The organism is Ferrimonas pelagia (assembly GCF_039543565.1).
GTDB lineage: Bacteria > Pseudomonadota > Gammaproteobacteria > Enterobacterales > Shewanellaceae > Ferrimonas > Ferrimonas pelagia.
The window spans coordinates 1-55,757 of record NZ_BAABJZ010000100.1 but is presented as its reverse complement, the minus strand read 5'-3'; the positions used below and the strand labels follow the sequence as shown (position 1 = coordinate 55,757).

54 protein-coding genes are annotated in these 55,757 nt (G+C 59.6%); 27 read left to right on the top strand and 27 right to left on the bottom strand.

Annotation, left to right across the window (positions count from 1 at the left end; translation table 11 throughout):
• Nucleotides 1-116 precede the first annotated feature (116 nt).
• Both amrA and amrB read right to left on the bottom strand, forming a co-directional pair.
• Nucleotides 117-731 carry an AmmeMemoRadiSam system protein A gene (gene amrA / locus ABEA08_RS18015; RefSeq protein ID WP_345336777.1) on the bottom strand — a complete coding sequence of 205 codons (615 nt, stop codon included), beginning with the start codon at nt 729-731 and terminating at the stop codon, nt 117-119.
• Entirely contained in the window at nt 709-1,488 is a 780-nt protein-coding gene (amrB, locus tag ABEA08_RS18010) for an AmmeMemoRadiSam system protein B (protein WP_345336776.1), read from the bottom strand. Before amrB ends, amrA begins: the two co-directional genes overlap by 23 nt.
• 111 nt (nt 1,489-1,599) lie before the next feature.
• On the opposite strand from amrB, the gene amrS reads away from it, so the two are divergent.
• The gene (gene amrS, locus ABEA08_RS18005; RefSeq protein ID WP_345336775.1) at nt 1,600-2,691 is read left to right on the top strand and encodes an AmmeMemoRadiSam system radical SAM enzyme; all 1,092 of its coding nucleotides are present in this window, start codon (nt 1,600-1,602) and stop codon (nt 2,689-2,691) included.
• A gap of 419 nt (nt 2,692-3,110) precedes the next feature.
• On the opposite strand, the gene ABEA08_RS18000 is transcribed toward amrS, so the two are convergent.
• On the bottom strand, nt 3,111-3,527 hold the full coding sequence (locus tag ABEA08_RS18000) for a hypothetical protein (protein WP_345336774.1): 417 nt from the start codon (nt 3,525-3,527) through the stop codon (nt 3,111-3,113).
• 392 nt (nt 3,528-3,919) lie between these two features.
• Between ABEA08_RS18000 and ABEA08_RS17995 the strand changes: the two genes are divergently transcribed.
• From ABEA08_RS17995 to ABEA08_RS17975, 5 genes are all read left to right on the top strand, one after another.
• Nucleotides 3,920-4,588, top strand: a complete 669-nt coding sequence (locus tag ABEA08_RS17995; RefSeq protein ID WP_345336773.1) for a response regulator transcription factor — start codon at nt 3,920-3,922, stop codon at nt 4,586-4,588.
• A complete protein-coding gene (locus tag ABEA08_RS17990) occupies nt 4,585-5,301 on the top strand; it encodes a hypothetical protein (protein ID WP_345336772.1) in 717 nt (238 codons plus the stop codon). The genes ABEA08_RS17995 and ABEA08_RS17990 overlap by 4 nt, the downstream gene beginning before the upstream one ends.
• Nucleotides 5,244-5,861, top strand: a complete 618-nt coding sequence (locus ABEA08_RS17985; RefSeq protein WP_345336771.1) for a sensor histidine kinase — start codon at nt 5,244-5,246, stop codon at nt 5,859-5,861. Before ABEA08_RS17990 ends, ABEA08_RS17985 begins: the two co-directional genes overlap by 58 nt.
• 120 nt (nt 5,862-5,981) lie before the next feature.
• Nucleotides 5,982-7,010: a metal-dependent hydrolase gene (locus ABEA08_RS17980; RefSeq protein WP_345336770.1), complete on the top strand. Its 1,029-nt coding sequence runs from the start codon at nt 5,982-5,984 to the stop codon at nt 7,008-7,010.
• A 77-nt stretch (nt 7,011-7,087) separates the two neighbouring features.
• Nucleotides 7,088-7,381, top strand: coding sequence for a hypothetical protein (locus tag ABEA08_RS17975; RefSeq protein WP_345336769.1), 294 nt, complete (start codon nt 7,088-7,090; stop codon nt 7,379-7,381).
• Here the strand turns inward: ABEA08_RS17975 and ABEA08_RS17970 are convergent.
• A complete protein-coding gene (locus ABEA08_RS17970) occupies nt 7,370-7,825 on the bottom strand; it encodes a YybH family protein (protein WP_345336768.1) in 456 nt (151 codons plus the stop codon). The two genes, ABEA08_RS17975 and ABEA08_RS17970, sit on opposite strands and share 12 nt — an antisense overlap.
• Nucleotides 7,826-7,971: 146 nt before the next feature.
• Here ABEA08_RS17970 and ABEA08_RS17965 point away from each other — a divergent pair, with 146 nt between their 5' ends.
• Nucleotides 7,972-8,877 carry an AraC family transcriptional regulator gene (locus tag ABEA08_RS17965; RefSeq protein WP_345336767.1) on the top strand — a complete coding sequence of 302 codons (906 nt, stop codon included), beginning with the start codon at nt 7,972-7,974 and terminating at the stop codon, nt 8,875-8,877.
• A gap of 42 nt (nt 8,878-8,919) precedes the next feature.
• On the opposite strand, the gene yecR is transcribed toward ABEA08_RS17965, so the two are convergent.
• From yecR to ABEA08_RS17945, 4 genes are all read right to left on the bottom strand, one after another.
• Nucleotides 8,920-9,243 (bottom strand): YecR family lipoprotein, encoded by a 324-nt coding sequence (yecR, locus tag ABEA08_RS17960; RefSeq protein WP_345336766.1) that lies wholly within the window; start codon nt 9,241-9,243, stop codon nt 8,920-8,922.
• A 231-nt stretch (nt 9,244-9,474) separates the two neighbouring features.
• Nucleotides 9,475-10,803, bottom strand: coding sequence for a sulfatase-like hydrolase/transferase (locus tag ABEA08_RS17955; RefSeq protein WP_345336765.1), 1,329 nt, complete (start codon nt 10,801-10,803; stop codon nt 9,475-9,477).
• Between the two features lie 352 nt (nt 10,804-11,155).
• Nucleotides 11,156-11,392 (bottom strand): hypothetical protein, encoded by a 237-nt coding sequence (locus tag ABEA08_RS17950; protein WP_345336764.1) that lies wholly within the window; start codon nt 11,390-11,392, stop codon nt 11,156-11,158.
• A 199-nt stretch (nt 11,393-11,591) separates the two neighbouring features.
• Nucleotides 11,592-12,233 (bottom strand): glutathione S-transferase family protein, encoded by a 642-nt coding sequence (locus ABEA08_RS17945; protein WP_345336763.1) that lies wholly within the window; start codon nt 12,231-12,233, stop codon nt 11,592-11,594.
• Between the two features lie 301 nt (nt 12,234-12,534).
• Between ABEA08_RS17945 and ABEA08_RS17940 the strand changes: the two genes are divergently transcribed.
• Complete coding sequence (locus tag ABEA08_RS17940) at nt 12,535-13,530, top strand: calcium/sodium antiporter (RefSeq protein WP_345336762.1); 996 nt, start codon at nt 12,535-12,537, stop codon at nt 13,528-13,530.
• Between the two features lie 75 nt (nt 13,531-13,605).
• A complete protein-coding gene (locus tag ABEA08_RS17935) occupies nt 13,606-14,103 on the top strand; it encodes a prolyl-tRNA synthetase associated domain-containing protein (protein WP_345336761.1) in 498 nt (165 codons plus the stop codon).
• Nucleotides 14,104-14,512: 409 nt separating this feature from the next.
• On the opposite strand, the gene ABEA08_RS17930 is transcribed toward ABEA08_RS17935, so the two are convergent.
• Complete coding sequence (locus ABEA08_RS17930) at nt 14,513-15,529, bottom strand: hypothetical protein (protein WP_345336760.1); 1,017 nt, start codon at nt 15,527-15,529, stop codon at nt 14,513-14,515.
• Nucleotides 15,530-15,682: 153 nt separating this feature from the next.
• Here ABEA08_RS17930 and torR point away from each other — a divergent pair, with 153 nt between their 5' ends.
• Together torR and ABEA08_RS17920 are read left to right on the top strand one after the other, a co-directional pair.
• A complete protein-coding gene (gene torR, locus ABEA08_RS17925) occupies nt 15,683-16,399 on the top strand; it encodes a two-component system response regulator TorR (protein ID WP_345336759.1) in 717 nt (238 codons plus the stop codon).
• 23 nt (nt 16,400-16,422) lie between these two features.
• The gene (locus ABEA08_RS17920; RefSeq protein ID WP_345336758.1) at nt 16,423-16,971 is read left to right on the top strand and encodes a GNAT family N-acetyltransferase; all 549 of its coding nucleotides are present in this window, start codon (nt 16,423-16,425) and stop codon (nt 16,969-16,971) included.
• Nucleotide 16,972: 1 nt separating this feature from the next.
• Here ABEA08_RS17920 and torT read toward each other — a convergent pair whose 3' ends face one another.
• Complete coding sequence (gene torT, locus ABEA08_RS17915) at nt 16,973-18,022, bottom strand: TMAO reductase system periplasmic protein TorT (protein ID WP_345336757.1); 1,050 nt, start codon at nt 18,020-18,022, stop codon at nt 16,973-16,975.
• A gap of 55 nt (nt 18,023-18,077) precedes the next feature.
• On the opposite strand from torT, the gene torS reads away from it, so the two are divergent.
• The 12 genes from torS (at nt 18,078) to ABEA08_RS17855 (ending at nt 30,300) form a co-directional block, all read left to right on the top strand.
• Nucleotides 18,078-20,876 carry a TMAO reductase system sensor histidine kinase/response regulator TorS gene (torS, locus tag ABEA08_RS17910; RefSeq protein WP_345336756.1) on the top strand — a complete coding sequence of 933 codons (2,799 nt, stop codon included), beginning with the start codon at nt 18,078-18,080 and terminating at the stop codon, nt 20,874-20,876.
• Between the two features lie 114 nt (nt 20,877-20,990).
• The gene (locus ABEA08_RS17905) at nt 20,991-21,932 is read left to right on the top strand and encodes a YbgA family protein (RefSeq protein WP_345336755.1); all 942 of its coding nucleotides are present in this window, start codon (nt 20,991-20,993) and stop codon (nt 21,930-21,932) included.
• A complete protein-coding gene (locus ABEA08_RS17900) occupies nt 21,929-22,762 on the top strand; it encodes a MerR family transcriptional regulator (protein ID WP_345336754.1) in 834 nt (277 codons plus the stop codon). Before ABEA08_RS17905 ends, ABEA08_RS17900 begins: the two co-directional genes overlap by 4 nt.
• Complete coding sequence (gene phrB / locus ABEA08_RS17895) at nt 22,759-24,180, top strand: deoxyribodipyrimidine photo-lyase (protein WP_345336753.1); 1,422 nt, start codon at nt 22,759-22,761, stop codon at nt 24,178-24,180. Before ABEA08_RS17900 ends, phrB begins: the two co-directional genes overlap by 4 nt.
• The gene (locus ABEA08_RS17890) at nt 24,180-24,638 is read left to right on the top strand and encodes a nuclear transport factor 2 family protein (RefSeq protein WP_345336752.1); all 459 of its coding nucleotides are present in this window, start codon (nt 24,180-24,182) and stop codon (nt 24,636-24,638) included. The genes phrB and ABEA08_RS17890 overlap by 1 nt, the downstream gene beginning before the upstream one ends.
• Complete coding sequence (locus ABEA08_RS17885) at nt 24,635-25,366, top strand: SDR family NAD(P)-dependent oxidoreductase (RefSeq protein WP_345336751.1); 732 nt, start codon at nt 24,635-24,637, stop codon at nt 25,364-25,366. Before ABEA08_RS17890 ends, ABEA08_RS17885 begins: the two co-directional genes overlap by 4 nt.
• Nucleotides 25,363-26,658: an NAD(P)/FAD-dependent oxidoreductase gene (locus ABEA08_RS17880; RefSeq protein ID WP_345336750.1), complete on the top strand. Its 1,296-nt coding sequence runs from the start codon at nt 25,363-25,365 to the stop codon at nt 26,656-26,658. The genes ABEA08_RS17885 and ABEA08_RS17880 overlap by 4 nt, the downstream gene beginning before the upstream one ends.
• Nucleotides 26,655-27,440, top strand: coding sequence for a DUF1365 domain-containing protein (locus ABEA08_RS17875; RefSeq protein WP_345336749.1), 786 nt, complete (start codon nt 26,655-26,657; stop codon nt 27,438-27,440). Before ABEA08_RS17880 ends, ABEA08_RS17875 begins: the two co-directional genes overlap by 4 nt.
• Entirely contained in the window at nt 27,437-28,675 is a 1,239-nt protein-coding gene (locus ABEA08_RS17870; RefSeq protein ID WP_345336748.1) for a class I SAM-dependent methyltransferase, read from the top strand. The genes ABEA08_RS17875 and ABEA08_RS17870 overlap by 4 nt, the downstream gene beginning before the upstream one ends.
• 4 nt (nt 28,676-28,679) lie before the next feature.
• On the top strand, nt 28,680-29,201 hold the full coding sequence (locus ABEA08_RS17865) for a DUF2878 domain-containing protein (protein WP_345336747.1): 522 nt from the start codon (nt 28,680-28,682) through the stop codon (nt 29,199-29,201).
• Entirely contained in the window at nt 29,201-29,755 is a 555-nt protein-coding gene (locus tag ABEA08_RS17860) for a chalcone isomerase family protein (protein ID WP_345336746.1), read from the top strand. Before ABEA08_RS17865 ends, ABEA08_RS17860 begins: the two co-directional genes overlap by 1 nt.
• A gap of 14 nt (nt 29,756-29,769) precedes the next feature.
• Nucleotides 29,770-30,300 carry a DUF3833 domain-containing protein gene (locus ABEA08_RS17855; RefSeq protein ID WP_345336745.1) on the top strand — a complete coding sequence of 177 codons (531 nt, stop codon included), beginning with the start codon at nt 29,770-29,772 and terminating at the stop codon, nt 30,298-30,300.
• A 15-nt stretch (nt 30,301-30,315) separates the two neighbouring features.
• On the opposite strand, the gene ABEA08_RS17850 is transcribed toward ABEA08_RS17855, so the two are convergent.
• Together ABEA08_RS17850 and ABEA08_RS17845 are read right to left on the bottom strand one after the other, a co-directional pair.
• Nucleotides 30,316-30,963, bottom strand: a complete 648-nt coding sequence (locus ABEA08_RS17850) for a murein L,D-transpeptidase catalytic domain family protein (RefSeq protein ID WP_345336744.1) — start codon at nt 30,961-30,963, stop codon at nt 30,316-30,318.
• 203 nt (nt 30,964-31,166) lie between these two features.
• Nucleotides 31,167-31,697, bottom strand: a complete 531-nt coding sequence (locus tag ABEA08_RS17845) for an acyl-CoA thioesterase (protein WP_345336743.1) — start codon at nt 31,695-31,697, stop codon at nt 31,167-31,169.
• A gap of 277 nt (nt 31,698-31,974) precedes the next feature.
• Here ABEA08_RS17845 and ABEA08_RS17840 point away from each other — a divergent pair, with 277 nt between their 5' ends.
• Nucleotides 31,975-33,066 (top strand): branched-chain amino acid aminotransferase, encoded by a 1,092-nt coding sequence (locus ABEA08_RS17840; RefSeq protein WP_345336742.1) that lies wholly within the window; start codon nt 31,975-31,977, stop codon nt 33,064-33,066.
• A gap of 202 nt (nt 33,067-33,268) precedes the next feature.
• On the opposite strand, the gene ABEA08_RS17835 is transcribed toward ABEA08_RS17840, so the two are convergent.
• The gene (locus ABEA08_RS17835; protein ID WP_345336741.1) at nt 33,269-33,538 is read right to left on the bottom strand and encodes a hypothetical protein; all 270 of its coding nucleotides are present in this window, start codon (nt 33,536-33,538) and stop codon (nt 33,269-33,271) included.
• A 269-nt stretch (nt 33,539-33,807) separates the two neighbouring features.
• Between ABEA08_RS17835 and ABEA08_RS17830 the strand changes: the two genes are divergently transcribed.
• Entirely contained in the window at nt 33,808-34,542 is a 735-nt protein-coding gene (locus ABEA08_RS17830) for a glutathione S-transferase N-terminal domain-containing protein (RefSeq protein WP_345336740.1), read from the top strand.
• A 155-nt stretch (nt 34,543-34,697) separates the two neighbouring features.
• Here the strand turns inward: ABEA08_RS17830 and ABEA08_RS17825 are convergent, their stop codons facing one another.
• From ABEA08_RS17825 to ABEA08_RS17785, 9 genes are all read right to left on the bottom strand, one after another.
• Nucleotides 34,698-36,170 (bottom strand): glutathione synthase, encoded by a 1,473-nt coding sequence (locus ABEA08_RS17825; protein WP_345336739.1) that lies wholly within the window; start codon nt 36,168-36,170, stop codon nt 34,698-34,700.
• Nucleotides 36,171-36,254: 84 nt separating this feature from the next.
• Nucleotides 36,255-38,093, bottom strand: coding sequence for an ABC transporter ATP-binding protein (locus ABEA08_RS17820; RefSeq protein ID WP_345336738.1), 1,839 nt, complete (start codon nt 38,091-38,093; stop codon nt 36,255-36,257).
• Entirely contained in the window at nt 38,090-39,970 is a 1,881-nt protein-coding gene (locus ABEA08_RS17815; protein ID WP_345336737.1) for an ABC transporter ATP-binding protein, read from the bottom strand. The genes ABEA08_RS17820 and ABEA08_RS17815 overlap by 4 nt, the downstream gene beginning before the upstream one ends.
• Entirely contained in the window at nt 39,971-41,650 is a 1,680-nt protein-coding gene (gene gshA / locus ABEA08_RS17810) for a glutamate--cysteine ligase (protein ID WP_345336736.1), read from the bottom strand. It abuts the gene before it with no gap.
• Between the two features lie 154 nt (nt 41,651-41,804).
• On the bottom strand, nt 41,805-42,224 hold the full coding sequence (locus tag ABEA08_RS17805; protein WP_345336735.1) for a MarR family winged helix-turn-helix transcriptional regulator: 420 nt from the start codon (nt 42,222-42,224) through the stop codon (nt 41,805-41,807).
• A 92-nt stretch (nt 42,225-42,316) separates the two neighbouring features.
• Nucleotides 42,317-43,261 (bottom strand): DMT family transporter, encoded by a 945-nt coding sequence (locus tag ABEA08_RS17800; RefSeq protein WP_345336734.1) that lies wholly within the window; start codon nt 43,259-43,261, stop codon nt 42,317-42,319.
• 398 nt (nt 43,262-43,659) lie between these two features.
• Nucleotides 43,660-44,184: a MerR family transcriptional regulator gene (locus ABEA08_RS17795; protein ID WP_345336733.1), complete on the bottom strand. Its 525-nt coding sequence runs from the start codon at nt 44,182-44,184 to the stop codon at nt 43,660-43,662.
• A gap of 352 nt (nt 44,185-44,536) precedes the next feature.
• Nucleotides 44,537-45,988: a sulfatase family protein gene (locus tag ABEA08_RS17790; RefSeq protein WP_345336732.1), complete on the bottom strand. Its 1,452-nt coding sequence runs from the start codon at nt 45,986-45,988 to the stop codon at nt 44,537-44,539.
• A 498-nt stretch (nt 45,989-46,486) separates the two neighbouring features.
• A complete protein-coding gene (locus ABEA08_RS17785) occupies nt 46,487-48,079 on the bottom strand; it encodes an ABC-F family ATP-binding cassette domain-containing protein (RefSeq protein WP_345336731.1) in 1,593 nt (530 codons plus the stop codon).
• Between the two features lie 437 nt (nt 48,080-48,516).
• Here ABEA08_RS17785 and yfcC point away from each other — a divergent pair, with 437 nt between their 5' ends.
• Nucleotides 48,517-50,049, top strand: a complete 1,533-nt coding sequence (gene yfcC / locus ABEA08_RS17780) for a putative basic amino acid antiporter YfcC (RefSeq protein WP_345336730.1) — start codon at nt 48,517-48,519, stop codon at nt 50,047-50,049.
• 157 nt (nt 50,050-50,206) lie between these two features.
• On the opposite strand, the gene rsgA is transcribed toward yfcC, so the two are convergent.
• The 4 genes from rsgA to ABEA08_RS17760 all read right to left on the bottom strand — a co-directional run bounded on the left by rsgA (nt 50,207) and on the right by ABEA08_RS17760 (nt 53,906).
• On the bottom strand, nt 50,207-51,292 hold the full coding sequence (gene rsgA, locus ABEA08_RS17775) for a ribosome small subunit-dependent GTPase A (RefSeq protein ID WP_345336729.1): 1,086 nt from the start codon (nt 51,290-51,292) through the stop codon (nt 50,207-50,209).
• A gap of 78 nt (nt 51,293-51,370) precedes the next feature.
• Nucleotides 51,371-51,838: a GNAT family N-acetyltransferase gene (locus tag ABEA08_RS17770; protein ID WP_345336728.1), complete on the bottom strand. Its 468-nt coding sequence runs from the start codon at nt 51,836-51,838 to the stop codon at nt 51,371-51,373.
• Between the two features lie 292 nt (nt 51,839-52,130).
• Nucleotides 52,131-52,643 (bottom strand): GNAT family N-acetyltransferase, encoded by a 513-nt coding sequence (locus tag ABEA08_RS17765; RefSeq protein ID WP_345336727.1) that lies wholly within the window; start codon nt 52,641-52,643, stop codon nt 52,131-52,133.
• A 72-nt stretch (nt 52,644-52,715) separates the two neighbouring features.
• On the bottom strand, nt 52,716-53,906 hold the full coding sequence (locus tag ABEA08_RS17760) for a methyltransferase domain-containing protein (protein WP_345336726.1): 1,191 nt from the start codon (nt 53,904-53,906) through the stop codon (nt 52,716-52,718).
• A gap of 388 nt (nt 53,907-54,294) precedes the next feature.
• Here ABEA08_RS17760 and ABEA08_RS17755 point away from each other — a divergent pair, with 388 nt between their 5' ends.
• Nucleotides 54,295-55,125, top strand: coding sequence for an SDR family NAD(P)-dependent oxidoreductase (locus tag ABEA08_RS17755; protein WP_345336725.1), 831 nt, complete (start codon nt 54,295-54,297; stop codon nt 55,123-55,125).
• A gap of 243 nt (nt 55,126-55,368) precedes the next feature.
• Here the strand turns inward: ABEA08_RS17755 and ABEA08_RS17750 are convergent, their stop codons facing one another.
• Nucleotides 55,369-55,629 (bottom strand): hypothetical protein, encoded by a 261-nt coding sequence (locus tag ABEA08_RS17750; protein WP_345336724.1) that lies wholly within the window; start codon nt 55,627-55,629, stop codon nt 55,369-55,371.
• Nucleotides 55,630-55,757: the final 128 nt, after the last annotated feature.

Sequence of the window (55,757 nt, the reverse complement as noted above, 5' to 3'; positions counted from 1 at the left end):
TGAGGCCGCGAATCATACCGGACTCAAACATAAATGCAAGCATTCTGTCGGAAATCTGACCGGTTCTGTCGGCTGGGACAGGATTTTACGCTAACTCATTGGTTTTGATTCGGATGTCATTTCTTCTGTTGGCGCAGATCTGTGGCCTCGGCTGACGGGACTGCGTCGCCATGCACTTCAAATGCAGAAAAGGTGCGGGCGTCCATGGCGTCGGGCCAGTGATCAGCGCGCCAGCCGCCTTTGCGCAGCAGCGCATCGACAAAGTCGTTTTTGTCCGGTAACTGGTGCCAGACCACGGGGAGAAACAGGGCCGAGCGTCCACCTTGGCGTAGCTGTAATCCCTGTCCGGCTTGCAGGTAGTGCAGCAATTGAGCCCGAGAATTGGCCGCAATGGCGTGCTTGGGGCCGAGGATATGGATCTCTATCTGGCAATCGTCCAGTTCGGCCTGAGCCAGTGGGGCAAAGCGGGGATCGGCGAAGGCGGTTTGTTGCGCCAGATGGGACAGCAAGGCGGTCAGCGGTTGGGTTTGGTTGCCGGTGACGCCCATGCAGCCGCGCAGTGCGCCGCCTTTATGCAGGCTGACAAAGGCATCGGTGATCCGATCGCCCCACTGCAGTGATGGCGGCTGGGCGGTTTGGCCCCATTGGGCGGCGATGCTCTGGCGCACCCAGGCAAGCCAGCGCTGTTGCTCGGCGGGTGACGGGGTGTCATTGCAGGACGAATGCGGCATAGCCCACCACCTGTTGATGATCGTGATTGACGCGGGCGGAGGTGTCCTGCGCCACTTTGTGGATCGACAACCCCTGGTGTTGAGCCCAGCGCAGGGCACCATTGAGCGGATAGGCGCCACAGGCGTCGTCGCCATTGAGCCCGGCGTCGAACTTGAGGATCCGCCTAACCGTCTCACCATCGCGTTGCAGTGCTTCGGTTTGCGCATGGAAGTGGCTGAGATCGGTGCTGATGATCAGTAGATCATCGGGCTCAACCTGCTCGGTGAGCAGTTGTTCGAGCTCGGCAGGGGCGATCTGGCCCACCACCAGCGGCACGATAGGAGTGCCCGGCAGCAGGCGCTGCAGAAACGGCAGCTGCACCTCAAGGCAATGCTCGAGCTGATGAGCGGGATCGCAGACGGTGACATGGGGACAACGGATCAAGCGTTCAAGGCAGTGTCGATCCAGCGGCACGGGGCCGAGTGGCGTATTAAACTCGGCCCAGCTGGGGGCGGCGATCCCACGCAGCGCGACGCGGTGGGCCGGGCCCAGCAGCCAGATCCGCTGGTAACGGGTTTGCGCCAGATAGGCGAAGGCGTGCGCGGCGATGGCGCCGGAGTAGACATAGCCGGCGTGCGGGACGATCAACGCGCGGGGGGCGCTGTGGGGTGTTGCCACAGGAAGCGGTGACAAAAAGGCGTCCAGTTGCTGGTTTAAGCCAGCGGGATCGTCAGGATAAAACGCACCGGCAACGGCGGGCGGACGGGTTGAGCTCATCGGTGTTTCCTTTTGTGCTGCGCCAGAGCCTACCGAATGTGCAGGACAAGGGGATAGAGTGGCTGGCCATCACTACAATTATAGGAGGAACCCGCCTAACCGGAGCTGAGCATGTCGCTGCCCCCGCACACGGTCGCCACCGACTATTGGCAACGGCTGGATGACGGCCGTATTCAGTGCACCCTGTGCCCGCGCCTGTGCAGCCTGCGTGAAGGCAAACGGGGCGTTTGCTTTGTCCGTCAGGCGCAGGGCGGCGCCATCGTGATGACCAGTTATGGTCGCTCCTCCGGCTTTTGCATCGATCCCATCGAAAAGAAACCGCTCAATCATTTCCTGCCCGGCACGCCGGTGCTCTCCTTTGGCACTGCAGGCTGCAACCTGGCCTGCAAGTTCTGTCAGAACTGGGATATCAGCAAGTCACGGGAGATGGACACCTTAGGCAGCGCTGCCTCGCCCGAGGCACTGGCCCGCACCGCCGAGCGCAGTGGTTGTCGCAGCGTTGCCTTTACCTACAACGATCCGGTCATTTTTTTCGAGTACGCGTTGGATGTGGCGGCGGCGTGTCGGGCGCGGGGGATCCACACGGTGGCGGTGACCGCCGGTTACATCAACCCTGAGCCGCGCCAGCGCTTCTTTGCTGCGATGGACGCGGTCAATGTCGATCTCAAAGGGTTCACCCAGGACTTTTATCACAAGATCTGCGGTGGCGATCTGGCCCCGGTGCTGGATACGCTAATCTATATAAAGGAAGAGACCAACTGCTGGTTGGAGATCACCACCTTATTGATCCCCGGACACAATGATTCGGACGCAGAGCTCACCCGAATGTGTCAATGGCTTAAGGACAAGCTCGGTAGCCAGGTGCCGCTGCACTTCACCGCCTATCATCCCGATTTTAAGATGCTGGAGCCGGGACCGACCCCGGCGTCGACCCTAAGCCGGGCCCGGGCAATTGCCCGCGCCTGCGGCCTGCAATACGTCTACACCGGCAATGTGCACGACAGTGATGGTGGCAGCACCCGCTGCCCGCGCTGCCGGGCGCTGCTGATCGAGCGGGACTGGTATGAACTGGGCAGTTGGGGGTTGAGCCTAGATGCGCAGGACCAGGGCGTGTGCACTGAGTGCGGGGAGGCGATCCCCGGCCGGTTTGAGGCGACGCCGGGCCAGTGGGGACGGCAACGGGTGCCGGTACGGATCGGGTGAAGCACCGCATGCGGTGCTGCGCGCCAAACCGGCAGGCGATAACTGAGAGGCCAGTACGCCGCTAAGCAGGCTTTGTCACGGCTGTTGCGGCCCAAAGGCTGCGGCGCAACATGTCGGCGCTCGGTCAGGAAGACCGAGCGTCTAAGTTCGAGATCTCCAACGCGAGCAAAAGGCAGAGCGATCGGCGGGTGAACGGCAACAAACGCTGGATTCGCGAGAGGCCGCTTAGGCTGCTCGCTGAAACCAAGCGGTGTGGATCAGAGAGCATTGAGGATAAGGAGGCTACCTAAACATGTTCAGCATACGATTGAAGGTAGAAGTCTGCTTGGGTTGCAGGCGCCCGCTTTGGCGGCCTTAGCTTGCATATCGAGTGTTCTGCCTCGTGCCGTTACGGAGTCAGCAGAGGCAAGGGCTGATAGTTAGCCCGCCTCAGCCAACCGCTGCAGACGGTAATGGCTGCCGCTATCCCAATCGGTGAAGGTGAGAATGTCGCCCTCCAGCGAGTCGAATACAAACTTGCCAAAGGGCAGGTAGGTCACCCGCAGCTGATCGGAGATCAAAATAATGGTGGTGCGCAGACGATAGGGGGTGCGCAATATTCGATACTGCCCTTCGACCTTACCGTTTAACTCGTCGGCCTCGACCACAAAGTTTTCACCATCGAAAGACCAGAGCGGTAACTCGCCTTGGTAACGGTTTTGTTCTTGTCCCGCTAACTGCACAGACAACAATTGCCACTGGCCTTTTACCGCCTCTGTTGCCGTTTGGGCATTCAGACGCGCTTGTGCACTCAACGGCAGTAGCAACAGCAGCAGGGGAATGAGCACTTTTTTCATAAATCACCTCATAGATCATTAAAAGCGAAACACGGAAGATAAAACATTCACCATCCAGTCAAGTTCGAGATCAAAAATGATTGCAGCCGCCACTGAGAATAAAGAGCAGCGCAGACAACAGTCAGCCATCTCCTTGGCGTCGTTTCATCGAACCCTTCGCAGCAAAGAACAGACAGTGCGGCAAGGATAACAGATTGTCGGTTAACGTCCGGTTAAGGCAACTTGTTGAGTTATCGCGACACGTTTGCCACACTTTCGCTCCATTGCCTTTCGGCTGAGGCTCATGCAAACTCTGCCAGAAATGGATCCCCTATGTGGGTGACAACACGTCGATCGCGCCGTACCGATCGCTTTGCGCAAACTGCGCTGTGCAAACAACCCGAGGAGTCACAGTGAGCGTTTTACTGGTGGAAGATGAACGCAACCTGGCCGATGCCATTGTCGATTACTTGGCGTTAGAAGGGATCCCCTGCGACTACGCCGATAACGGTGTGATGGCACTGGAGTTGCTGTGCCAACACCCCTATCAGATGGTGATCCTCGACATTAATCTTCCCCGCCTCGACGGCGTGACGGTATGTCAGCGACTGCGAGTCGCCGGCGAGCGCATCCCCATCCTGTTTCTGACCGCCAAGGACACGCTGGAGGATAAGTTGGCCGGATTCGATGCTGGCGGGGATGATTACCTGATCAAACCCTTCGCCATGGCAGAGTTGATCGCCCGAGTCAAAGCGCTCAGTGGCCGCTTAAGCCCTCAGGCCCGGCGGCTGCAGGTGGCGGATCTCAGCCTGGATCTCAACCTGCATCAAGCCAGGCGCGGTCAGCGCGAACTGGCGCTTTCCCCCACCGGTTTGGCGCTGTTGGAGCAGCTACTGCGCGCCGCGCCCGCCCCGGTGAGTAAAGCGGCCTTGATCGACGCTATCTGGGGCGCCGAAGGTGACGACAACAACAGCCTCAAGGTGCATATTCATAAGTTGCGTAAAGCAATTGACCGGCCCGAAGAGGTACCCTTGCTGCGCACCATTAAGTCCCATGGCTACGCCATCAAGGCACCAGAGTGAAGACTCGGACCAGCATCAAAGCGGTGTTTATCGTCACCGGACTGCTCGCCACGGCCCTGATGGCAAGGGTGTTCTTCGTGTTGATGTTTGACTACTACAAAGACGGCACCAATACGGTGATCTACGGCGTGCTGGAAGACGCCGCTCGGGCCGATCGCAGCGGCGACATGCGGGCCATGGGCTTGGTGCTGCATCGGGACTGGCACGCCTTTCCCCAGGAGTTTCGCCGGCACTTTGAACAGTCACCGGCGCAGTTAAACACTCTGCATAAACGGGCCAGCGATCGACCCTGGCTGATCTCACCGGAGATCCTCTACTACGTGCTGCGCACTGAAAACCAAGCAGGTCACGCGGTGTATGTCGGCAAAGCCGTCGACTGGCAGGCCACCGGCGTGCAACTGGGCCGCTTTGAGGTGCAGATCTACTACCGAGCGTTGTGGCTCAGCATCCTGTTCGCGGCAATTTTCACCGCTTTACTGCTGTTCGTGATCAAGGCATTGGTGCAACCACTGGAGTCGCTCAAAGCCTGGGCCCAAGCGTTGTCCGGCACCGTTTCATCAGCGACGGTTAAGCCGCAACATTTTCGCTTTCATGAATTTGCCGAGATCGCCGAGATCTTGCAGCGCAGCGTCGACGCCAAACGGCCAGTTTGCGCATGGAGCAGGAGTTTCTCCAATTTGCCAGCCACGAGTTGCGCTCGCCGTTGGCGGTGATCCGCAGTAATACCGAACTGCTCAAGCGCCTGCAGGGTGAGCATGCCGATCACCCCGGCCGCGTTCTGGGCCGCATCGATGAAGCCAGCGAAGAGATGATCCGCCTGGTGGAAACCCTGCTCTGGCTCAGCCGCGATGAAGCTGAACCGCAGCCGGCAGAGCCTGTCGACTTAGCCTGCATCATTACCAACCTGGTATCCGAGCTGCAGCCGCAAAGGGCCAACAAAGCGGTCTCGCTATCACAGCAGACCGAGCCGGGCCAGTGGCCCCTACCCCAAAACCCCTGCCGCATTGCACTGGCCAACTTGATCGCCAATGCATTTCAACACGCCAGCGGCGGCGAGATCCGTATCGTTCAAACGGGTCCCCGTGTGGTGATAAGCAACGACACAAGCCAATGCCACGCAGGCGAACGGGACAACATCGGATTTGGCCTGGGACTGAAGCTGGTCGAGCGATTGGCACAGCAATATCAATGGACGCTGACAACTGAGCAACACCCAGGCCGCTATCAGATCACGCTGCGATTTGCCGCAGAGCCGGAACACGACAATCGGTAGTGGCGATCATCACGGGACAAAACCGCACGAACAAGCCTGCAACAGACACTTTCGTGTTACAGGACCGAGTGCAAAACAAAGCGCACTTGTGCGCATGATTAATAACCAACGAGGAACTTAGTGGACTCCATTACCCAAGCGGCGCTCGGCGCCACCGTGGCCGGGGCCGTGGCCGGCAAACGCTGCAATGGCAAAGTGTTGCTGGCCGGCGCCTTACTCGGCACGCTGCCGGATCTGGACGTATTGATCAGCTACAGCGACGATGTCGCCAATGTGGTGAAACACCGGGGATTTAGCCACTCCTTGCTGATTTTGCTGCCGTTTTCCTTGATGCTGGCTTGGCTGATCGACCGGTTTAGACCGATCGCCGACTGGTCGTTTGCTCGGCTCTGGACGCTGATCGCCCTGGCGTTGATCACGCACCCGCTACTGGATTACTTCACCAGCTACGGCACCCAGCTACTTTGGCCCATCTCCGGTTATTTCTCCGCCTCCAGCGTGTTCATTATCGATCCGCTGTACACGGTGCCACTGCTGCTGGCGTTAGTCGCAGGCCGGGTTCGCCCTCAGCGCGCCAGCCGATGGTGTGTCTATGGCCTGCTCCTCTCCTCGCTGTATCTGGGCTGGGGCCTGACCGCCAAGCAGCTCATTGAGCGCCGTGCCCAAGACAGCCTGGCCGCCCTCGGCTTGCCGCAGGCGTCGATTTTTCTGACCCCGACCGCCTTTAATACGTTGCTTTGGCGCGTGGTGGTGCTCGATGACGCGCACTATTGGGAAGGGGTGGCCTCAGTGCTGGACCGCGATCAACAGGTGCGTTTTGTCCGCCAGCCCCTAGGCCACTGGCCGCTCGCCGAAACGCCGTGGCAACTCGAACAGCTGCGCACCTTTGCCAATGACTTCGTCAGTTACCGTGTCGAGCAAGATCAGTTGATCGTGTCCGATCTGCGCTTAGGCGCGTTTGGCCACACCTATTTCCAGTACGAATTTGCCATCCAGGCAGGCGATGGGCAGTGGCAGATGATCGAGCCGATACTGCGACAAAACGACTCGATAGATGTCGATCTGAGCCAGATCAAGACTCGATTGCTGGGTGATCAGAGCATTGGCCCCTGGCTTGAAACCTGCCAATTGTGTACCTGGCATGATTGAGTTCGCCCGACGCTGAGTCCAACAAGAAGTCGCTCGGCGGTGCATATCGCTGAGCGTAATCCCCGTATTGGTTCAAGATGAGCTCGCTGTCAGCAACCATGATTGCTTTGCTGGGCGTCAGCAAAACGTCAGGGGCACAATACCTAGTTTATGCAGGAGTTGTGCCCCATATGGCATCGAGCGAGTTCATCCTGTCGCGGCTTTTCACCTGTGCCCTAGGGGTGCTGATGCGGCATGCGAAATGGAAAATGAAAAGCAGTGCGAACGCCCTATCTGTCGATTCGTTAAGCATCGGCTCTGTGGTTGAAATTGCCCGTGTGACATGCGGCCACAAGATCAAACTCAGTGCAGGAGACGCGTTACTCCGGTAAGCGGGAATAATGCACATGGACAATCTTCCAGCCGTCGGCCTCTTTGTGCAGCAACTGTGACTCTCGCCCGTCGTGGACAATTTGTTTCCCTGTTGAGGTCGTGGCGGTAAACCTCCAATCAAATTCCGCCCAGGCTGAGTCGGCACCAAGTGGGTGGATCGCGATGTCCCGGAGTACCAATGTTCGATCTGAAAACGATGCCATCGCGCCTTGATAAAATCCTCCGCTGACCGCTTCCCAGCCGGATTGGTGGGCTCGTGGCGTGATCATGCTGACGGCTTGGGATTGACTCCAAATGCTTTGCGCCAGCGTCATGTCCAGTGTCTTCACACTGGCGGTGTACTTATCGAGTATTGATTGTACCTCCCGTTCAACGGTGGGGTTCGCGTTTGCAGCGGCACAGAACAGGGAGAGCAGGCAAGTCATTTTGGCCCATTTCAGCATCCGATCTTTCCTCTTTAAAGTCGTTTTTAGAGAGCCGGCGATCCGGTCTAGTCCCTCTATTGTGCTAATAATTATTTAGTTATTCGCTACGACGAACGAGGTCAAGTAGACTCCTTAAATGGTCAAAATGGAGCATAGGGATAAATATGCCAGTTCGCTCACAAACCCCTGTCATCCGTCCTGTGGCGTTTAATGGGCGTCAATTTGAGTCGCTCGGGGTTGAGGTAACGACTTGGCAGCAACTACATCAAGTCGAGAGTAAGGTTGAGTATCAAACCGGTGAAAGGCCGCAGTTTTATATCTTGATGCTCATTACCGGCGGGCAAGGAAGCCACAGTATCGATTTTCAATGTCATCACTTAGAGGTCGGAGATGCCGTGTGGGTGAAACCGGGGCAAAGTCAACACTGGAGCCCTAACCCAGGCATGCAGGCCGAGTTGCTTTTTATCAGCCCACAGGCGATGCCTTTGGTTCAATGCGATGAGGATGAGCTTGAGCAGATCGCGCTGGATCGGTGGCCAACCCACCACAAGCTTGAGCGTCAGCAGTGGTACACATTGGCCCGTCAGCTTCGTTTACTTCGACGCGAACAGATCCAAGCACCTGCCGAGCCGTTGTCGCTCCTGTTTCAGCGCAGCACTGTACTGGCGGTTTTGGCCAAGCTTGCCCACGTCTATCGTGCTGAGATATTGAACCCACATGAGCCGCAACAGCGTGTTTACCATCAGTTCGGTCGTTTGCTGGAAGCGAACTTTGCGCAACGGCGTAGTGTTGTTTTTTATGCTGCTCAATTGGCCTGTTCAGCCAGCACGTTAAATCGTTTGTGTCGCAGCTTAACCGGCCTTTCTGCCAAACAAACCATAGATCGACGTGTTGCATTGGAAGCCAAGCGCCTGCTATCTCAACAGGTACTTTCAGTGTCTCAGATCGCCTACCAGTTGGGATTCAGCGAACCCACGAACTTCGTTAAATTCTTTCGCCGGATGGAGCGGCTATCCCCGAAGGCTTTTCGGCAAGAGCGGATCAGCGGGGCACCGAAACAGCGTCAATAGCCAGCCTGGTTAAGCGATAAGCGATCTAGGTTTTGATGGGCACTATTTGTGGCATTGATAGCGGCGAATAATTAACTGTGTTGAACAGCTGCCGTCAGAGCTGAAACGTTGGCAGCGGCGTTCGGTGATCTTAAACGGCTCTGCCGTTTGATAGCCCCAGTCCAAGCACTGTTGAGCTGCAAGAGCGTGATCCTGTCCCTCTTCGATCAGAGGGACTTCCAAGACACCCAAGGTATAAGCGATCTCGACTTTGCCATCGGTTTGATTTACATCAAACAGCAACCATTCCTTTTTAACGTTGCAGCCTGTTATGAGCGCTGCAGCAAGCAAGACCAAACAACAATGAGTGACGCCCTTTGTTTTCATCTTCTTTATATCGTAAATCACTGATATGTTGGAATTTAAGCACTATATCAGACGGAGTGTTTGATCCTTGGTCAGGTTGGTGAACTGTGCAATTTTTGTGAGGTGAGCCGCGACACGTGCGTCAACGCGGGCAAAGCGTGACACTCTGTTTGCTCTCAGATCCAGTGTGCCGAACTTAAATGCCAGCCACAAAAAACGGCGCCATCGGCGCCGTTGTCTCGAGAGAAGAGATTAATCTCGGTCGATCCGACCTTTGAATCGACCCCAGCCGGCGGGGCCAAGCTCGGTGCTCATCTCAAGCCAGGTTTGGCGCAGCTCTTCGGCCTTCTCTGGCATGGTGCGCAGCAGATTGTTTTGCTCGCCGATGTCCTCGACCAGGTTGAAAAGGCCGGGATCCTCTTTCTTGTTCTGTACCAGCTTCCAGTCGCCGTCACGGATGGCCCAGCTGTCGGTGTAGCGCCAGAACAGGCGCTGGTGCGGTGACTCGGAGGTCTGTCCGGAGAGCACCGGCAGAATGTCCTTGCCGTCCAGTTCCCAGTTTGGATCGATCTCGCCACCGGCCAGTTTGACCGTGGTCGGGAACAGATCCAGCATGCTGATCATGGTGTCGGAGCGGGTGCCCGTCGGGATCATCTCCGGCAGCTTGGCGGCGAAGGGGATGCGGATCGCGCCCTCAAAGGCACCGGCTTTTTCACCGCGCAGCGGGCCGTTGCTGCCGCCGTGCTCCCATTTGCCGCCATTGTCTGCGAACAGCACGATCATGGTGTTATGGGCAACGCCTTGGGTCTCCAGCTCTTTGAGGATCTGACCGATGTTGTTATCCATGTTGCTGATCATCGCCGCCAATGTTTGGCGTTGGCCTAGGTGTTCGAATCGGGCCATATCTTCATCCGGAGCCTGCATCGGAGCATGGGGGGCGTTGAAGGCCACTTCGAGGAAGAAGGGCTTGTCGGCGTTGCGGCGAATGAAGTCGACAGACTCCCGGCCAAAGGCGTCGGTCAGGTATTCCTCTTCCCGCTCGACGGGCGTGGCATTGCGGCGCAGCATGCCATTTTCGTTGTCTTCAACCCAGTAGCCCAGGGCGCCGTTGTTGAAGCCGAAGTATTCGTCGAAGCCGCGATTGTAGGGCTGAAATTCCTCGTCTTTGCCGTCGTGGAATTTGCCGACCAGACCGGTGTAATAGCCTTGGGTTTGCAGGTATTCCTGGATCATCAATTCGTTGGTTGCGGTGCCACAGTCCTGACACTTACGTCCACCATTGCCTTCATAGCCAAAGCGGTGCTGGTAACGGCCGGTGTGGAAACCGGCACGGGATGGGCCGCAAACCGGCGCGGAAACATAAGCGGTGGACATCACCACGCCGGCCTCGGCGATCTGATCCATATAGGGGGTGAGGATCTCGGTCGAGCCATTGAAACCGGTGTCGCCGTAGCCCAGATCGTCCGCCACGATCCAGACAAAGTTGAGGTGATCGCGCTCTTCGGCCTGAGCCATGGCGCTGGTACCCAGCAAGGTGGTGGCGATGGCCCAGGGCAGGGCGCGCTTTGGTGATGGCAGCATGGTCTTTCACTCTTCCATTGTTGAATAGGGCATGTGGCTGCCGACGTTACCATTACCCAAGCGGACAGGCAGTTAACTTGGCAAAGGTTTACGTGGCTTTAAGTTGTGGGTCACGGCCGGCGACGTAGAAGCCCTAAGCCAACCCAGAAGTGGGTAGGGTCAAAACGACAGGGCAATGGTGAGGGCAGTGATGAGGAGAGTGATGAAGATGGTCGTGAGCTCAGCGCTGGCTGAGACCAACGATAGGACAGAACGACAGGCGGCTGGATGGCGAGGCATACGGGGGAGCGGCTTTTGGCTTTATGGCGGCTCATTGAGGTACGGCTGTTAGGAGGCGACTGAGCGGGGGTCATTACTGTTGTTGCCGTTTCTCCGCTTCGCGCTTCACCAGAATAAAGGTCAGGTACATCTTGGTGGGCAGTGACAGCGCCATGCCACAAGCGACGCACCCGGCGCTGATGATGATCCCCTGCACGCCCATGGCTTCGATGGTGTCACTGAAGTTGTGGAAGTAGAGGCCGAGTAAGATCAGCAGCAGCCCCAGAGCGATGCAGGTTTTTAGCACCACAATCAGTTTCGCATCCGTCATGTTATGGACTCTCCGCTTGTCTGCACCACACGGGTTATTGCCACGTCTTGTTGTTGCTAGGTCGGGCGTGCTTGTGGGAATGCTGCCTTGGCTCAAGTCACCGCAAGCCGTTTGCGTTAATCGGCCAAGCGTTTTGGGTTGGGCGATTAACGCTCGACAGCGCGTGACTCAGGCAGTCTGAGTCACGCTGAGTGCCGGTTTAGTGCTCTGAGTCGCTCAGGACCGCCGCCTCCCTTTGTTGCACCCGCTGCATCGCGGGTCGGGCGTACATCCGCGCACGAAACGATTCGGCCTTGTCGGTCAGCGGTAGCTTGAAGGCCTGGGCCCAGTTGAGGGTTTGTGCCATCAGGATATCGGCCACGCTGATCCGATCGCCCAGCAGGAAGCCCTGCTCTGGCAGTTCGTCGTCCACCTCGCTCAGCAGTTTGGCAAATTCATCGGCACCAAACTGGACGTTGACCGGAATGCGCAGCTCCGGCGGCAACACAAACTTGTGCTTGCCCATCAGCCACAGGGCTTGCTCCAGCTCGGCGGTGATCAGGCTCAGCCATTGATGGTGCCGGCCGGACTCGGCGCTGCCGGGTTGCGGCAACCACTGTCCGTTACCATATCTTTCTGCCAGATAGAGGCAGATGGCGACGGATTCGGTCAGCAGAGCCTCACTGTCGCTGTCGTGCAGGGCGGGCACCCGGCCCCTGGGATTGAGGCTACGGAAGGCCTTGCCTCTGTGCTCGCCTTTGGCCAGATCGACCAGTTGGTATTGCCAATCCAGACCCAGCTCTTCCAATAGCCAGGCGACGCGGGTGGTGCGGGTGCGGGGGTAGCCGTGCAGGGTGATCATGCGTGTTCCTCCTTGATGAATGCGTACCAAGGTAGCAAGGAGCACGGGCAGCAAACAAGGGATTGCAACGCCGCTTGGGATGGCTATAATGCCCGCTTCCATTTGAGGGAGTAGCCATCCTGCGCCGAAAAAGCGGGAGGTTGTGTCAACATCATTGGTCGTTCGACCGTGGCACATCCAGTCAGTCATCCAGTAATTTGGCGATGACGATCAGGCGAGACTCGAGTGATATCGCGCCAATTGCGAGGGCTGGGCGTGGGATCATTCGTGTACTTTCAGCCCTCGCCTCGGACTTTCCAGTATGTTCTCTCTTGCGTTCCCCCTGTTGGCTCTGTTGGCCGGTTTTGTGGTGCTGTCGCTTAGCGCCGATCGCCTGATCGCCAGCGCGGCGACCTTAGCCAAACACAGTGGCGCTTCTCTGGTGTTTATCGGTATGACGGTGGTGGCCTTTGGCACCTCGGCGCCAGAGCTACTGGTGTCCGCGGTGGCGGCACTGAACGGCGCCGAGGGCTTGTCGGTGGGCAATGGCATCGGTTCTAACATCATGAACGTCGGCTTGGTTCTGGGTGTATGTGCGTTGGTGACGCCTTTGATCGCCCATTCACGTTTTATCCAGAAAGAGTTCCCTATTTTGGTGCTGGCCATGGCGTTGGTCGCGCTGTTGATGGCTAACGGCGAGTTGGCTGGCTGGGACGGTGTTATTTTGCTGACGGCGCTGCTGGCTTACTGCTTTTACTTAAGTCGTTGCGTCATAAACGGCGAGGCGGAGCCGGAGGCGCTGGAGTTTCTTGCGATCTCCAAAGCTCGGGCGGCACTGGAGACAGTGTTGATGCTGGCGCTGCTGCTGGGCTCGTCACAGGTGATGGTGTGGGGCGCGGTGGAATTGGCCCGGGCGGCGGGGATCAGCGAGCTGGTGATCGGCCTGACGGTGATCGCCTTTGGCACCAGTCTGCCGGAGCTGGCTGCGGCGGTGGCCGGGGTACGGCGCGGTTTGCATGACATCGCCTTTGCCACGGTGATCGGCTCCAACATCTTCAACCTGTTGGGGGTCATTGCGTTTCCGGCATTGCTGGGCAACGGTCTGCAACTGCCCGCCCCGGTGATGGCTCGGGATGTGCCTGCCATGGCGGGACTGACCGCGGTGGTGGGGCTGATGTTCTTCGCCGCCGTGCTGCGCCAGCGTGGCCAGATGAACGGTCGGGACGGGTCCTATACCCTCAGCCGCGCCGGTGGGGGTGTGTTGCTGGTGCTGTTTAGTGGCTATATGTGGCAGCTGGGCCTGAGCATGAGCGCTTGAGTTGTGTGGCCGGTTGAGCGCCACCTTGCCTTGGGGTAAGGTGGCGCTCATCGTTTCTGCTACTGTTTCCCCGTTATGATCGCCTCCCTGCTCGACCAATTGAGCATCGCCTATCAGGCCTATCAACATCCGCCACTGCACAATTGTCAGGAAGCCGATCGGCTGCAATTGGTGCGCACCGGTCTGCGTACCAAGAATCTGTTTCTCAGAGATAACTATGGTAAACGTCACTTTTTGCTGATCACCACACCGGACAAGGCGGTGGATCTCAAAGCTCTATCGAAACAGATGTCACTGTCGCGCCTGGGCTTTGCCTCGGCCGAGCGGCTGGAGCGATACCTTGGTGTCCAGCCCGGCCACGTGTCCTTGCTGGCGCTGATCAATGATCCTGACCAGGCGGTGACGCTATGGATCGATCAGGCACTGTGGTGCGGCGAGTCGCTGCAGTGCCATCCTTTGGACAACACTCAGACTTGGGTGATCGCGCCGCAGGATATTGAAACCTTGTTAGCCCACTGGCAGAGAGCGCTGACGTTACTGACGTTGCCCGTGCCAACAAAGGATGACGCTTAGCTCGGCTAGTGTGCTGTGGTCTGCGGCTTGCGGTAAAACACGCGGTCGTTTGATGAGGGCGCAGTTTAGGTTGAAGCACGCAAAAGTGAGCTCGCTAGGTGCGGATAAACCGCAGCGGCTGCGGGTACTGATAGCGCGGATGTTCTTCTGGCTGCGTGAGGTGTTGGAGTGGGACGTGCCAGCTAAGCTCGGAATTTTGAGCTAATTGGCTTGGTTGTCATTGTCAGTAACCGTGCTTTTGCACGCTGCCTACCCCATAGCGACATAGGACGAAACTGACAGGGCAGTGCTAACTCAGGGCGTTTGTTGATGAGGCAGGGTTTTGTGTGTTTACCTATCGGCCACCTTGGCGCTCATGGACATGACTGAGCCAGCGATGTCCGTGAGCGTCATGTGTGTCGAGCCCAAATTAGCCGCTCTGTCCCTGCGACGCCTTGTTGGTCTGCGTCATTGCGTCGCCGCTGCAGTTGAAGGCAAAACGCTGCTCGGGCCAGCGGTATTGGAATCGGACCTGATTGAGCCGTTTAAATTGGCTGACGTCGTGGAACTGGGTGTGCGTCAGTGGGGACTGGGCGCCCTTTAGCCACAGGTTATCGAACAATTGTAGCTCGGTGGTCAGCGCCAACTGCTCGGGCTGACAGTCGTGGAAGCTGGGTAACTCTCCCCCGATGTCGGGCTGTGCCTGTTGCGCCATAAAATCCACGGCATAGCGGTCTAGGGTGAAAAAGCCGCCGAGTGGATACCAGTGCTCGGAGCGAACGTTGTCATGACGGCCGATCAGCCAGGCGTCCATCAGGATGCTTTGGGGCAGCAGCTGGCCCTGCGGCGTGAGGTATTGGGCCAGATGTTGCAGGCGGGCCAGGTAGGGATCGTGCTGCAGCAGTGGTTGGCTTGGCTCGGCGAGGATCAGATCAAAGCGTTGTTGCGCTTCGGGCTGCCAGGTTTCTGGTGTGGTGTGATGCAGGGCTTGCACGCAATCGCCCAGATCCAGCGCGAGCAGTAAGCGTTTGAGCGACGCCAGTGCTTCAGCATCGGGCTCCAGCAGGGTTAATTGCACGCGATTGGGGCGAAGCAGCAGCAATACGGGCAGGACGATGGCGCCGATCGGGCCCGGCTCCACCACCAACACCTGCATCGGCTGGCTGTGACTGCCGCACTGGCGAATGGCGTGCAGCAGCGCCAATTGGAACTGGTGTAGCTGACGGTAATGGGTGGCACGTTGGTTGAACGCGTCGGCCAGCGGCTGTTGGCTGGGCTCATCGGCGGCAAACGGCGTGGGGTGATTGGGTTGGACCGATAGGCCTAGGTGTTGAGCCATTAAGGCTAGGTAGTCGCGTTGTCGCCGAGCCAGCGACTCGGAACCCTCCAGCGGCAGTTTTTGCAGATCCTGCATGACGTTAAAGGCATGTTGACGCAATGAGGTCATCGTTATTCTTCCTTGTTATGGATGTTCAAAGTCGCACGGCGTTGACGGTTTGTCGACTCTGATCGCCGCGACTACCTTAAGATTAGACCTTGAGCGGCGTTCGTGAGCGAGGCATGATCTTTCAGTGTCAAAAAACTTTAGTTTGGGAATTCAATGAGTCAGCAAGCCACACTTCTGGTTGTCGAAGATGATGAGGTAGTTCGCCTGCGTCATCAGGGCTATTTTGAGCGCGCTGGCTACCGGGTGTGCTCGGCCGATAGCGCCGCAGCTATGCGCACCGTGCTGGCGCAGCAGGCGGTGGATCTGGTGCTGCTGGACGTCAATCTGCCCGACGAGGATGGGTTGCTGCTGACCCGGGAGCTGCGCAGTCAGTCGACGGTGGGGATCATCCTGGTTACGGGGCGGGACGATGCGGTGGATAAGATCGTCGGCCTGGAGATGGGCGCTGATGACTATGTCACCAAGCCGGTGGAGATGCGAGAGTTGCTGGTGCGGGTGAAAAATCTGTTGTGGCGGATCGGTTTGGCTCGACAGGCGCCCGCTCGCGTGGATGTTAGCCGTTGTGAGTTTGCCGGTTGGGTGTTGGCGCCGCAGGCGCGTCAGCTTAGCCGTGATGCGATCCCCTTGGCGTTGACCACCGCAGAATTTGAATTGCTGCAGGCGTTTGTCGAGCATCCCCAGCAGATCATGCCGCGAGAGCGCTTGATGAACTTGATCTCCCATCGGGTCGATGCCCCGGCCACGCGCACCATTGATGTGCTGGTCCGTCGCTTGCGCGCCAAGATGGAGGGGGAGCCGGACTGGCCCAAGCTGTTTGTCACCGTGCACGGCGAAGGCTATCTGTTTGCTGCTGCTGTCTCCTCGTCTTAACTCTGAATTGAGCACATCCAGGTATGAACACCTCCTTGGCGCACTGCGCATTTGAGACGTCTCGGCTGTCCGTCGCCCCCATCGCTTTACCGGCCTCGCGCTCCGCTCGAGATGACTTTTTCGACCGCCTGGTAACACTGCTGTCATCCGCCGTTGTAGCGGAGTTGCCGCCCTATTTTCAGGGCATTAAAACTCAGGAGCAGGCTCAGATCTGGTTTGAACGGATGCAGCAGGACAGTGTCCTTTTGCCGATCCATGACCAAAGCGCGCGTACGCTTCTGGGGTTCGTGTTCCTCTATCAACAGCCCAACTCCGACACGGCCCACTTAGGCTATCTGCTGGGCGAAGCGCACTGGGGCCAAGGGTTGGGCAAAGAGAGCCTGCGCGGATTGCTGGCTTGGTGTCACCGACATCAAGCCGTGAATGAGCTGGTGGCTGGGGTGGCGCCGGACAATGTTGCGTCGAGGCGTTTGCTGACGGGGTTGGGGTTTCGTCAGGCGGCCCCGACGGCTGAGGGGATGCTGTCATTTGTCTATGAACTTGGTCAGAGTCGAGCGCCTTCATCGCCGTGAGTCATTCCGGCTGCCACCGATACTGAGCGCGAAAATCGGCGGCGGACAGCGTCTCTTCCCCCAGCTCGGTCAGCGTGGCGGGTGTTACGGTCAGGATCTCGGGTCCTAATGCCGCGGGCAGGGTTTCACCTTGCAGCGCTCGTAGGGCCAGATCCACCGCCATGCGGCCCTGCAGCTTCATTTGATCTGAGTTGGCCATGATTAAGCGCTGCTGCTTGAGTCCCTGATATACCGCGTGGCTGAAGTAGCTGGATAGGATCGGCACCGACAGCCCTCTTGTCTCCAACTCGGCCATCGCCATTTCCGCGCACACGGCACCACAGACGATCACATCCGGCGCGGGGTGAGCAGCCAGATATTGGCGAAGCAGGCGCCGTTGGATCGCCAGGCTGTTTTCGCCGCTCAGGGCATCGATCACCGTGACGTTTGGCTGCAGATCCGACTTCAGTCCTCGGGAGAGGAAGGCATTGCCGCCGCGCGTAACGGGACCGAGCATCAGCAGTACCTGCAGCGGCTGCGCGGCTATCTGGTTGAGCTGACGCGCCAGGTTTTGCCCCATGGCCAGCCAAGGCACGCCAATGGTGCTGCGTACCACACCGGGCTCGACCTCATTGACGATGGCCAGTACCGGCCGCTGGCGAGCGGCGGCTTTGACGGGCTCACTGAGGCGGTAGCTGACGCTGCCCAAGAGTATGGCGTCGGCCTGCAGTCGCTCGCACTCGGCCAACTGATCTAATTGGGTGTCCAGCTGCTGATAGCCGCCGGCGTCCATGCTGATCAGCGCGACCCCCATGGCCTGAGCCTGCTCAAGCATGCCGGCGTGGATACTGAGCCAATAGGAGTCTTTCAGATGGGGGTAGAGCGCGCACAGCCGATAGTGGGCTTCGGTGTCATCGAGCCGCGCCAGTGGCTGCCACTGGCTGGCGCTCGCGGGTTTGTCCTGACCGGGCTGCCAGGTTTGGGCGGGCCAGCGTTCGCTGGCCGCTGCACTGCTGGAACTGAGCAGTATCAGCGCGAGAGTGGTGGCTTGGTAAAACGAGGTTGGGATCACGTTCAGCAACTCAGTGACTTACACTATCTGAACCTGAGTTTAATCGGTTTTTACGGTGCGCTCTGCTTTTCATGTGATCCGACCCAATAGTCTGGCGGGCAAGTTGTTGCTGGCCTTTTCCTTGTTGGCGCTGCTTTCGGCGCTGGCGGCGGCTGTGGGTTGGTTTGGCTTGGTGCGGATCAGCGAGGGCGAGCGGATCTTGTTAGAGCGGACGATCCCAGCACTGAATAAGACCCGGGCCTTGGCGCAGCTGCATAGCCGGATCGGGCTCCATTCTCAGCTGCTGCTGGAGGGGGAAGATCCGGCTGAAGCGCTGCGGTTGCAGGCCATCCTATCCGGGCTGAGCGGCGAGCTGGCGCGTCAGTTGCGCGACTTGGCGGCAGAGCCGGGATCGCGCTTTTTGCCGCTGGTGTCGACCCTGCCCGATGGCCTTAATGCGCTGGCGCGGGATGTGCACAATCGCAACCGGCTGAGTCAGCAACTGGCGCAGCAGACGCCGCTCCTGGTCGCTGCGGCCGCGCAGGTGGCCGAATTGGTGGAGAGTCAGGTGGGCAATGCGCAAACGGCCATTGTGGCGCGCAGCCTGGGATTGGAGCCGGGACCTGAGCTGGCGCGGCATGTGGCGGCGCTGCTACAGCAGGATCTGGCCCAGTTGCAGCGGATGCAGGAGCTGCAGCACTCGGCACAGCAATTGATCCAACTGCTGACCTTACCGATCGAAGCGGAGCGGATAGCGCAGCGCCGGGCTCAGTATCTGGCGTTGGTGGAGGATCTGCCGTTGCAGGCCCAGCAGGTACCGGATCCGCAGCGCTCGGCGCTGATCCTGACGCTGGCCCAGCGATTGGAACAGGGTCAGATCCTGTTCGACTGGCAGCAGCAGCGGCAAGAGATCCTGGACAGTGTGGCCCGGCAGCGCAGCGTGATCGATCAGCAGTTTGCCGAGCTCAATGGCGCGATCGACGGGCGCTTGGCACAGGCGCAGGCGGCACAGACGCAAGCGCAGCAGCGATCATCACAGGCCCATCAACTGGCCCGTTGGGCCTTGTTATTGATTGGTGTTGTGGCGATGACACTGGCCGCTTGGGTGGTGTGGAAGTGGGTCTATCAAGGCGTGGTGCGGCGCATTGTCGCCTTCAGCGATGCCTTGGTGGCGCTGTCCCGCGGCGATCTCAGCGTGCGCGTCGATGCCGCCGGTGACGATGAATTGAGCCGCTTGGCGGGGGCGATCAAGGCCTTTAAGGCCACCGAGCGCAGTAAGCGGGAGGCGGAGCGGGCGCTGCGGGCGCATCAACAGACCTTGGAGCAGACGGTGCAGCAACGCACCGGCGAGCTAAAGCAGGTGAATGCCCGTTTGGAGCAGGAAGTGGTGGCGACGGCGGCGGCGCGGGAAGAGGCGGAGCGGGCCAATCGGGCCAAGTCGACCTTCCTGGCTACCATCAGTCATGAGATCCGCACGCCGATGAATGGGATCCTCGGCAGCGCAGAGCTGCTCGATGATCGTCAGCTCAATCCCACTCAGGCCACCTATCTGAAGGTGATCCGGCAAAGCGGTGAATGGCTGCTGAGTCTGCTCAACGAGGTGTTGGATCACGCCAAGATCGAATCCGGCGAGTTGGTGTTGGATCCACAGCCGTTTGATCTGACGGCACTGCTGGCGGAGATCGAGAGCCTGATGGCATTGCGGATCGCCGAGGGGGGGCGTGACTTGGCGTTAACGATCTCCGCCGAGGGCGATTGGGCGCAGGCGTATCTCGGCGACAGCCTCAAGCTGCGTCAGATCCTGCTGAATCTGCTGGGCAATGCCATCAAGTTTACCGAGCAAGGCTGGGTGGATCTGTCCGTGGCTCGGCTGCATCGCCTGCAGGACAGGGATCGGCTGCAGTTTGTGGTGTCGGACTCGGGCCCGGGACTGACGCCCGCTCAGCAGGCGCGGATCTTTACCGCGTTTCATCAGCTGGCGCCTGGACGGGAGGGCGGCGTGGGGCTGGGATTGGCGATCAGTCAGCGGCTGGCTCAGGCGATGGACGCCAAGCTGGAGGTGCACAGTGAGCTGGGCGAGGGCAGCAGCTTTATTCTGACCCTGGCGCTGCCCCGTTGTGCCGCAGCGCGCCCGGCAGAGGGGAGCGCCGCGGCACCGGGGCCCTTGCCAAGCCCATTGTTGGTGGTGGAGGACAATGCCACCAATGTGTTGGTGTTGGAGGGGTATCTGGCCAAGCTGGGGTATGGCCCCAAGGGCTCGGACTGGCAACTGGCGGGCAGCGCCGCCGAGGCGCGTGAGCACGTCGGTCGCCAGGCCTTTGCCCGGGCATTGGTCGATATCCATCTGCCCGACGGCGATGGTCAGACGTTGCAGCGGGCGCTGAAGGCGGCGCATCAACGTCGTTATGGCGCCGAGCTGCCCTGCATTGCCATGTCAGCCCATGTGTTTGACAGTCAGGTGCAGGGGTTCCTGCAGGCGGGCTTTGATGGCTTTGTCGGAAAGCCGCTGCGCTTGGCCAGTCTGCATCAGGCGTTGTTGCTGGGCAGTGCTCAGCCCAGCGCTGATGCAAGCCCCGATGGGGCGTTGCCGCTGATCGACTGGGCCCAGTGGCAGGCCGATCGTCAGGTGCTGGGGGCGGCGCGTTTGGCACAAATGACGGCGGCGTTGCAGGCGTTGCAGCAACAGTTGGCCAACGGTGATCCCTCCGAGTGGCGCTCGCTCGGCCACAAGATCAAGGGCGCCTGTGGCGCACTGGCGATGCGCCAGGCGGCGCAGGCGGCGGCGCAATTGGAGCGTTCCGGTGACGAAGCGGACAGCGTGGCGCTGCAGCAGGCATTGCAGCAGGGGTTGGCCGCTCTGGCGGCGCATCGCTAAACGCTCTGGGTATGTGAGTCGGTGAAAAAAGAAAAATAAATGTGATCCCGATGCGGTTGTGGGTTGTACAAAGGCTCAAGTGTGTACAACTTACGATCAGCAGAGGCGACAATGATGAACATTCCCGTTGGGATCAGCGCATGTGTTTTGGGTCAGCAGGTTCGGTTTGATGGTGGCCATAAACGCAGTGTGTTTGTCACCGATCAGCTAAGTCAGCATTTTCGCTTTCACCCGGTGTGCCCTGAGATGGCCATCGGGATGAATGCCCCCCGTCCGGCGATCCGTTTGTCCGAGATCGACGGTGAGATCCGTTTGATCACCCGCAACAAGTCTGAGCTTGATCTGACCGATAAGATGATCGCCTTCTCCCGGCAGAAGGTGGCGTCGATGAGTGAGTTATGCGGGTATATCGTCTGCGCCAAGTCGCCCTCCTGCGGGATGGAGCGGGTGAAGGTGCATCTGGCCAATGGTCAGAGCAAAGAGGGCGGCGGCCGCGGTCTGTTTACCGAGCAACTGATGACGATGATGCCTTGGTTGCCGGTGGAGGAAGATGGCCGACTCAATGATCCGGTTCTGCGGGAAAACTTCGTGCTGCGGGTGTTTGCCCTCCATGATCTGTACCAGTCGACCCAAACCCTGAGCCGCCGGGCTCTGATCGACTTTCACAGCCGTTACAAGTACACCCTGATGGCTCACTCGCCGGTGGCTTACCGCGCGCTGGGCCAAATGGTGGCTCAGATCCACCAAACTGCGCTGGAAGACTTTTTTATTGAGTACCGGCTCGCCTTTATGAATGCGTTGAAACAGCGGGCCAACCGCCGCAGCAACACCAATGTGTTGCAACATCTGCAGGGCTACTTTAAGCGCGCATTGAACGCGCGGGAGAAGGAGGAGTTGACTCAGGTGATCGCCGAATATCGCCAGGGCAACCTGCCGCTGCTGGCCGCGCTGATCCTGTTCAACCATTATCTGCGCGCCTACCCCAACTCCTATCTGCAGCGCCAAGCCTATCTGGCGCCCTATCCACAACACCTCAAGCTGCGCTGTCCGCTGTGAGCGGCGGGTCAAGCACGTCTGAGGCACGATTAACCATTACCCAAGTGGGTGAGCTCACCGGAGTGAATCCCGTGACCTTGCGGGCCTGGCAGCGGCGTTATGGCTTGCTCAAGCCTGAGCGGACGGCGCAGGGGCATCGGCTGTACGCGCCGCAGGATCTGGCGCGGATCCGCCTGATCCTAAGTTGGCTGGAGCGGGGCGTGTCGATCGGCAAGGTACGGCCATTGATAGAGGCGGGGGAGTCGTTACCGCCCGGGCGTGAGGCGCTAGAGGAGTTGGACGCGGTGAAGGCGACGCTCGATGGGCTTGATCGGCGCAGGTTGGAGCGTGGGCTGATAGAGGTGATGAAGCACTACCCGCTGCCAGTGTACCGACAGCAGCTGATCGCCCCGATCGAGACCTATCTCGCCACTTTGCCTGAGGCGGTGGCGGCGGTGACGCAGGCGTTGTGGCAAGGGGTGCTCATCGAGCGCTGCGGCGCTTTGTTGGCGGGAGCGCGGGAGCGCGGCGGCCGTCCGGCGCTGCTGATCAGCTTTGACTCACAGTGCGGTGCTGAGCTGTGGTTGTCGGCGCTGGAGTTGATGAGCCAAGGGCTGCAACCGACGCTGCTGGCGCCGATCACCCCAACATTGGATGGACTGAAGTCCATGTTGGCGGCGATGGATGCGCCATTGCTGGTGGTGACCGGCGAGCGGCGCCTGACGCCGGCGGCATGGACTCAGCTGCAGCGGTTGTTGACGGCCCAGCCTTGCGAGCTGCGCCTGCTGGGCAGTGTTGCCACCATTCATCAGGACGAGCTGTCATTGCTCGCGCAGGGGGACATAGCATGACGCAACGCAATCTGTGGTGGATCCGGGACGATCTGCGCACCGTCGACAACGCGGCACTGAGCCAGGCCTGTGCGGACAACGCGGAGGTGGTGGCGGTGTACCTGTCGGCGCAGCAAAGCTGGGGGGAACATGACATGGCGCCGATCCAGGCGGATCTGATCCAGCGCCGGCTGCAGCAGATGAAGCCGATCCTAGCGCGGCTCAACATTCCGCTGGTTGTGCGTGAGGCGCAGACGCTGACGGGGCAGCGTGAGACGCTGCTGTCGCTGTGCCAGCAGTGGTCGGTGGCTGGCGTGTTCTGCAGCCAAGCCTATCAGTGGAATGAAGGACAGCGCGACCGGCAATTGGCGTTGGAACTGGCAGGGCGCGGCGTCGAGTTTCATTGCCTGCAGGACGCTTGCGTGCTGGCGCCGGGGACCGTTTTGACCGGCAGTGCCCAGCCCTACAAGGTGTTTACGCCGTTTCGCAAGCGTTGGCTTGAGCGGCTGCAGCTCGCGCCGCTGACTGTGCGGCCCGAGCCTGCGGCGAGGACAGCGCCTTCGGCGATCGCGTCAGAGTTTACCGCCTTGGCTTATCCGCTCAAAGACAGCACGGCGTGGCCGGTGGATGACGCCGCGTTGTCGCACAAGTTGCAGGCGTTTTGTCAGCAGCGCGTGGTGGATTATCAGCAGGATAGAGACCGGCCCGCCATCGACGGCACCAGTGGTCTGTCGCCCTATCTGGCGCTGGGCATGCTGTCGCCGCGCCAGTGCTTGGCGGCATTGACGTTGGCCCAGCCAGACTGCTGGGAGGTGCAGGAGAGCGGCGCGTTTGCTTGGCTCAATGAGTTGATATGGCGCGAGTTCTATCGCCATTTGATGGCGCAATTTCCCCGCCTGAGTCGGGCGCAGCCGTTCCATGGCTGGAGCCGGCATGTGGCTTGGCGGGACGATCCCGCCGGGTTGGCGCGTTGGCAGCAGGGGCAAACCGGTTTTCCTATTGTCGACGCCGCGATGCGTCAGCTGTTGGCCACCGGTTGGATGCACAATCGGTTGCGGATGATCGTGGCGAGCTTTCTGACCAAGGATCTGCTCATTCACTGGCAGCATGGCGAGCGCTGGTTTATGGCCCATCTGATCGACGGTGATCTGGCGGCCAATAACGGTGGCTGGCAGTGGGCCGCGTCGACCGGCACCGATGCGCAACCCTATTTCCGGATCTTCAATCCCACCACCCAGGGTCAGCGGTTTGATCCCGATGGCAGCTTTATCCGCCGCTGGTTACCTGAGTTGGCCGATGTGCCGATGGGTGAGATCCATCAGCCGCATCGTTGGCCCGGTGCGGCGCGCTTGGATTACCCGCCGCCGATGGTGGATCACAGCCAGGCCCGACGGGCCGCCATCGAAACTTTTAAGGCCGCGAAGGCAAGGGGAATGTAATGCAGCAGATCATCACAGAGCATCGGGCGGCGCAGCCGGATCTGATGACGCGGTTTATTGAGATATATCAACAGCTGGATCGGGACAACCTGGCGCTGCTGGCGCAGATCTACCATCCGCTGATCCGATTTGAGGATCCGGCCCATCGCATCGAAGGCCTGCCCGCGCTGGAGCGTTACTTTGCGCAACTCTATGCGGAGATCCTCAGCTGTCGGTTTGAGATCCATCAGCAGATGAGCGATGACGATCAGGCGTTTGTGCAATGGACCATGCACTTTGCCCACCCGCGTTTGGCGCAGGGGCGGATGCGAACGGTTGCGGGGATCACCCGGCTGACGTTTGCGGATGGCTTGATCATCAGTCATCGCGATTATTTTGATCTGGGTGAGATGTTGTATGAAGCGGTGCCGCTGCTGGGCTCGGCGGTGCGCTTTGTCAAAGCGAGGCTGGGCCAATGAAGCGGGTATTGATCACCGGTGCCAGCTCTGGGATCGGCGCGCAGTTGGCTAGAGATTATGCCGATTCGGGCTGGCAGGTGGTGGCTTGTGGCCGCGATAGTGCGCGCTTGGCGCAGATCCAGCAACACAGCGCGCGGATCGAGACGCTGGCGTTTGATGCGACGGAGCCGGAAGCGGTTCAGACGGCGATGGCGAGCCTGACGTCGATGCCGGATCTGATCATCCTCAACGCCGGTAACTGCGAGTACATCGAACGCGGCCAGATCGACGCAGCGCTGTTTCGGCGGGTGTTCGACATCAACCTGTTTGGCGTGTTGCACGTGATCGAGGCGCTGCAATCGCGCTTTGTCGCCGGCACCCACTTGGTGCTGGTGGGCTCCAGTGCCGCCTATATGCCGTTGCCCCGGGCCGAGGCCTATGGCGCATCGAAGGCCGCACTGGCCTATCTGGCGCATACGCTGGCGGTGGATCTGGCCGCCCAGCAGGTGGATGTCAGCTTGGTGTGTCCCGGCTTTGTGGCAACGCCGCTGACCGACAAGAACGATTTTGCCATGCCGATGCGCGTCAGCGTCGAGGTGGCGTCACAGGCGATGCGGCGGGGCATTGCCCAGCGCCGCAGTGAGATCCATTTCCCCCGGCGTTTTACCGGACTATTGAAGCTGATCCGCTTGCTGCCCATCGGCTGGCAACGTGCATTGGCCTTACGCATGACAGGGAGCAATAGATGAAGATCGCGATTATCGGCAGCGGTATTTCCGGCCTAAGCAGTGCCTGGTATCTGCATCCGCAGCACGAGGTGACGGTGTTTGAGGCCAATGGGTATGTTGGGGGCCATACCGCCACGGTGGACGTGTCGGTGGTCAGTGGCGATTACGCCATCGATACCGGCTTTATTGTGTTCAACGACCGCACCTATCCGTTGTTTGAGCGCTTTTTGGCTGATCTGGGCCTGAGCGGTCAGCCCAGTGAGATGAGTTTCAGTGTGCGTAACGATGAGGCGGCGCTGGAGTACAACGGCCACAGTCTCAGTACCCTGTTTGCCCAGCGGCGCAACCTGTTGCGCCCGCGGTTCTATCGCCTGATCGCCGAGATCCTGCGCTTTAACCGGCTGGCGAAGGCGGCGGTGGATCACACCGAGTTGGGCACCTTAGGCCAGTTTCTGCACCAGCATGGCTTTGGTGCCGATTTCTGTGACAACTATATCCTGCCGATGGGGGCGGCGATCTGGTCGTCGAGCCTGACCGACATGCGCGGCTTCCCGTTGGCGCTGTTCCTGCGCTTCTTCCTTAATCACGGTCTGCTGGATGTGAAGGATCGGCCGCAGTGGTCGGTGATCCCCGGCGGCTCGCGCGAGTATGTTCGCAAGGTGCAAGCACAGCTAGGAGCGCGGATCCGAACCGCAACACCGGTGCAGCAGGTCAAGCGATGGGCCGATCGGGTAGAGCTGACTACCGCAGCGGGCGTGGAGCGATTTGATCAGGTGATCTTCGCCTGTCACAGCGATCAGGCGTTGGCGCTGCTGGCCGATCCCAGCGAAGCGGAGCGGGCGATCTTATCGGCCATGCCCTATCAAAATAACGAAGTGGTGCTGCACACCGACACACGCTTGCTGCCACGGCGGCGCAAGGCGTGGGCCGCATGGAACTACCATCTGGGCGAGGCGTTCGAGAACGGGGTCCATCGCGATCATCGCCAAGCGACCCTGACCTACAACATGAATATCCTGCAGGGGATCAGCGCACCGGAGACTTTCTGCGTGACGCTAAACCAGACCGATAAGATCGATCCCGAGCGGATCCTGCGGCGTTTTCATTACGCCCACCCGATGTTCTCTGCGGACAGCGCGCGGGCACAGAGCCGACGTCATGAGATCAACGGCCACCGGCGCAGCTGGTTCTGCGGCGCTTATTGGTACAACGGCTTTCATGAGGATGGCATTCGCAGCGGGATGGACGTGGTGAGCGCCCTGCAGGGGCTGGATGAGTCGGCCCAGCCAGAGCCGAAGTGGGTGGCGCTATGACGGCGACGCAACCACGCCACAGCCGTCTGTGTGTCGGTATCGTGCGGCATCGGCGTTACACACCGGTGGCCCATCACTTCCATTATCCGCTGTTTATGCCGCTGTTGGACTTGGATGAGATCGACGCCTTGTCCCGGCAGATCCCCGGCTTTGGTCGGCGCTGGTTTCACCCGGCGCGCTTTTTGCGCAGCGATTATCTTCAAAGCGGCGGCGTGCTGAAACACGCGGCGCAGCAGCGGATCTTCGAGCTGACCGGCGAGCGCCTGAGCGGACGGGTGATGCTGCTGTGTCAGCTGCGCTACTTCGGCCTGTATTTCAGCCCCATCAATCTGTTCTATCTGTATGACGACAACGACGTTTGGCAGCAGACTTTGGTGGAGGTCAGCAACACGCCGTGGAACCAGCGGCATTGCTACGCTGTTCCCGCCGCGCCGCGATGGCACGCGGCCCATTGGCATTGCCCCAAGGCGTTTCACGTGTCGCCGTTTAATCCAATGAACCAGAACTACCGCTGGCGCGTATCTTCCCCAGAGCCGCGGATCCTGCTGGATCTGGCGGTGGAGGATCCCCAGCAACAGACGGTATTCGACGCCACCTTGCAGCTCAAACCCGAGCCGTTTACCGGCCGGCGATTGGCGCAGTTGATGGTGGCCACGCCGGTGATGACTCTGAAGGTGGTGATGGGGATCTACTGGCAAGCGTTCAAGCTCTGGTGCAAGCGTGCACCCTTTTACTCCCATCCATCCAGCAAACCCGCAGACAAGAGTGAGGCACAACGATGATAAGCAGTGAAGCAACCCAGCTCAGCGCTCCCAGCCGTTGGTCCGACAAAGCGGCCCGATCACTGGTGCTGTCGGTGATGGGGCAATTGCGCAGTGGCGGCCTGATCCTGACGGAGCCGGATGGCACGCGCCATGAATTTGGAACATTGGATGGGACATTGACCGGCCAGGTCGTGGTGCACCATGCGGGTTTCTTCCAGCGCGTTCTGCGAGGGGGCAGCATTGCCGCCGGTGAGAGCTATATGGATGGCTGGTGGGATTCGCCGGATCTCACCCAGGTGGTGCGGGTGTTGGCGGCCAATCTGGCGGTGCTGGATCAGCTCGAGGCGCGTGTGGGCTGGGCGGTCAAACTGAAAGATCAGCTGACCCACCGTTTTCGCCGCAACCATCAACGCCAAGCACAACAGAACATCGCGGCGCATTATGATCTGGGCAATGAACTGTACCGGCGCTTTCTCGATCACAACATGCTGTACTCGTCGGCTTTGTATGTGAGCGGCGACGAGGACTTGGCGCAGGCCCAGATCAACAAGATGGATCGCTTGTGTCAGTTGTTGCGGCTTCAGCCTGAGGATCACCTGCTGGAGATCGGTACGGGCTGGGGGGCGATGGCGATCCACGCGGCGCAGCATTATGGCTGCCGGGTGACGACCACCACCATATCCAAGGAGCAACACGCCTGGGCAAAGGACAAGATCGCGCAGGCCGGGCTGTCGGATCGGATCACCCTGCTGCTGCAGGATTATCGCGATCTGACCGGTCACTACGACAAGCTGGTGTCGGTTGAGATGATCGAGGCGGTGGGCAAGGAGTACCTCGATACCTATGTGGCCAAGTGTCAGTCGCTGCTCAAACCCGAGGGACTGATGGCGCTGCAGTCGATCACCATCGCCGATCAGCGAGATGCCAGCTACAGCCGGGGCGTCGATTTTATCCAGAAGTACATCTTCCCCGGTGGCTTCCTACCGTCGTTGACCCGATTGAACCGGACTCTGACCCAGCACAGCGATTTTGTGGTGCGGGATCTGCGCGATATGGGGATGGATTACGCCCAGACACTGAGGGATTGGCATCAGGGCTTCAATCACAGTGTCGAGGAGCTGAAAACCTTAGGCTATGACGAGCGTTTCATTCGGATGTGGCGCTACTACCTGAGCTATTGCGAGGGCGGGTTTGCCGAGCGAACCGTCAGTGCGGTGCAGCTGCTGCTCAGTCGCCCTGGCTGGCGGAGCTAAGACCATGAGCGCGCGGGATCTGGTGTTGACCAGCACGGCGTTTAATGGCTTCTGGCTGCTGGCGGTGTGGGGGCAGTGGGACTGGCCCTTGCTGTTGGGACTTGCGGCGGTATGGCTGCGCTGGCCACGGGCAGGCCTGTGGGCCTTGCCGATCGCCTTAGTCGGGGTGGGGCTAGATAGCCTGTGGACTCAGGCCGGGGTGTTTCGCTTCGAGCAGCTGCCTGGGTGGCTGCTGGTGTTATGGCTGGGGTTTGGCACCTATGCCTGGGCGCTGAGACGGGTCGTGGTCGCGGCGCCCAGTCACTGGTTGGCGCTGATCGGCGCATGTGCTGGTGCGATGAGTTATTGGGCCGGGGTGCGCTTGGGCGCGGTGTCCTGGCCGATGGGGTTGGTGCCCACCCTGTCGCTGTTATGGCTGGAGTGGTTTTTGCTCACCTTGGCCATTCAGGCGGGGCTGCGCCGGGCGATGCAGTCAGATAGTCGGCGAGCCTGCGCACACAGGGTGCGTCCGGGCGAGGAGGCATGATGAAGACAGTGAGCTCTTGGTTGGCTGGCGTGGCGCTGAGTTTGTTCTTGGTGCTGGGTGTCAGTGCCAATACCCAGCTGGACAGTCCGTCCACCGCCGGTCGCAGCGACGCTGGGCACTCTTGGATGCAATGGCCCAGTGTCGGCCAGGCGCGGCTGAAATGGGGCTTTTGGACCCTGTATGACTCCGAGTTACGCGCGCCTGATGGCGAATTTCTTGGGGTGGAGCGGGACGTGGCGCTGGTGATCCACTATCGGCGCAACATCGACCGTGCAGCTTTGCTCCAGGCGACCGATAAGCAGTGGCAGCACTTGGGGATCGACGGCGAACGGCGCCAGCGATGGTTGGCGCGACTGGCGCAGCTGTGGCCGGACGTGCGCAAAGGCGACCGGCTGATCTTTGCCATCGAGTCTGGGCAGGGTCGATTCTATCTGGAGCGCACGCTGTTGGGCACCATTGATGATCCGCAATTGAGCCAGCAGTTTCTGCAGATCTGGCTGTCACCCGACACCGCCTACCCCAAGCTGCGGCGACAGTTGTTGGGCCACTCTTGAGCTAGGAGATCATCATGAAAGTTTGGTTACGCAACGTGATGCTGACTCTGTCACTTGGCTTACTGCTCAGTTGCTCTGCGTCGCTGGAGGATTATCAGGACACGACGCCGGCGTTTGATCTGTTTGGTTTCTTTGAGGGCCAGAGTACGGCGTGGGGCATGTTGCAGGATCGCAGCGGCAAACAAACCCGGCGCTTTGAGGTGGCCTTAGTCGGTACGGTGACGGCGGACACCTTGGTGCTGGCGGAGGATTTTGTGTTTGATGATGGTGAAACCCAGCAGCGGACTTGGACCATCGTTCGCCAAGCCGACGGCAGCTATCGCGGCACAGCACCGGATGTCATTGGCCAAGCGGTCGGGCGGGTGGCGGGCAACGCCCTGCACTGGCAATACACTCTGCGTATTCCGGTGGGGGACACCAGCTATGACATTACGCTGAATGACTGGATGTATCGCCAGGACAGCCACCGGCTGTTCAACCTGGCGAGGCTGTCTAAATTTGGTGTGGAGGTGGGGCGGATCACGCTGTTTTTCGAAAAGCCCTGAACCGCCGTTTCACCCTTAGCCGTGGGCGTAGATCAGGCTGCCGCCTTTGATGGTGTCAATCACCTTTCGCGCCAAGTCCTGTGGCAGCGCCGGGCAGCCCCAGCTGCGGCCTAAACGACCTTGCTGGTGGATCAGCGCTGGGTTGGCGTAGTCGGCACCGTGGATCACGATATAGCGGCGGCGGGCGTTGTCGTTGATGCCGGGATCCAGCCCATCCATCCGCAGTGAATAACCGTTGCCACCATAGTAGGTATCGTCGGTCAAAAAGGCGCCTAGCGAGGTTTGGCGCGAGTTGACGATATTGGAAAAGTCGTTGGCAAACAGGTAGCCGCTGTTGACGCCATGGGTGGTGTAGGTGTCGAACAGCAGTTGCCGTTTGTCCATATCGATGACAAAGAAGCGCTTTTGGGTAGAAGGCTTCGAATAGTCGATGATGGTCAGCAATGGCTTACGCTTGCCATTGGTCTCCAGATAGCGCTGGTAGGCACGGGCAAATACGTTGGCATCCAGTCGATCCAGCAGACCCAACTCCTCTTGTAACTCAATAACGGACAGTCGCTGCTCGGGCTCGGCAGGGTTGTCGACCGACGCTTGAGCTGGAGTGCACAGCAGGCTAAAGACAAGACAAAGCGGTGCCAACAGGCAAGACAGGGGAGATTTCATAAACGGACGGACCACTACCAACATCGAGAAACGGGATTCAGACGAGCGGCGACCTTACCCAAAAGTTCGGTTATTGACCAATGTCTGAGCTAAAACTGTGCAATCGATCATAGTGTGTTGAAATTGCGAATGAGTGCGGTTGTGCGTAAGCGCGGCGGGAAGCCGCGCCGGGCTGGCTTCCCGCCGCACTGTCGTTCGGGCAATTAATGCTGCGGCGGCCAGGGCCTTAGGGTTTCGCTTTGGATCCACGCCTTGGGCCATTCAGCGGGCTCGTGCTGCCAATCGCGAATGTTCATGGCATCGAGTACCTTCTGCGGTGCGACGGTGCCTTGGCGACTGGTGACGCCGGTGCGCAGCAAGACCGAGGAAACCGGCGCGCCTTTGACCCACATCGACTGCTTGATGTAGATCCACCGGTCGTCGAAGCCGGCGACACGGCTGCGAATGGTGACGCGATCGAACACGCGGATCCGCTTGCGGTACTGAATGGTGCTGCCTGCCACCACCAAGCCCCAGCGCTGTTGTTTGAGAACCTTAGCCAGACCGGAGCGGATGGCCAGATCGAAGCGACCGAGATCGTACAGAGTGAGGATCCGGCCATTGTTCATCTCAAGGAAGAGATCGAGATCCCATGGGCGACAGATAAATGGGGTGGCGCAGGTGGCATCAACCGGCAAGGGCTTGGCGCACAGTCCGCGCACTGAGGAGGTTAACAGGCGAAGGAGGGGATACATAACGGCGAAACGGGCCTTGTCCAAAGGAGAATGTGCGGCGGATGATCTTAAAGTGAACGGGTGAATTTGCAAGTGACGCTCCGCTATTTTGGGTCTCATCTCAGCGGGCCTACAGAGTGGATGGAACGACTCGGGTGAGACGATCTCATGGGTGCGATAGGTCTCATCAATCGTAGGATTGACGGTGTTGCCAAGCGGGCGGTGGCGACGGGGGCATTGGTTGACTTTGTGAGCAAGGGTTCATAGTCTGCAGGGTTCGAGAACAAGGTGGTATGTCATGCAGATAGCGTACGATTTAAAGCCGAGCTCTGAGCGGCGCACAGAACAATTCAAACCAAAAGACGATGTAGGATTTGGCACGCTGCGTACCGATCACATGTTCTTGATGGATTACCGCGATGGACAGTGGTGTGAGCCGCGGATCGTCCCCTATGGCCCGTTCCAGATCGCACCAGGGGCCGTTGCCCTGCATTATGGTCAGTCGGTGTTTGAGGGCGCCAAGGCGTTTTTGCACGACGATGGGGAGATCTACACCTTCCGAATCGATAAGAATGCCCAGCGGTTGAATCGCTCTGCCGACACCCTGTGTATTCCGGCGATCGATGAGGCGATCCAGATCGAGGCGATCCATGCCCTGATCGACACCGATCGTCTCTGGTTTCCGATGCAGCAGGGGGCGTGCCTGTATATTCGGCCGTTTATCTTTGCCACTCAGGATCGCTTGTCGGTCAGCCCCAGTGAGACCTATACGTTTTGCGTGATGCTCAGTCCAAGTGGCCCCTACTACAGTGACGGCTTTGATGCGCCGATCCGCTTGCTGATCACCGAGCGTTTCCATCGTGCAGTTGCCGGGGGGACTGGGGCATCTAAGGCGGCGGGGAATTACGCCGCATCGCTGCAGGCGGGCAAAGCCGCGGCGGAGTACGGTGCGGCCCAAGTGCTCTATCTGGATGCCACTAATACCCAGATCGAGGAGGTGGGTGCGATGAATCACTTCCATATCCTCAAGGACGGCACGGTGATCATTCCGCGCTTCACCGATACCATCCTCAAGTCCATTACCTCGGAGTCCTTCCTAGAGCTGGGTGAACGGCTGGGCTGTGAGGTGCGCCAGGAGACGGTCAAGCTGGATCAGTTTATTGCCGATGTCGAGTCTGGCGAGATCATCGAAGCGGGTGGTTTCGGCACCGCGGCTGTGGTGTCGCCGGTGGGTTCATACATCTTTGAGGACAACCGGGTGCTGACGGTCGGCGATGGTCAGGTGGGCCCCCATACCCGCAAGCTGTACCAGACGCTGACCGAGATCCAAAAAGGCGCGGTCGCTGGGCCTGAGGGTTGGATGCGTCAAGTATCGCGCCGTAACGACTGACTATCCCCGGTAGAATAAACGAGGGCCGCATGCTTTGGTATGCGGCCCTTTTTGTTTGTCATGCTTGGAGGTGAGCTCGGCTGGGGGAGCGTGCGGTGTGGTCTTGGCGATGGGCGCGGCCTTGGTAGACCTTAGCCGAAGCACAGCGCTTTGATGTCGTGGGCGTGCAGGGGCGGCCGACGCTAGCAGCACCTTCCTCAAGCTATCGGTTGCGAAACTGATTGAAGTCGATGATGTTGTTGGCGCATGGCCTGTCGTTGCCTGTGCTCTCTTCTTGGCCCAAACCGACGGCTTCAAGGACCTTGTCGAGGTTGCGACTGTAGTTAGGGCGGTCGTGGATGTTCAGATGTAACTCCAGCGCGACCAACCCCTCCCGCTCCAACTCCAACAGTTGCTGCAATTGCTCCGGTGCGGTGCGGGTCATCTTGGCGATATCGATCACCACATCCGGACCACGGGGGTAATTTGACATGCTACATCCTTGTTGAGGTCATTTTAACTCGCCGGTTGGCCACATTCTGACACAGGCTGTTTGCTCTTTTCTAGCATCTGTAGTGGTGTATTCACCTAAAAAACTGTGAGTTTTATCTTACTTTTTGCTGGTCAATCGGCCACTTTGACGGCAGATTTAGGGGGGCCTTGGCGGCTTGGGTATCGTCGTCGAACGATAATCCCAGCGTCATCAAGATGCGGCACAGTATTCGGCAACGTCGGTTGAGCGCGCCATGTTTGGGGGGAATAATGAAGATGAAATTGTATGTGTATGAGGACTGCGCGCTTTGCTTGCGGTTGCGGATGTTGATCGGGTTAAAGCAGCTTGCTTGCGAAGTGATCATGGTGGCACCGGGACAATGGCCACCGTCACTGTGTCAGACGTTGCCCACGCTGAAGGCGCCACGGCTGATGCTGTCAGCTGAGACCGGCGAGCGGTGGATCGAACCGAGCGCGGAGATCATCGCGCAATTGGCGGAGGCAACAGACACCCCGCAACTGATGGAGTCTGGAGAAGATGACAGTGATGCAGCCAGTCGAATGGTGGCCTTATGGTGTGAATCCAATGGCGCCTTACTGGACAAGTTGTGTTTGCCTCGGTTGGCCGAACGGCCGTTGAAGGCATGGCAAACCCCAGCGGGGCGGGCGGAATGGATTGAGCGCAGCGAAGGGCGAATGGGGCTGACCTTGTCCCAAGCGAAGGCGCTTACCCCTCGCTGGCTTGATGCGTTGATCCCGCAATTGGTGCCGTTGGAAGACTGGCTAAAGATCGATGCCTTGCTGGCCGAGACACGCGAGGTCAATGCGGCGGATCTGCACGCCTATGCCGCGCTGCGCGATCTGATCTTAGTCTCTGAGCTGGCGTTGTCCGAGCGGCTGTTGGCCTATCTGGACGCGCTGGCCCGGCGCAGTGGAGTGCCGCTCTGGTCGCAGCATGAGGCTGCGTCGACCAAACGCAGTGAGCTGGCTTTGGTCGATGCATGAGTCGGGCGAGTCAGCTGTGTTGATGCCTTGATGCCTTGATGCCTTGATACCTTGCTTAGCCTTGGCTTGGTGCGTTTGAGCGCCGGCAGCGCAGCGTGCAGATCGACCCAGCCAGCGCCTCGTTTGGGTTGAAGCTCTGGCTGAGGTGGTGTGGGTTACTCGGTCAGCGCCAGCGAATCCAGCATGCCTTCGCCGCTGTGCACGCCGCCTTCCGAAGCGGTGGCGGGCTTGCTGCGGATCAGGTAGCCGGCGTAGCCGGACTCATTGGGTTCGGCGTCGGTCATCGGCTGGCCATTAAAATGCACGGTGAACAGGCCAATTTCGCTGATCAGGTTATCCACCACCTTGGCATGGCCATCGCGAATGGCTAGGGCCGGGCGTTCGCGCTCGTGCGGATGCAGACGTTGCATCAGCGCCCAGGCGTCCTGCTCTGCGGCCGATATCGACTGCAGCTTGGGCAGAATGTCGTCGCCGAAGATGCAGTGACCGCCGCCTTCGCCCTGGTTTTTCAGCACCCACTGGCTGGCATCGCCGTGCGCGGCAAACCAGTCGATGGTGTCGGCGTCGACCGGCTTCATCTCGGCCAATACCTGTTTGACCTGTTCGGCTTCAACCAGGCTCAGTCCCCAACGACCCAGCTCGGCTGCGCTCATCTGCGTCACTAACATCTGGATGGTTTTGCTGGTGGCCAGTTGCTGGCTGACGGTGGCGTTGACCGCGACTTTGTGTTGCTCGATCTGCACCCGGGTGCTGGTCAGGGCTTCGCAGCAGGCCTGCTCGACGATGTCGGTAGAGCAGTAGTCTTCGTACTGATAGCCGGCTCGCAGGTAGACGGCGTCGATGCTGCCGATCCCCTCAACCCGCAGGCGCTGATCGGCGCCGGTTTCAATCTTGCTGTGCAGCTGACGGAAGCTGCGGCGCACGGTGCGCACGCCGCGTTCTTGCAGTGCCAGCTCGAGCAGACGCTGATCGTACACGTTGTCCTCATTGTCCTGCACGATCATCAGAAACACCGGCGAGCCGGACTCGCCGGACGCAAAGCGGATCTCATGCGCCGCCTTGGCGACGCCCTCGGCCAGCTGTTCCAGCGCCTGATTGCCGGCCAATGCTGAGTCGCCGGCGGTTTCGGCCCACTGTTGGTAGGCGTCCGGCCACTGGTTTTTGAGGTAGCGATGCAGCTGATGAACGCGCTGGCCAAAGGGCCCCATGCCGGCGGCGATCCCGTTAAATTCGATCACCTTCGGGCCCTGCTCGCGATCGTCCATGTAATCGGTGCGCATCATCAGCAGCGGCTGACGCACTGCGGCTTTGGGCTGAGCGCTGGTGCCGTGGATCTGTTGATGCAGGCGCAGCAGGTGGCCAAAGAAGGGATCGGCCTGGCCCATGGGTTTCAGCGCTTGCTGCAGGAAGGCGTGATCCTCACTGATCCGATCGATCAGCCGGGCGATCAGCGGCGTGACCTGTTTGAGCTGGGTAAACATGCCTTGGCTGATGCTCACCGGGGCTAGGCTGAAGGCGCAGTGACGGGCGCTGCCCGGACCGGTCTTCATCGCCATGCCGTGCATCATGGCCCATTCATTGGCACTGTCGATCAGATCCTGGGTTTTAGGATCGGTGGATGATTTCATTGTGTCTTACCTCAAAAACGTCAGGCGCAGTGTGATGGTGATAAAGACGTGCTCCCGTGCAGAAAGACGCACGGGAGCGTGCGATCACTCGGCGCTCGTCACACAGTCCGTGCCGTGGCAATGCTGGGTGAGCTCTTCTTCGACCTGCTGGGCCAGATAAAGCTCACGGTAGTGGCCCGCTTGCTCGACCAATTCGGCGTGGGTGCCGCGCTGAACGATGCGGCCCTGATCCATCACCAAAATTTGATCCGCATCGACAATGGTCGACAGGCGGTGGGCGATGGCCAGGGTGGTTCGGCCTTGACGCAGATTGGCCAGAGCGCGCTTGATCTGCTCTTCGGTTTCACTGTCGATGTTGGCGGTGGCCTCATCCAGCAGCAGCACACCGGGGGCGTGGGCCAGGGTACGGGCGAAGGCCAGCAACTGACGCTCCCCCATCGAGAGAGATTGCCCGGCATTGCCCGGCCGATGGGCAAAGCCACCGGGCAGGCGATGGATAAAGCGCTGTGCCTGACCCTGCTGGGCGGCTTGTTGCACCGCCGCTTCGCTGAGATCGTCCCGGCCCAAACGGATGTTGTCGTCGATGCTGCCGCTGAAGATCACCGGCTCTTGTTGCACCAGGCCGAAGCGCTGGCGTAAGTCGGCATCGTTGAACTGCGACAGCGGCTGGCCGTCGATCCGCACTTCGCCTTGCTGGTGCTCATAAAAGCGCATCAACAGGTTAATCAGCGAGCTCTTGCCGCTGCCACTGTGGCCGACGATGGCGGTCATCTTGCCCGCCGGGGCGGTAAAACTGATCTCATTGAGTGCCTGATGCTGGCCGTCGTAAGACAGGCTGACGTTATCGAACACGATCTCACTGGCTGGGCTGTGCCGTTCGGATTGAGTGCCCGGCCGCAGCGGGATTGATGCGTCCGCGTGGGGATCGGCGGCTTCATCCAGCAGCTCAAACACCCGATCGGCGGCGACGGTGCTGATCTGTAGTTTGCTCAGCTCCATCGACAGCTGACGGAAGGGATCGAAAAAGCGCTCCAGATAGATCATAAAGGCGTACAGGCTGCCGATCTCGACCGCGCCGACGTCGGCGGTGAGGCCGCTTTGTTGGCCAAACCAGGCCACCACCACCACGCTGGCCAGCAGCGCGATCAGGCGGGTATAGGGCGCCAGCAGCAGGCTGTTGAGGCCGATGGTGCGGCGCGAAACCTGGCTCCAGGCCTGGTTGGTCTGCTCGAACTCAGCCCGGCTGTGGGCCTGTTGGTTGAACGCCTGGATGATGCGCATGCCCTGCAGCGATTCGCTGATCTGGGTGTTGATCTCGCTGATCCGCTCACGGGCGCCATTAAACAGTGGGGCCGACAGTTTGCGGTACAGCTGCATTGCCCCGAGCAAGATGGGGATCAGCACCAAGCTGAGCAGCATCAAGCGCCAGTCCAGCAAGGAGATGGCGATGAAGATGGCGACGATCCGCAGCGAGCCCTGAATGATGGTGGGCAGCACGGAGACAAACAGATCGCGCAGCGACTCGGTGTCGTTGCTTACTCGCGAGACCAACCGGCCAACCGGTTGGCTGTCGAACACCCGCATCGGCAGCTTGAGCAGATGGGCGAACAGATCCCGCCGCAGGGCATTGACCACCGACAGCGCGCCGTGCTGGAAATTGAGCACCTGTAGGTACTGCAGCAGGCCCGCCACGACGTACATTGCGAACATGATCCCGCCCAGTTTGAGCAGCTCAGACCAGGCGAAGTTGCCCGGCAAGATCACCTCATCGAGGATCACCTTAACCAGCCAGGGGATACTCATCTCGGCGGCGGTCGCGAACACCATCAGCAGCAGCGCCAGGGCAAAGCGCGACGAATGGGGCTTGGCGTAATCGAGCAGGCGGCGGGTGCTGCTGCGCTTGGGTTGTTGGGCTGCGTTCATTGCGTCGCCTCCTTGTCGCCGGCCAGGCGGTTTTGTTGGGTGAAGATCTTGCGGTACCAGCCGCCTTGGAGCGCACTGTGGGCCATCAGCTCGGCATGGCTGCCTTGCTCGACCACCTGGCCTTCGTCCAGCACCCAGATCTGATCGGCCTCGGCCAGGGCCGGCAGACGCTGGGTGATCAGTATGACGGTCTTGTCCGAGTGGCGATGGAAGTGCTCGCGCAGATGGTCAAGGATCTTGGCCTCGGTCTTCATGTCCAGGGCACTGAAGGCGTCATCCAGCAGAAGAATGTAGGCACCGTTGTCACGAGAATGCTCCCCGCCTGGCTCGCCGACCAGGCAGCTGAGCAGGGCGCGGGCCAGGTTGAGCCGCTGTTTCTGACCGCCGGAGACGTTAATGCCGTTCTCGCCCAAGACGGTTTGATAACCTTGCTCGAAGGCGACGATCTCGTCGTGGATCCCCGCAAGCTCAGCCGCCTGCTCGATCTGCGCCTGCGTAGCGTGGGGACGGGCAAAGCTTATGTTGGCGGCGATGGTGCCGGAGAACAGCTGCGACTGCTGCGGCACCCAGGCGATGCGCTGGCGCAATGAGGCCAGCGTGTACTGACTGACGGATTGGCCACCGAGAGTGATGTCGGCCCCGTTCGGCACCGCATTGCCCGGCAGCGGATAGTGGCGCTGCAGCAGGTTCATCAGGGTACTCTTGCCGCCCCCGGTGGGACCGGTAATGCCGATAAACTGACCCTGTTGCACCCGCAGATCGATGTCGCGTAACACGGTTTGCGGCGCCGCCGTGGACTGCACACTGTCCGTCTCGTTGTCGGTTCCCTTCGCTGCCGCCGGGTAGTGGAAGGCGGGCAGGTGGAAGTGGATCTCGCCAAAGGCACCGGCGGCGAGGGTGTGCTCACCGTCGTTGATCTCTGGCTGCTGGCGCAAGATGTTCTGCAGTCGCTCCCAGGAGGCGGCGCCGCGCTGGAAGATATTAAACTGCCAGCCAAACTGCAGCAGTGGCCCAAGCAGCTGAGCCAGGTAGAGGGTAAAGCTGGTGAGCAGGCCGACGGTGATCTCGCCCAGGCTGATCATATAGGCGCCATAGAGCAGGGCGAGCACGAAGGAGAAACCGTACAACACCTGAATGGTGGGCCAGAACAGGCCATCGATGCGGGCCACCGACATGTTGGCACTGAAGGTGTCGTCGATCTGCTCGTTAAAGCGTTGCTGCTGACGCGCGCCAATGCCGTGGGCGCGCACGGCACGGATACTGGAGACGGTCTCCCGCACCTCCTCGGTCAGGCCGGAAAAACGGCCCTGTGCCGTGGCGAAGCGGCTGTGCAGCGCACCGCCGTACATATGGGTAAACCACACCAGCAGTGGGTAGGGCAGCAGAGCCACCAGGCTGAGCTCGCCGCTGACCACAAACACCATGCCAAACAGCACGGTGAAGCCGGCCACAAGCGAGTCCACCATCACCATGATCCCGCCGCCAGCGGCTTGTTCGACCGCTTTGAGATCGTTGGTGGCGTGGGCCATCAGATCGCCGCTGCTGTGGCGGTGATAAAACGCCGGGCTTTGGCGGGTGAAGTGGGCAAACAGATCGCTGCGCAACTGCGCTGAGATCTTAATGGCAGAGCCGTACAGCAAGGTTTGCCAGCCGTAGCGCAGGCCGTACATGGCAAACGCGGCGGCGACAATGGCGCCCAGATGTTGGGCCAGCTGAGTGCCGGTCAGGGTGTTTTCGCTGATGGCATCGACGATGCGGCCGATCAACCAGGGCGGCAGCAGGTTCAAGGCTGCGACCACCTGCAACAGCACAAAGGCTAGCAGGTAGCGTCCGGCGTAGGGCCGGATGTAGTGGCGTAGGTTCCAAAGCAGTCCCATTTAACTGGCCTCCTGCAAAGATGGTGTTGGATCGGCTTCAGGGCAGCCCGGCGTCAGCAAGGCTTGGGCGGCGATCGCCTCATCAAAGCTGGGCTGTGGTTGCGCTTCCTGCTCGGCTTGCTGCGCCAGGGTGCGTGGCGCCAGCTCGGCCAGTTCGGCCATGCGGACTTGCGCCTGTGGCGCGGCGGCCTGCTTGGCAAATCGCTGGGTATGCTGGCGCGACTGCGCCGTCATCCACTGACGATAGGAGCTGCCTTGCTGGTTTAGTTGCGCCAGGATCTGCGCCGATGGCGTCAGCTGGGGATCCATCAATTTTGCCATCTGCTCGGTCAGGGCCAGTTGATAGTGCAGCGGTTGGGCGTTGCCCTGAGGCTGCTCGTCCAGCAGCACGGCCAGCTGCGCCATCTCGTCGATCAATTCTAGACCTAAGGCTTCCAGGGTGAGTTCGGCGGGGGCCTCCGGCTTGGCGACATCGTGCTTGGCTTGGTCAAAGATGGGCAGCGTCAGGCCGGGCTGGCGGCCGCGATGGATCACCCGCTTGAGGCGCTGATCGATGATCTGCTGCTCCGCCGGGCTGATCGCCGGGCTCGGCAGCAGCGCCATGGTGATCAAAAACAGATCGAGGAAGTGGCTCTGGGGCTCATCCAGGCCCAGTGGCAATAGCGGGTTGATGTCCAGGCTGCGCAGCTCGATGTACTCCACCCCTTGATGGCACAGGGCGTACAGTGGGCGCAGGCCCTGGCTGACGCGCTTGGGCCGGATGTTGCTGTACAGCTCGTTCTCCAGCTGTAGCACATGGCTGTTGATCTGTTGCTGACGGCCCAGATGACGGTAGGCATCGCTGGGGCGCAGCAGCGCTTGGCTCAGATCATTGAGATAGGTTTCGCGGCTGTCGTAGCGGATATTGAGTTGCGATTGGGTTTCGCTGGTGTAGCCCAGATCGCTCAGGCGCAGCGAGGTGGCCCAGCGCTGCGACAAGGTGTCGGGCAGATGAAGATCAAAGCCATACTGCGCCAAGGTTTGCTCAGGCACGTCCTGCACCAAAGTGCGATCCAGCGCCGGGCTGGCGCCAAACAGATAGGGGATCAGCCAGCCGTGGCGCTGCACATTGCGAATGAGCGCAAAGTAGCCCGCCGAGATGTAATCGGTCATCGCCAGCTCGCTGCCGTCCAGGGCATGCAGTTGCTGCCAGAACTCGGTCGGCAGAGAGAAGTTGTAGTGAATGCCACTGATGGTTTGCATCGCACTGCCGTAGCGATTGGAGAGGCCACGGCGGTACAGCGTCTTCATCCGTCCGGCGTTGGAGTTGCCATATTGCGCCAGCGGTATCTCGGCTTGCGGCGGCAGGGCGGCAGGCATGCTGGCGCCCCACAGCAGCTCATCCTTGCCGATGGCCGCGGCGGTGAAGCGATGCAGATCCGCCAGGAAGTCCAGCGCCTGTTTCGGCTCGGTCAACGCCGGGGTGACAAACTCCAGCTGAGACTCGGCGAAATCCGTGGTGATGTGCGGATGGGTGAGGGCCGAGCCCAGCGCTTGCGGATGCGGGGTTTGTGCCAATTGACCGTTGGGCTGGATGCGCAGGGCTTCCTTCTCGATGCCACGGCGGGTGCCGGCAAACGGGGTGTTCATCGCGCGCAGTTGCAGCAGGCGCTGTTCAAACGGGATGGGGTTCGTGCTCATCCTTTGTCTCTCTATCTCGGTTGCCATGGTGGCGGTGGCTGGCAATCAGTTGACCAAATCAACCATTTGATTGATTTGGTCAACTAATCGCGAATAAAAATGGAGTGCAGCCCAAATGGGTGATCGGCACCCTTCATCGGGTTGTCGGTTGGGCTTAGATCGCTTTGACCAGTGCGCTTAGAACCTTTTTGACGTCACACGCGTCGATCCCTTCTACCCGCGCCAATAGCTGGCTCATACGCTCACTCTGGAACTGGTTGACCGCGTTCAGACACTGCTGGCCGCAGGGACTGATCTTCAGCAGGCGAATGCGCGCATCTTCGTCGCAGATCGTACGTTCGATGATCTCGCGTTTGATCATCCGGTTGACCAACCGGGTAGCGCCACTTTTGCTGATATTGAGCGTCTCGCCAATGGCTTGCACCGGGCAGCAGGGGTTGCGCTCGATGTAACGCAGGGCTTTGAATTCCAGCAGGGAGAACTCATTGCAGCTGTCGCCCTGACAGCAGTTGTTGTTGAAATAGAACGCCAGATCCATCAGATCCTGGTGGATGTTGTGCAGATCTTTCGGCATCGACAGGTCCTCGGTCAGTTTGATCTGGCGGTCATTAGAACGGAAATGGTTTACCTGGTCAACTAAATCCGTGAGGCAGCGCAGCGGCGATATCAGTGTCCGTTGCGGGACTGATATCGCCTGAAGGCGAATGGCAGAGTGGCACTGGCGATGAGCAGGGCCGCGCCCAGGATGGCGAGTGCATCCGGCCGCTCCCCGAATAGGACGTAGCCCAGTGCCATGGCGTACAGCATCTGTGCGTATTCGACGTTGGCGATGACGTTGGCTTCGCCCTTTTGGTACGCAGTGACGCCGATCCATTGGCCGGCGGAGGAGAGGAGCCCCACCAGAAATAGCAGGGCCAGCTCGACGGGCGAGGGCCATTGCCAGCGGCTCAAGGCGGGGAGCAGCGCAATGACGCCGACCCACACCGCTTGATAACTGAGGATGGCGATGCGGGGCTGGCTTTGCGCCATCTTGCGCACACAGATCACGGCGACGGCTGCCGCAAGATCCGCGCCTAAGCCAATGAAGGTATAGAGCCAGGAGGCTTGCTCGAAGCCGGGACGGACCATCATCATCACCCCGGCAAAGCCCACCAGCAGGGTAAACTGGCGCACTGCGCCGACCGGCTCGGACAGAAACAGCCGGGCGATCAGGGCGACAAACAGCACCTTGGTAAAGCCCAGCGCCGTGGCATCGGCCAGCGGCAGGTGGCTCACGGTGACAATGCCCAAGTAGAGCGCGAAGAAAGCACCGGTAATGCGGATCAGATGCAAGGTTCTTTGTGTGGGTCGGCGCAGTGTCTCCCAGCCGCGGTAGATGGCCGGGAGCAGGACGGCGATAAACACCAGTTGGCGAAACAGCAGAGTTTGAAACGGATCGATGGTGTCGCTGAGCAGCCGCACCAGGGCGCCGACCACCACAAACAGCGCGGTGGAGAGCAGTGCCAGCAGGATACCTTGCTGCCGTGCGGGGAGGCGTGCATCAAGCTGATGACGCACGCTCGTGTGCAGAGCGGCGAAGCCGTGCAGTTTTAACGGGGTGGAGCTGGGCATGACAAACCTCGGATGGGAAGACAGGGCGCATTCTCAAGGTGTCACCGGTAGACGGGTCAAGCGGGTCAGTGTACAGGCGCCCCCGTGTACATGATCCTTGCACGATCTCGACGATACAGGCGGAAACTGCGGCTGCCGTGGTGAGGTGTTTGGCTTGACCGCCTATTCGATGATGACGGCGGCAACCGAAAGAGAGCGGATCGTGCCGTTTTCCCAGTGTTAAGGCGGGACTAGGAGGGCAAATACATTGAAGCGGCGACCCCCTAGTTGGTGGCCGGTCAGGTGGATGTTCTCATCGCCGATGCCGTGGCAAACGGCCTGTCATGAGCGTGTAGGCCAGTAGCAGGGGTATGCTCTTGCGTTGTGCTACTCGAGGCTTAACCCGTTGTGCAAGCGGGTTAAGCGTCGCGGGCGCGCTGGCGGATGGCTTGGATCTCGTCGGCATCGATATTAAGGGTTTCCAGAAACTCTTGATGGGCGTCCGGCTCCATCTGCTCGAACTGGCGGTGCCAATGACTCATGTCCTGATCGCTCAGGCCCGCCGCACGCATGACGTTGACCCAACCGGCTTTGCTCAATTGAGGCTGGGTGTGTAGATCCTGACAATTGAGCCGTTGCACGATGGCTTTTTGCTGCAGCTTTAATCGTTGGATCTCACTTTCCAACGCCGCGAACTGCTCCCGCAGCAGCTGCTCCTGATCCGCGTCATCCGCGCCATCGAGGATCGATGCCAGCTTTGCCACGGGCACGCCGAAGGCTCGGTAGGCTTTTATCGTCTCCAGTCGCTGTTGCTCTTTGGGGCCGTACCAGCGATAGCCGTTATCGGAGCGACTGGCGGGCAGTAACAAGCCTTCCCGTTCGTAGTAGAGCAGGGTAGTGCGGGAGATCCCAAACTGTTTGGCCAGCTGAGAAATGGTGATCATAGAGCAGCTCGTTGATGGCGTGTGGAGATAGGCGTTTGAGTATACCTAAGCCGCCGCGATGCGTCCTTTCGTCAAACTTGCTTAGTTTCGCCGACAGTGCTTGAGGGGGAGTATTGGCTGTAAGTCGGATCGTTCAAGCCTTTATCCCGCCAACATGGTTGTTCGTCTTGTCGATGCATCCCGAGATCAAGGCCCGGCCTAATTCAAAATAAAGATATCTGCTCACCATCAGATCCAACATCGCGGTCGTCGAGTTCAACCATCGTTATGATTTATTCGCAGCACAAAAAACGGCTTAACGTTATACCGTTAAGCCGTCTCCTTACACTCTCTATTAATTTGAGCTTGCTGCTTACTGGTCGGCCATCGCGTTGTTGAACTTCATCACGTTGACCCGATGGCCCTTGTGATAATCCAAGTTCCGGTTGGTGGGTTTGGGGCCGAGCTTATTGATCGGTAACTCGGCCTCCCAGGCATCGAACCTGTCTTTGAGCTGCTGGGTTTTCTCCGGCATCTTGTAGGCCAGATCGTGCCACTCGCCGGGATCGTCGGCGATGTTATACAGGCGGATGGTTTGCGGACCGTGATTGTCGTTCCAGGTCAGTTTCCAGTCGCCATCGCGGATGGCGTAGTCGTCATCCCGGCGCCAATGCATCAGCTCGTGCGGCCTCTGGTCGGCGGGCTTGGCGCCGAGCAGATAGGGCATAAGATCGACCCCATCAAACTTCACCGGGCCGGCACCGCCTTCGTCGCCGCCCAGAAGCGCGTTGATGGTGGGCATGATATCCAGGTTCATTACCGGATGCTCATACACGCCACCGGCAGGCAACCCTGCGGGCCAATGCATCAGGAAAGGCACGCGGATCCCGCCCTCATAAGTGTCGCCCTTTGAGCCGTTGTAGATCCCCGGACTGGAGGTGATGTACTCGCCCCGGGCGAGCTCCGCCGGACGTGCCGGGCTGCCGTTGTCACTCATGAAAAAGATGAGGGTGTTGTCATAGACGCCATGCCTTTTGAGCGCATCGACCACCTCGCCAATGCCGTCATCCATCGCCAGTGCCATCGCCGCAAACACCTTGCGATCGTCGCTGGCATCCAGATCCTGCACCCGATCGATGTAGGATTGCGGGGCAGTCCAGGGATGGTGTGTCGCAAAGTGGGCGAGATGAAGGAAGAAGGGTTTATCGGCGTTGCGATCGATAAAGCCGACGGCTTCTTCGGTGAGCAGCTCCGTCAGGTAACCGTTCTTTTCCTGGATCGGCGGTTCGGCGATCTCGTTGCGATAGATGGGGGACAGGTAGGGTCTGCCGCCCTCTTCCGCGTCTGACTTGTAGTAGTTATGTGAGGCGGTGCGAAAGCCGTAAAAGAAGTCGGCGCCACGCTCGTTTGGGGTGCCGGTTGGGTTGCCCATGTGCCACTTACCGATCATCGCCGTCTGGTAGCCAAAGCCCTGCATCATCTCTGTCATCAAGGGCTGATCGTGCGGGATCTGATTGTCTTTGAAGTTGCCATAGACGCCAAAGCGCTGCTGATGCACACCGGTCATCAATCCGGCGCGGGAGGGGCCGCAGACCGACGCGGAGACGTAAGCCTGGGGGAAGTGGATGCCGCCGGCGGCCAGCTTATCGATGTTGGGCGTCTTGATGTCATCAATACCGTGGTAGCCGACATCGCCCATGCCTTGATCATCCGAGTAGATGACGATGATGTTGGGCTGCTGTGCGGCGCTGTGCTGTGCGGCGCCAAGAGCCGGGGCACAGAGACCCAGTGCCACGGCACCAGCGCAGATGTTAGCCAGCGGCATTGAATATAATTCTATGTTTTTTATCATTATTATAAGATATGGAGGGAGGGGGACATTGATTCTACTGGGCGCGCTTTGGGTAACAAGCTGCGACGTCACAGAGGTGAAAAAACACCGGCGGGATGCTCAGAGGTGCTTGTCGGTATTCAAGCGGACGGCCGTCAGGGAACGCCTGGTGTGATGGCTGGACGGAATGGACCTTGTTTGCGATCAAGATCGCGGCTCGCTCCTCACGCATGAAGGGCGATTTGCTTTGTTTACGAGCCGTGTCCGGTTTGATCAAACCAGCTGAGCGTGTTACTCCGGCTTAGCTGGCTCGTCGTGCGTTGGTTGGAAACCCGCGATGGAGGCTTAGGGGGGGCTTTACGCGGGTTTTATTGCGGTTTTTGCTACCGCCGGCTTCAGTTCTCCAGCGCTGAGTGGGTGCCGAAACGATGGCTGTTGCCGATAAATACGCGACAGAATTCCCCCTGTGTTTGTCGGGATAGATACTGAGGATCACCGGTCGGGTTGGTGCGATCCGCTCCCCAGCGCCAGGATCTGCTCTATGTTCACCGCGTCGGCGAAGCCGTCGTCGTGGCTGATCAACAAAAAGCCGCCCGGATAGTTGTTGAGCGCTGCGATCAGCACGGCTTTGGCTTCCAGATCCAGATGGTTGTCCGGCTCATCCAGCAGCAAGAACGGCGGCGAGGTGCCCTGGCCGAGCAGTAACATCGCCAGCTTCATCTTTTCGCCGCCACTGAGCTTGGCCACCGGGCGCAGCGCGTCGTCCCGGCGCAGGCCGATGCCCGCCAGTTGGGTGCGACGCTGCGCTTCACTCTCACCCACGTCAAAGCGCGCCAGGTGGGCCAAAGCCGACGCCTGGCCACTCAGGATCTGACAGTGTTGATCCAGATAACCAATGGGCGCCTGCCCCTGAACCTGGCCGGCGGCCGGGGCGAGTTGGCCCAGCAGGACTTTGAACAGGGTGGTTTTGCCACTGCCATTGGCGCCCAGCAGACGATAGCGCTGGCCCTGATGCAGGGTGAGCTGCAGTGGCTGTTGGCTGCCAAAGGGCAGCTGGCATTCGTCCAACTGGCGGACCACGGCCCGCCGTGATGAAAGCTCAGAGGTTTGCGGCCCCAAAGTCAGCCGCAGTCTGACGTCTTTGGCCTGCTTCTGGCTCAGCGCACAGCGTGACTGGCGCAGGTGTTGCTCGGTTTGCTCGGCTTGACGACGGCGGCCCTTGCAGGCAGCGGTGGCTCTGTCTTTCATGGCATCCAATAACACCTTGGGATGGCTGCCACGCTTGGCTTTGCCTTGCCGGACTCTTTGTTGGGCTTTTTGTTCATTGCGGAGCTGCTGTGCTCGGTGGTGCTTGAGCGCGCGATCGGCGTTTGCCAGCGCCCGAACAATGGCGGCGCTGTGCACGGCTTTGTGCTGAAGGTAATCGGCGTAGTTGCCCTCATAGACGGCCAGGCCCTGCTCGGTCAGATCCCAAACTCGCTCGACTTGGCTGAGCAAGCTGAGATCATGGCTAACCAACAAAACAGAGCCGGAGAATGCGCTCAGGCGTTGGCGCAGCCAGTAACGTCCGGCTCGATCGAGGTGGTTGCCGGGCTCATCGAGGATCAACACCTGCGGGCGCTGAGCAAAGGCCTGCCACAGGCGCAGTTTGACCCGCTCGCCGCCGCTGAGCGCAGAGGCCTTCGCTGCCAGCGTGTGAGGCAGGTTGAGCTGTTCAAGGGCCGTCTGGGCTTGCGCGACGGCGTCCCAGTTACCCTCCATTCGGGCCAGATCAGTCTCATCAAATTCGCCGTTTTCGATGCGCCTTTGGGCCTGCAGGATCGGCGTGAGTCCCAGCATGTCCGCCAGGGAACCCTCGGGGCAGGGCGGCTGCTGTGGCACATAGACTAAGTGCTCGGGTCGAGTGATCTGACCGCTTTGGGGCGGTTGCTGGTCACACAGCAGCTGACACAGCAGGGATTTGCCGGCGCCGTTGCGGCCGATCAGCGCGGTCAGTCCGGGACCGAGGGTCCCTTGCAGGTTGTCAAATAGGATGCGGCCATCGGCTAAGCGGTGGCTTAACTGTGAAAAGTGCAGTGGTGGCATAGAGCCTCCTGTCATTGATGACAGGGGCGGGGTTCAAGCCCAAAGCCGCAGTGATGACATAGTCCGTCATCAGCGCTGAAGATAGCAGTGCAAAGACACAGAAGTGCGCGAACACAATTGTGCTGAGGCAACGGGAGAACACCCACTGATCCCTGTCGATCTAAAAACGTCTCCGCACCGGCGAACGGGCAGAGGGGTTGATTAAGATCGGGGGATTCAGTTGTTCATCGTTGCAATATCTCCGTGGTAGTTGCCAGCGGATCAGACCAGAATACGCATCTCATTGCAATGATGGCAGGCGGCTTTTTGCTCGAGGAGAAGCGCTGCGGGTATCGTGGCGATCGTGACCCATGACTCAGTTTGTTGCGCTTCGGTTTGCCTTTGCATCTATGCCACTTAATGTGCATTAGAAATCAATAAAAAACAGTGAGAAAGGAATGACTTCTGTGACAACAGGTGAAGCAGGGAACGCGGCGGCGGGCCGCTGGCAATTGCCGGATACTTTGATCCTTATCTTTATCGTCGGCTTGTTGGCGGCCGGGCTGACCTACCTCGTTCCTGCGGGAAGCTTTCAATCGCAGGAGATCACCGAGGTGGTGGCCGGCATTGAGACCACCCGTAGCGTGATCGATCCGGCTTCGTTTGCTTATGCGACTAATGACGACGGTAGCCTGCAGTACCACCGGGTGGCGTTGTTTGAGGGCGGGGGTGGGGTCGGCTTCCTCAATTTCCCGTTTGAAGGTCTGGTGTCCGGCTCCAAGTGGGGCAGCGCCATCGGCGTGATCATGTTTATGTTGATCATTGGTGGTGCGTTTGGCGTGGTGATGCGCACCGGTACCATCGACAACGGTATCCTGCGTCTGATCGACAAGACGCAGGGCAACGAGGCCCTGTTTATTCCGGTGATGTTTGCCCTGTTTTCGCTGGGCGGCGCGGTGTTTGGCATGGGGGAGGAGGCGGTGGCGTTTGCCATCATTATCCTGCCGTTGATGATCCGCCTCGGATACGACGGTATCACCACGGTCATGGTGACCTATGTTGCGACTCAGGTAGGTTTTGCGGCGTCTTGGATGAACCCGTTCTCGGTGGCGGTGGCACAGGGCGTCGCCGGTATTCCTGTGTTGTCAGGTTCGGGTTTGCGGATCGTGCTTTGGTTTGGCTTCACGGCCGTCGGGATCGCCTTCACCATGCATTACGCCCGGGGCGTGCAGCGGGAGCCGACGCGATCCTACAGCTATCACAGTGATGCCTTCATGCGTGAGCAGCCGATGGCGGAGTTGGACAACAGCCGCTGGAACTTGGGCGACAATCTGGTGCTGTTGACCGTGATCGGCACCTTGGTCTGGGTGATCTGGGGGGTGGTGAGTGAGGGTTGGTACATTCCGGAGATCGCCTCCCAGTTCTTTACCATGGGCTTGGTCGCTGGGATCATCGGCGTGCTGTTCCGACTCAATGACATGCGCATGAACGACATCGCCGATGCCTTCAAAGAGGGGGCGGGCATTATGCTGCCAGCCGCGCTGCTCGTGGGGTGTGCCAAGGGCATTTTACTGTTGCTCGGTGGGGCGGACTCCGCTGAGCCGTCGGTGCTCAACAGCATATTGAACAGCGCCGCAGGGACTATCGGTGGTCTGCCGGACGTATTGTCGGCTTGGTTTATGCTGACGTTCCAGTCGGTGTTTAATTTCTTTGTCACCTCCGGCTCCGGTCAGGCGGCGCTGACCATGCCTTTGATGGCGCCGCTGGCGGATCTGGTTGGGGTCTCTCGTCAGGTGGCGGTGTTGGCGTTCCAGCTCGGTGATGGCTTTACCAATGTGATCGTGCCCACCTCCGCGTCCTTGATGGCGACTTTGGGGGTCTGTCGGGTGGACTGGGGCGACTGGGCTCGTTTTGCTTGGCGCTTTGTTGCCCTGCTGTTTGTGCTGTCTTCCATTACCGTGGTGCTGGCGCAGCTATTGGGTTATCAGTAAGGCTTTATTTGGCCTGTTTGAAGGCGAGGCGGTGTACGCTACGGCCCAATGGTTTTGCCGTATAAGGGTTACCGCCAGAGCGCTGAGGGGGCAAAGTCGTCGATGACTGCGTGAGTCATCGACGGCTGATAGTGAGCGGCTCTTAGGCTCGAGGCGGCTAACCTTTCTTAAAGCGCCGCGCCTGAGACTGGGTGGCGTTGATGTGCTTCTGAAACGCCTTATCTTTGGCGCGCTTCTGCGCCAGTGTGGCGCTGTTGAGCGCCTGCTCCCGCATCAGTTTCTGGAAGCTGGTCAAACGGCGCGGCTCCAGTTCGCCGCTGTCGATGGCGGCCTGCACCGCACAGCCCGGCTCATTGCCGTGCTGGCAGTCGCCGAAGCGACACTGCCCGGCCAAGGCGGTGATGTCGGCAAAGGTGGCGTTGACGCCCTCATCGCAGTCCGCCAGTTGCAGCTCGCGCATTCCTGGCGTGTCCAGCAGCAGTCCGCCCTGCGCCATCGGGTGCAGGGAGCGTCCGGTGGTGGTGTGTCGGCCCTTGCTGTCATCCTCGCGAATGCCGCCGGTTTCCTGCACTGCCCCGCCCAGCAGGGTATTGACCAGAGTGGATTTGCCGACGCCGGAGGAGCCCATAAAGGCGACGGTTTGGCCGCTGCCGCACCAGGGCAGCAGCTTGTCGATCTGTGCCGCGTCCAAGCCATTGATGGTTTCCACCATCAGCAGCGGATCCAGCCCCTGCACCTGGCGCTTCATCGCATCGGGATCGGCGCACAGATCGGCCTTGGTCAGCACGATCACCGGCTCGGCGTCGGCCTCATTGGCCAGACTTAGGTAACGCTCCACCCGGCTGAGGTTAAAGTCGTCGTTGAGTGACATGACGATAAACAGGGTATCGACGTTGGCGGCGATCAGCTGCTCGGCCACCTTGCTGCCCGCCGCCTTACGGCGAAACAGGCTCTGGCGCTCCAGCAGGGCTTCGAATCGACCTTCGGGGCTCAGCTGCAACCAGTCGCCCACCGTGATGGCGGGCATGTTGGGCGTCAGCTCGAGATCCACCGGCCCCAGCTCGCCCAGCAGCTCCAGCCGGTTGCGGTGTTGGGCCACGACGCGCAGGGCGGGAAAGTCCCACTGCTCCAGCGTGATCTGTTGCCCAAAGAAGGGGCGCCAGCCCAGCTGTGCCAGTGTCATGGGCTTAGACGCCGGTTGGTTGTTGGCGTCGGTCGTTATCTTGCTGTGATCTGGACACATGGTTTGTTTTCCTTTGCTCAAGCCGGCTTTTACAAGCCCGCTTGCTGGTTTGACGCTGTCGTCGCTTATCGATCCATGTTACTCGCATTTCATACGAATGACGGCGTCGCCGGTGCGTTCAAACGTGCTCTCTGCGATGGGCGAAAAGCCGTAGCGGTGGTAAAAGCGGCGACCAATGGCGTTGTCTTTGAAGACGTCGACCTCTAGCGTGCCGTGCACGCTTTTGGCGTGGTTCATCAATGCCTGGCCAGCGCCTTTACCGTGCTGCGCCGGATCCACAAACAAGCCGCCGACTTCGGTATTGCCGCTCTCATTTGCGAGCAAGGCAATAAAGCCCAGCGGTTTGCGATCGGCCGTGGCGACCCAAGTTTCGGCGTAGGGCAGGTAGATCTGCTCGGTGTTTTGGCGTTCTTCGGCGATGAAGGCGTCGCTCAAAAACGGATGGGCCAGTCGCGAGGCGGCTTCCCAAAGGGTAAGAATGGCGCTGAGATCGCCCGCTTCATAGGGTCTAATTTGCACTGTCATGATGTTATCTACTCTGATCATCGCCACTGCTCTTACGATCACATGGCTTGCTGGGCCCATGTCTGGGCAAACCGAGGCGTGGCTTCCCACTCAGTCGTATTACGCAGGGGGATGGCGCCTCAAACAATGGAGCGAAGTATAGGGACAAGGCTTAAGTGCGGATTGAACAAAAGCGACAGTTTTTACCGGCGGCACCAGCTCATCAAAGCCGGTGGCTTACGCTGCGCTAAGCCCCCCTACGACAGCGGGAATGTGTCTCGCTCTCGTAGGGCTGAATAGCCATGCCGTGACACTTTGGTGGGCAGACAGGGCGTTAGCCGTAAAAGGCCGAATGGTACGCCACTACTCCGGCGGGCAGTGGCTGGTCACCTTGAAGTGACTGAACGAGAAAGTACTCTGCCGGCACGCCAGACAGCGTCAGGTTGGCATCGACGGCAAAGCCAAATCGACTGTAATACGCCGGCTCCCCGAGCACGACCACACCGGCGGCGCCTAGGGGGGTCATTTGTGCCAATCCGGCTTTGATCAGCGCTGCGCCGATCCCCTCGCCCTGACGTGCCGGGCTGACGGAGACCGGTCCGAGTCCGTACCATTGCACGTCGGTGCCATCGATGGTGATCGGTGAGAAGGCGATATGGCCGACGATGCCGGTGTCATCTTCTGCCACGAGCGACAGCGTCAGTGCGCCCTGTTCGCGCAGACGCTGGACGATGAGATGCTCGGTGGGTTTGGCACCCGGCGCATGGTGTGGGTGATCTTCAAAGGCCTGGTAGGTGAGGCGTTCGATCACTGACGTGTCGGCGGCGGTTTCGGTGCGGATCTGCATGCTGTGTTTCTCTCTATTCTCTGTTCTCTATGCGGGGGCAGCGGGCGTTGTCGCCCGCTTCCACTGCTGTTGTTAGACCGAGGGGCTCTTTTGCAGCACGAAGATCTGATAGCCAAATTCGCCCAGGTGATCGCGGTAGATGTTCAGCTCGGTTTCGATCTCGGTCAGTGCCGCACTGTCGGCCATTTCTGGCTTGAGCTGCGCGACGCGCTTTGCCAGCGGTCCGGCGTAGTTTTGCCAGGCGGTGTCACTCAGGGCGAAGCTGTCCAGTACGGAGTAACCGGCGGCCTTTGCCTGGGCCGTGCGCTGGGAGACCGTGGTCATGTCCGGGTAGTCTTTTTGCCAAAAGCCTTTGGCGGCATCGCTTGGCGTATCGGTGAGCCACACCAGATCGCTCAGCACCAGGACGCCATCGTCTTGCAACAGGCGACGCCACTGTGCAAAGGCGTTGGTGACCCCCATGATATAGGCGCAGCCTTCGGCCCAGATCAGATCGAAGCTGGCATCCTCGAAGGGCAGCTCGGTCATGCTGGCGGCAACGGCTTGGATCCGTTCGATGATGCCCGCTTGCTCAGCGCGCTGGCTGAGGCGATCCAATGCCGATTGCTCGTTGTCGACGGCGGTGATCTGCGCCTGAGTGTGGGCAGCCAACAAGGTGGTGGCCAGGCCTTTGCCGCAGCCGATCTCCAGCAGACGCTGCGGGGCATGAGGCACTTTCGCCAACGCGGCCAGCGTGTCGTGCTCTGAGCCTGGGCCCCAGCGATCCAACGTCTCGAAGATGCGCATAAAGTCGGCCATGTACTGTTCGTGTTCGTTCATGTCTTTGGATAACCATTTCACTCTCAACGCCTCTTTCTCCGTGAAGCCCTGAGCGATCAACCATTGCAAGTGGGCGTCCGGCGCCACTTCATCGACCGACTGATGCCAAGCTTTCAGATCGCCCTCACCCAGCAGGGCGGCCAGCAGCTGTCGGGATCGCTGCTTTTGGGCGATCTCGTCATCAAGTTGCTGGAGCCTTTGTAGCAGCAGCGCCCGATCGATCTTGCTGCTTAGACAGGCTTGGCACTCATCCAGAGTCAGTCCGCCTGCTTGGAGCTTAAGGATCAGCTGCAAACGCTGGGCGTCCTGCTCGCTGTAGACGCGATAGCCGTTGGCCTGACGCTTGCCTTTGATCAGCCCCTTTTTCTCGTAGTAGAGCAGAGCGGTGCGGGACAGGCCGACCAAGGTGGCCAGCTCTGAGATGCGATATTGGCGGTTTTTCAAGATCCGTGGCTCCCGTTTTGAGGACGGCGGTTAAGGGCCGCGATAAGGGACAAAGCTCAGTCTAGGTGCGGCACTGTAAACGGTGAAGCGGTAGACAGGTCAAGGTGGATTTTGGTTCCATCGAGTTCTTATTAACGGTGTTAGCTATGGACATTTTCGGCCAGGAGGCCGCGAACCTACGCTGGAGAGCCACTTTGCGTCGGTGGATGCCGAAGACTGAGTGAGCTGCACGTAGAGTTGAAGCATGGTCCGAATGGTCGAGGCGGTTTGGTATACCGGCAGGGTAGAGTGGCGCAAAGATCCTGTTCGAGTTCGGTCGGTTCGGCGGCTAGGTCGGCGCTGAGCTCATGCTGGATGCACATCCACCAATAGTCAGTCGAGTGTAGCGATGAAAGAATTTAACCAGAAAGTGGCGGTGATCACCGGCGCAGGTGGCGGCATAGGTCGCGAGTTGTCTCTGCAATTGGCGCGCCAGGGGTGCGATCTGGCACTGGCGGACATCAGCGAAGAGAACGTTACGGAAACCCAGCGCCAGGCGCAGCAGCTCGGAGTGAAGGCCTCTATCCACCTGGTGGATGTGGGGGACGCCGAAGCTTACCAGGCTTTCGTCGCCGAGGTGATCGACAGCCATGGCAAGGTCAATCTGCTGTTTAACAACGCCGGGATCACCCTGCAGCGCAGCTTCGAAAATCACAGCATTGAAGATTGGGATCTGGTGCTGCGGGTCAACCTGTGGGGCGTGATCCACGGTTGTAAGTTCTTCCTGCCTCATTTAAAAGCCGCCGATGAAGCCCACATCGTCAACCTCTCTTCGATGGCGGGCTTTTTGGGCTTGCCCAATCAGGCGTCCTATAGCTCGACCAAGGCGGCAGTACGCATGCTGAGCGAAACCCTGGCCACCGAGCTGGCCCGATTTAACATCGGCGTGACCAGCGTGCACCCGGGCGCCATCGCCACCAATATGATCCGCAACACCCTGGATCGCGCCGATGATCAGGCCAAAGCGAAGAAGACGCTGGAAACGGTTGAGAAGATGGCGATGCCGGTGGAGAAAGCGGCGAGCACGATCTTGACCGCCGTCAACAATAAGTCATTCCGGGTTCGTATCGGTAAAGACTCCGTCCTGCTGGATCTGCTCAAACGCTGGATGCCGGTGATGCTGCACAAGCTGATCATACACAAAATGAGCGGGGCGAAGCGAGCCGTTGCTCAGTCATAAGTTGCAAGCCGGTTCAAGGATCGGCGTGTTGTTAGGTGCTCTCGGTACTACGCCTGAGGAGAGCCAGATACGTCAAGTGTCAGACAAATGGCTGCAAGGGCGCTAAAACCGGCTGTTCTAAGTTTCAATGACTTTGGGCCTTTGAGCCTAGTGGGTAATCAATGGTCGCTCAGTAACAAATCATTGAGCGTTGTTGCCGTAAGTCGCGAGGTTCCAGTTGATTCTGGGTTGCTCGATGTAGCTCTATTTGATGGCTGCTTCGATGTTGTTGACGGCGGTTTGAAACAGGGGTAGATCACTCTGCTTTCGGCTTTTGGCGACAGTAAGCCATTGCTGGCCCGTTTCGGAGCCGTAATTGAATTTCATTCGGAGCTCATATTTGTTTGCGCTAAGCAGCGCGCACAGCGCCCCGATGCCAAAGCCGATAATAGGCAACTTAGAGGCGAATGGCAGGCCGTATTGCAACCCTTCGGCCGGGATGAAGATAAACAACAAGCTGGACACGACTAAATAACTGATCCTAATTGTGCTCCACTATCTGCAATCCATGACCACCACCCGGGAATGGTGAGGCGTTGTTCATGAAGTACTTCACCCGCCGGATCAGTTGCCACATGTGCTTGCATCGATGA

What these genes read in the sequence shown, in the direction of transcription:
- ABEA08_RS17825 (WP_345336739.1), bottom strand. Translation starts at nt 36,170, where the DNA reads ATGAAATCATCCACCGATCCTAAAACCCAGGATCTGATCGACAGTGCC.
- ABEA08_RS17850 (WP_345336744.1), bottom strand. Translation starts at nt 30,963, where the DNA reads ATGAAATCTCCCCTGTCTTGCCTGTTGGCACCGCTTTGTCTTGTCTTT.
- ABEA08_RS17935 (WP_345336761.1), top strand. Translation starts at nt 13,606, where the DNA reads ATGATCGCCTCCCTGCTCGACCAATTGAGCATCGCCTATCAGGCCTAT.
- ABEA08_RS17975 (WP_345336769.1), top strand. Translation starts at nt 7,088, where the DNA reads ATGAGCTCGCTGTCAGCAACCATGATTGCTTTGCTGGGCGTCAGCAAA.
- ABEA08_RS17880 (WP_345336750.1), top strand. Translation starts at nt 25,363, where the DNA reads ATGAAGATCGCGATTATCGGCAGCGGTATTTCCGGCCTAAGCAGTGCC.
- yecR (WP_345336766.1), bottom strand. Translation starts at nt 9,243, where the DNA reads ATGAAAACAAAGGGCGTCACTCATTGTTGTTTGGTCTTGCTTGCTGCA.
- ABEA08_RS17930 (WP_345336760.1), bottom strand. Translation starts at nt 15,529, where the DNA reads ATGACCTCATTGCGTCAACATGCCTTTAACGTCATGCAGGATCTGCAA.
- ABEA08_RS17815 (WP_345336737.1), bottom strand. Translation starts at nt 39,970, where the DNA reads ATGGGACTGCTTTGGAACCTACGCCACTACATCCGGCCCTACGCCGGA.
- gshA (WP_345336736.1), bottom strand. Translation starts at nt 41,650, where the DNA reads ATGAGCACGAACCCCATCCCGTTTGAACAGCGCCTGCTGCAACTGCGC.
- ABEA08_RS17885 (WP_345336751.1), top strand. Translation starts at nt 24,635, where the DNA reads ATGAAGCGGGTATTGATCACCGGTGCCAGCTCTGGGATCGGCGCGCAG.
- ABEA08_RS17790 (WP_345336732.1), bottom strand. Translation starts at nt 45,988, where the DNA reads ATGCCGCTGGCTAACATCTGCGCTGGTGCCGTGGCACTGGGTCTCTGT.
- ABEA08_RS17940 (WP_345336762.1), top strand. Translation starts at nt 12,535, where the DNA reads ATGTTCTCTCTTGCGTTCCCCCTGTTGGCTCTGTTGGCCGGTTTTGTG.
- ABEA08_RS17870 (WP_345336748.1), top strand. Translation starts at nt 27,437, where the DNA reads ATGATAAGCAGTGAAGCAACCCAGCTCAGCGCTCCCAGCCGTTGGTCC.
- ABEA08_RS18000 (WP_345336774.1), bottom strand. Translation starts at nt 3,527, where the DNA reads ATGAAAAAAGTGCTCATTCCCCTGCTGCTGTTGCTACTGCCGTTGAGT.
- ABEA08_RS17950 (WP_345336764.1), bottom strand. Translation starts at nt 11,392, where the DNA reads ATGACGGATGCGAAACTGATTGTGGTGCTAAAAACCTGCATCGCTCTG.
- ABEA08_RS17765 (WP_345336727.1), bottom strand. Translation starts at nt 52,643, where the DNA reads ATGCAGATCCGCACCGAAACCGCCGCCGACACGTCAGTGATCGAACGC.
- ABEA08_RS17800 (WP_345336734.1), bottom strand. Translation starts at nt 43,261, where the DNA reads ATGCCCAGCTCCACCCCGTTAAAACTGCACGGCTTCGCCGCTCTGCAC.
- amrA (WP_345336777.1), bottom strand. Translation starts at nt 731, where the DNA reads ATGCCGCATTCGTCCTGCAATGACACCCCGTCACCCGCCGAGCAACAG.
- ABEA08_RS17965 (WP_345336767.1), top strand. Translation starts at nt 7,972, where the DNA reads ATGCCAGTTCGCTCACAAACCCCTGTCATCCGTCCTGTGGCGTTTAAT.
- ABEA08_RS17830 (WP_345336740.1), top strand. Translation starts at nt 33,808, where the DNA reads ATGAAGATGAAATTGTATGTGTATGAGGACTGCGCGCTTTGCTTGCGG.
- amrS (WP_345336775.1), top strand. Translation starts at nt 1,600, where the DNA reads ATGTCGCTGCCCCCGCACACGGTCGCCACCGACTATTGGCAACGGCTG.
- ABEA08_RS17805 (WP_345336735.1), bottom strand. Translation starts at nt 42,224, where the DNA reads ATGCCGAAAGATCTGCACAACATCCACCAGGATCTGATGGATCTGGCG.
- ABEA08_RS17865 (WP_345336747.1), top strand. Translation starts at nt 28,680, where the DNA reads ATGAGCGCGCGGGATCTGGTGTTGACCAGCACGGCGTTTAATGGCTTC.
- ABEA08_RS17890 (WP_345336752.1), top strand. Translation starts at nt 24,180, where the DNA reads ATGCAGCAGATCATCACAGAGCATCGGGCGGCGCAGCCGGATCTGATG.
- ABEA08_RS17755 (WP_345336725.1), top strand. Translation starts at nt 54,295, where the DNA reads ATGAAAGAATTTAACCAGAAAGTGGCGGTGATCACCGGCGCAGGTGGC.
- ABEA08_RS17860 (WP_345336746.1), top strand. Translation starts at nt 29,201, where the DNA reads ATGAAGACAGTGAGCTCTTGGTTGGCTGGCGTGGCGCTGAGTTTGTTC.
- ABEA08_RS17855 (WP_345336745.1), top strand. Translation starts at nt 29,770, where the DNA reads ATGAAAGTTTGGTTACGCAACGTGATGCTGACTCTGTCACTTGGCTTA.
- yfcC (WP_345336730.1), top strand. Translation starts at nt 48,517, where the DNA reads ATGACTTCTGTGACAACAGGTGAAGCAGGGAACGCGGCGGCGGGCCGC.
- ABEA08_RS17845 (WP_345336743.1), bottom strand. Translation starts at nt 31,697, where the DNA reads ATGTATCCCCTCCTTCGCCTGTTAACCTCCTCAGTGCGCGGACTGTGC.
- rsgA (WP_345336729.1), bottom strand. Translation starts at nt 51,292, where the DNA reads ATGTGTCCAGATCACAGCAAGATAACGACCGACGCCAACAACCAACCG.
- ABEA08_RS17770 (WP_345336728.1), bottom strand. Translation starts at nt 51,838, where the DNA reads ATGATCAGAGTAGATAACATCATGACAGTGCAAATTAGACCCTATGAA.
- ABEA08_RS17955 (WP_345336765.1), bottom strand. Translation starts at nt 10,803, where the DNA reads ATGCTGCCATCACCAAAGCGCGCCCTGCCCTGGGCCATCGCCACCACC.
- ABEA08_RS17985 (WP_345336771.1), top strand. Translation starts at nt 5,244, where the DNA reads ATGGAGCAGGAGTTTCTCCAATTTGCCAGCCACGAGTTGCGCTCGCCG.
- amrB (WP_345336776.1), bottom strand. Translation starts at nt 1,488, where the DNA reads ATGAGCTCAACCCGTCCGCCCGCCGTTGCCGGTGCGTTTTATCCTGAC.
- ABEA08_RS17785 (WP_345336731.1), bottom strand. Translation starts at nt 48,079, where the DNA reads ATGCCACCACTGCACTTTTCACAGTTAAGCCACCGCTTAGCCGATGGC.
- ABEA08_RS17920 (WP_345336758.1), top strand. Translation starts at nt 16,423, where the DNA reads ATGAACACCTCCTTGGCGCACTGCGCATTTGAGACGTCTCGGCTGTCC.
- ABEA08_RS17970 (WP_345336768.1), bottom strand. Translation starts at nt 7,825, where the DNA reads ATGCTGAAATGGGCCAAAATGACTTGCCTGCTCTCCCTGTTCTGTGCC.
- ABEA08_RS17795 (WP_345336733.1), bottom strand. Translation starts at nt 44,184, where the DNA reads ATGATCACCATTTCTCAGCTGGCCAAACAGTTTGGGATCTCCCGCACT.
- torR (WP_345336759.1), top strand. Translation starts at nt 15,683, where the DNA reads ATGAGTCAGCAAGCCACACTTCTGGTTGTCGAAGATGATGAGGTAGTT.
- phrB (WP_345336753.1), top strand. Translation starts at nt 22,759, where the DNA reads ATGACGCAACGCAATCTGTGGTGGATCCGGGACGATCTGCGCACCGTC.
- ABEA08_RS17875 (WP_345336749.1), top strand. Translation starts at nt 26,655, where the DNA reads ATGACGGCGACGCAACCACGCCACAGCCGTCTGTGTGTCGGTATCGTG.
- ABEA08_RS17820 (WP_345336738.1), bottom strand. Translation starts at nt 38,093, where the DNA reads ATGAACGCAGCCCAACAACCCAAGCGCAGCAGCACCCGCCGCCTGCTC.
- ABEA08_RS17905 (WP_345336755.1), top strand. Translation starts at nt 20,991, where the DNA reads ATGAACATTCCCGTTGGGATCAGCGCATGTGTTTTGGGTCAGCAGGTT.
- ABEA08_RS17945 (WP_345336763.1), bottom strand. Translation starts at nt 12,233, where the DNA reads ATGATCACCCTGCACGGCTACCCCCGCACCCGCACCACCCGCGTCGCC.
- ABEA08_RS17835 (WP_345336741.1), bottom strand. Translation starts at nt 33,538, where the DNA reads ATGTCAAATTACCCCCGTGGTCCGGATGTGGTGATCGATATCGCCAAG.
- ABEA08_RS17840 (WP_345336742.1), top strand. Translation starts at nt 31,975, where the DNA reads ATGCAGATAGCGTACGATTTAAAGCCGAGCTCTGAGCGGCGCACAGAA.